General features: G+C 65.5%; 51 protein-coding genes and 1 pseudogene (1 of these 52 cut by a window edge). 28 read left to right on the forward strand and 24 right to left on the reverse strand.

Translation table 11 applies throughout. The annotated features are described in order from the left end of the window. From ACZY0Q_RS18385 to ACZY0Q_RS18440, 12 genes and pseudogenes are all read left to right on the forward strand, one after another. The coding region (locus ACZY0Q_RS18385; RefSeq protein WP_463918962.1) for a polysaccharide deacetylase family protein at positions 1-1594 on the forward strand (1594 nt) is incomplete at its 5' end. 181 nt (positions 1595-1775) lie between these two features. Beyond that, positions 1776-2501, forward strand: coding sequence for a FadR/GntR family transcriptional regulator (locus ACZY0Q_RS18390; protein WP_463918964.1), 726 nt, complete (start codon positions 1776-1778; stop codon positions 2499-2501). 168 nt (positions 2502-2669) lie between these two features. After that, complete coding sequence (locus ACZY0Q_RS18395) at positions 2670-4097, forward strand: aspartate ammonia-lyase (protein ID WP_463918965.1); 1428 nt, start codon at positions 2670-2672, stop codon at positions 4095-4097. A 223-nt stretch (positions 4098-4320) separates the two neighbouring features. Beyond that, on the forward strand, positions 4321-5610 hold the full coding sequence (locus tag ACZY0Q_RS18400; protein WP_463918966.1) for a dicarboxylate/amino acid:cation symporter: 1290 nt from the start codon (positions 4321-4323) through the stop codon (positions 5608-5610). A gap of 28 nt (positions 5611-5638) precedes the next feature. Continuing rightward, positions 5639-5905: a winged helix-turn-helix domain-containing protein gene (locus ACZY0Q_RS18405; RefSeq protein ID WP_463918968.1), complete on the forward strand. Its 267-nt coding sequence runs from the start codon at positions 5639-5641 to the stop codon at positions 5903-5905. 129 nt (positions 5906-6034) lie between these two features. After that, positions 6035-6769: a FadR/GntR family transcriptional regulator gene (locus ACZY0Q_RS18410; protein ID WP_463918970.1), complete on the forward strand. Its 735-nt coding sequence runs from the start codon at positions 6035-6037 to the stop codon at positions 6767-6769. A gap of 13 nt (positions 6770-6782) precedes the next feature. After that, on the forward strand, positions 6783-7904 hold the full coding sequence (locus tag ACZY0Q_RS18415) for an asparaginase (protein WP_463918971.1): 1122 nt from the start codon (positions 6783-6785) through the stop codon (positions 7902-7904). A gap of 10 nt (positions 7905-7914) precedes the next feature. After that, the gene (locus ACZY0Q_RS18420; protein ID WP_463918972.1) at positions 7915-9429 is read left to right on the forward strand and encodes an amino acid permease; all 1515 of its coding nucleotides are present in this window, start codon (positions 7915-7917) and stop codon (positions 9427-9429) included. A gap of 323 nt (positions 9430-9752) precedes the next feature. After that, positions 9753-11129 carry an FAD-binding oxidoreductase gene (locus ACZY0Q_RS18425; RefSeq protein WP_463918973.1) on the forward strand — a complete coding sequence of 459 codons (1377 nt, stop codon included), beginning with the start codon at positions 9753-9755 and terminating at the stop codon, positions 11127-11129. Between the two features lie 151 nt (positions 11130-11280). Beyond that, positions 11281-12597: an ATP-binding protein gene (locus ACZY0Q_RS18430; RefSeq protein ID WP_463918975.1), complete on the forward strand. Its 1317-nt coding sequence runs from the start codon at positions 11281-11283 to the stop codon at positions 12595-12597. Between the two features lie 247 nt (positions 12598-12844). Continuing rightward, positions 12845-14480, forward strand: a pseudogene (locus tag ACZY0Q_RS18435) (HNH endonuclease signature motif containing protein). 136 nt (positions 14481-14616) lie between these two features. Further along, entirely contained in the window at positions 14617-15858 is a 1242-nt protein-coding gene (locus tag ACZY0Q_RS18440; protein WP_463918976.1) for a low temperature requirement protein A, read from the forward strand. Here the strand turns inward: ACZY0Q_RS18440 and ACZY0Q_RS18445 are convergent. Further along, positions 15855-16541: an HD domain-containing protein gene (locus tag ACZY0Q_RS18445; protein WP_463918978.1), complete on the reverse strand. Its 687-nt coding sequence runs from the start codon at positions 16539-16541 to the stop codon at positions 15855-15857. The two genes, ACZY0Q_RS18440 and ACZY0Q_RS18445, sit on opposite strands and share 4 nt — an antisense overlap. A gap of 45 nt (positions 16542-16586) precedes the next feature. After that, positions 16587-17468, reverse strand: coding sequence for a tRNA glutamyl-Q(34) synthetase GluQRS (gene gluQRS / locus ACZY0Q_RS18450; protein ID WP_463918980.1), 882 nt, complete (start codon positions 17466-17468; stop codon positions 16587-16589). A gap of 326 nt (positions 17469-17794) precedes the next feature. Here gluQRS and ACZY0Q_RS18455 point away from each other — a divergent pair, with 326 nt between their 5' ends. The 3 genes from ACZY0Q_RS18455 (at position 17795) to ACZY0Q_RS18465 (ending at position 20498) form a co-directional block, all read left to right on the forward strand. Continuing rightward, positions 17795-18253, forward strand: coding sequence for an Lrp/AsnC family transcriptional regulator (locus tag ACZY0Q_RS18455; protein ID WP_463918981.1), 459 nt, complete (start codon positions 17795-17797; stop codon positions 18251-18253). A 107-nt stretch (positions 18254-18360) separates the two neighbouring features. Next, a complete protein-coding gene (locus ACZY0Q_RS18460; protein ID WP_463918983.1) occupies positions 18361-19848 on the forward strand; it encodes a WXG100 family type VII secretion target in 1488 nt (495 codons plus the stop codon). Further along, the gene (locus ACZY0Q_RS18465; RefSeq protein WP_463918984.1) at positions 19845-20498 is read left to right on the forward strand and encodes a hypothetical protein; all 654 of its coding nucleotides are present in this window, start codon (positions 19845-19847) and stop codon (positions 20496-20498) included. Before ACZY0Q_RS18460 ends, ACZY0Q_RS18465 begins: the two co-directional genes overlap by 4 nt. Before the next feature lie 41 nt (positions 20499-20539). Here ACZY0Q_RS18465 and ACZY0Q_RS18470 read toward each other — a convergent pair whose 3' ends face one another. Continuing rightward, entirely contained in the window at positions 20540-20995 is a 456-nt protein-coding gene (locus tag ACZY0Q_RS18470) for an Lrp/AsnC family transcriptional regulator (RefSeq protein ID WP_463918986.1), read from the reverse strand. 105 nt (positions 20996-21100) lie between these two features. On the opposite strand from ACZY0Q_RS18470, the gene ACZY0Q_RS18475 reads away from it, so the two are divergent. Next, positions 21101-21754, forward strand: coding sequence for a LysE family translocator (locus tag ACZY0Q_RS18475; protein WP_463918988.1), 654 nt, complete (start codon positions 21101-21103; stop codon positions 21752-21754). On the opposite strand, the gene ACZY0Q_RS18480 is transcribed toward ACZY0Q_RS18475, so the two are convergent. The 6 genes from ACZY0Q_RS18480 to ACZY0Q_RS18505 form a co-directional block, all read right to left on the reverse strand. After that, entirely contained in the window at positions 21751-22128 is a 378-nt protein-coding gene (locus tag ACZY0Q_RS18480; RefSeq protein ID WP_463918990.1) for a YybH family protein, read from the reverse strand. The two genes, ACZY0Q_RS18475 and ACZY0Q_RS18480, sit on opposite strands and share 4 nt — an antisense overlap. A gap of 37 nt (positions 22129-22165) precedes the next feature. Further along, positions 22166-23131, reverse strand: a complete 966-nt coding sequence (locus ACZY0Q_RS18485) for a hypothetical protein (RefSeq protein ID WP_463918992.1) — start codon at positions 23129-23131, stop codon at positions 22166-22168. A 33-nt stretch (positions 23132-23164) separates the two neighbouring features. Then, entirely contained in the window at positions 23165-23665 is a 501-nt protein-coding gene (locus ACZY0Q_RS18490) for a DUF456 domain-containing protein (RefSeq protein WP_463918993.1), read from the reverse strand. Positions 23666-23783: 118 nt separating this feature from the next. Continuing rightward, entirely contained in the window at positions 23784-24983 is a 1200-nt protein-coding gene (locus tag ACZY0Q_RS18495) for an NAD(P)-dependent malic enzyme (RefSeq protein WP_463918995.1), read from the reverse strand. Between the two features lie 290 nt (positions 24984-25273). After that, positions 25274-25882, reverse strand: coding sequence for a TetR/AcrR family transcriptional regulator (locus ACZY0Q_RS18500; RefSeq protein ID WP_463918997.1), 609 nt, complete (start codon positions 25880-25882; stop codon positions 25274-25276). A 102-nt stretch (positions 25883-25984) separates the two neighbouring features. Then, on the reverse strand, positions 25985-27289 hold the full coding sequence (locus ACZY0Q_RS18505; RefSeq protein WP_463918999.1) for an MFS transporter: 1305 nt from the start codon (positions 27287-27289) through the stop codon (positions 25985-25987). A 140-nt stretch (positions 27290-27429) separates the two neighbouring features. Here ACZY0Q_RS18505 and rraA point away from each other — a divergent pair, with 140 nt between their 5' ends. The 3 genes from rraA to ACZY0Q_RS18520 all read left to right on the forward strand — a co-directional run bounded on the left by rraA (position 27430) and on the right by ACZY0Q_RS18520 (position 31371). After that, positions 27430-27927, forward strand: a complete 498-nt coding sequence (rraA, locus tag ACZY0Q_RS18510; protein ID WP_463919001.1) for a ribonuclease E activity regulator RraA — start codon at positions 27430-27432, stop codon at positions 27925-27927. Positions 27928-28064: 137 nt separating this feature from the next. Next, positions 28065-29726 carry an MDR family MFS transporter gene (locus ACZY0Q_RS18515; protein WP_463919002.1) on the forward strand — a complete coding sequence of 554 codons (1662 nt, stop codon included), beginning with the start codon at positions 28065-28067 and terminating at the stop codon, positions 29724-29726. 205 nt (positions 29727-29931) lie between these two features. Continuing rightward, positions 29932-31371: a sugar porter family MFS transporter gene (locus ACZY0Q_RS18520; protein ID WP_463919004.1), complete on the forward strand. Its 1440-nt coding sequence runs from the start codon at positions 29932-29934 to the stop codon at positions 31369-31371. 10 nt (positions 31372-31381) lie between these two features. Here the strand turns inward: ACZY0Q_RS18520 and ACZY0Q_RS18525 are convergent, their stop codons facing one another. The 4 genes from ACZY0Q_RS18525 to ACZY0Q_RS18540 form a co-directional block, all read right to left on the reverse strand. Further along, positions 31382-31903 carry an N-acetyltransferase family protein gene (locus ACZY0Q_RS18525; protein WP_463919006.1) on the reverse strand — a complete coding sequence of 174 codons (522 nt, stop codon included), beginning with the start codon at positions 31901-31903 and terminating at the stop codon, positions 31382-31384. A gap of 189 nt (positions 31904-32092) precedes the next feature. Continuing rightward, entirely contained in the window at positions 32093-33256 is a 1164-nt protein-coding gene (locus tag ACZY0Q_RS18530; protein ID WP_463919008.1) for a mannitol-1-phosphate 5-dehydrogenase, read from the reverse strand. Continuing rightward, on the reverse strand, positions 33256-35283 hold the full coding sequence (locus tag ACZY0Q_RS18535; protein ID WP_463919010.1) for a PTS mannitol transporter subunit IICBA: 2028 nt from the start codon (positions 35281-35283) through the stop codon (positions 33256-33258). Before ACZY0Q_RS18535 ends, ACZY0Q_RS18530 begins: the two co-directional genes overlap by 1 nt. A 49-nt stretch (positions 35284-35332) precedes the next feature. After that, on the reverse strand, positions 35333-36061 hold the full coding sequence (locus ACZY0Q_RS18540) for a TetR/AcrR family transcriptional regulator (RefSeq protein WP_463919012.1): 729 nt from the start codon (positions 36059-36061) through the stop codon (positions 35333-35335). 161 nt (positions 36062-36222) lie between these two features. On the opposite strand from ACZY0Q_RS18540, the gene ptsP reads away from it, so the two are divergent. Both ptsP and ACZY0Q_RS18550 read left to right on the forward strand, forming a co-directional pair. Next, complete coding sequence (gene ptsP, locus ACZY0Q_RS18545; protein WP_463919014.1) at positions 36223-37908, forward strand: phosphoenolpyruvate--protein phosphotransferase; 1686 nt, start codon at positions 36223-36225, stop codon at positions 37906-37908. 60 nt (positions 37909-37968) lie between these two features. Then, positions 37969-38247: an HPr family phosphocarrier protein gene (locus ACZY0Q_RS18550; protein ID WP_131135386.1), complete on the forward strand. Its 279-nt coding sequence runs from the start codon at positions 37969-37971 to the stop codon at positions 38245-38247. Here ACZY0Q_RS18550 and ACZY0Q_RS18555 read toward each other — a convergent pair. Then, complete coding sequence (locus ACZY0Q_RS18555; protein ID WP_463919016.1) at positions 38213-38998, reverse strand: alpha/beta fold hydrolase; 786 nt, start codon at positions 38996-38998, stop codon at positions 38213-38215. The two genes, ACZY0Q_RS18550 and ACZY0Q_RS18555, sit on opposite strands and share 35 nt — an antisense overlap. A 49-nt stretch (positions 38999-39047) precedes the next feature. On the opposite strand from ACZY0Q_RS18555, the gene ACZY0Q_RS18560 reads away from it, so the two are divergent. After that, entirely contained in the window at positions 39048-39443 is a 396-nt protein-coding gene (locus tag ACZY0Q_RS18560) for a helix-turn-helix domain-containing protein (RefSeq protein ID WP_463919018.1), read from the forward strand. A gap of 60 nt (positions 39444-39503) precedes the next feature. Here the strand turns inward: ACZY0Q_RS18560 and ACZY0Q_RS18565 are convergent, their stop codons facing one another. After that, positions 39504-40721, reverse strand: a complete 1218-nt coding sequence (locus ACZY0Q_RS18565; RefSeq protein ID WP_463919019.1) for a PucR family transcriptional regulator — start codon at positions 40719-40721, stop codon at positions 39504-39506. A 233-nt stretch (positions 40722-40954) separates the two neighbouring features. On the opposite strand from ACZY0Q_RS18565, the gene ald reads away from it, so the two are divergent. Further along, a complete protein-coding gene (ald, locus tag ACZY0Q_RS18570) occupies positions 40955-42073 on the forward strand; it encodes an alanine dehydrogenase (protein WP_463919021.1) in 1119 nt (372 codons plus the stop codon). A 94-nt stretch (positions 42074-42167) separates the two neighbouring features. Here the strand turns inward: ald and ACZY0Q_RS18575 are convergent, their stop codons facing one another. The 6 genes from ACZY0Q_RS18575 to ACZY0Q_RS18600 all read right to left on the reverse strand — a co-directional run bounded on the left by ACZY0Q_RS18575 (position 42168) and on the right by ACZY0Q_RS18600 (position 50308). Beyond that, positions 42168-43241, reverse strand: a complete 1074-nt coding sequence (locus tag ACZY0Q_RS18575; RefSeq protein WP_463919022.1) for a Gfo/Idh/MocA family protein — start codon at positions 43239-43241, stop codon at positions 42168-42170. Positions 43242-43384: 143 nt separating this feature from the next. Beyond that, complete coding sequence (locus ACZY0Q_RS18580) at positions 43385-45103, reverse strand: ABC transporter family substrate-binding protein (protein ID WP_463919024.1); 1719 nt, start codon at positions 45101-45103, stop codon at positions 43385-43387. 49 nt (positions 45104-45152) lie between these two features. Beyond that, positions 45153-47384 (reverse strand): ABC transporter ATP-binding protein, encoded by a 2232-nt coding sequence (locus ACZY0Q_RS18585; RefSeq protein ID WP_463919026.1) that lies wholly within the window; start codon positions 47382-47384, stop codon positions 45153-45155. Then, positions 47381-48355 (reverse strand): ABC transporter permease, encoded by a 975-nt coding sequence (locus tag ACZY0Q_RS18590; protein ID WP_463919028.1) that lies wholly within the window; start codon positions 48353-48355, stop codon positions 47381-47383. The genes ACZY0Q_RS18585 and ACZY0Q_RS18590 overlap by 4 nt, the downstream gene beginning before the upstream one ends. 2 nt (positions 48356-48357) lie before the next feature. After that, on the reverse strand, positions 48358-49341 hold the full coding sequence (locus tag ACZY0Q_RS18595; protein ID WP_354155677.1) for an ABC transporter permease: 984 nt from the start codon (positions 49339-49341) through the stop codon (positions 48358-48360). A gap of 358 nt (positions 49342-49699) precedes the next feature. Beyond that, positions 49700-50308 (reverse strand): TetR/AcrR family transcriptional regulator, encoded by a 609-nt coding sequence (locus tag ACZY0Q_RS18600; RefSeq protein ID WP_463919030.1) that lies wholly within the window; start codon positions 50306-50308, stop codon positions 49700-49702. 122 nt (positions 50309-50430) lie between these two features. Between ACZY0Q_RS18600 and ACZY0Q_RS18605 the strand changes: the two genes are divergently transcribed. The 5 genes from ACZY0Q_RS18605 (at position 50431) to ACZY0Q_RS18625 (ending at position 54404) form a co-directional block, all read left to right on the forward strand. After that, entirely contained in the window at positions 50431-50988 is a 558-nt protein-coding gene (locus tag ACZY0Q_RS18605) for an NAD(P)H-dependent oxidoreductase (RefSeq protein ID WP_463919031.1), read from the forward strand. A 214-nt stretch (positions 50989-51202) separates the two neighbouring features. Further along, positions 51203-52057, forward strand: coding sequence for a GerMN domain-containing protein (locus ACZY0Q_RS18610; RefSeq protein WP_463919033.1), 855 nt, complete (start codon positions 51203-51205; stop codon positions 52055-52057). A 56-nt stretch (positions 52058-52113) separates the two neighbouring features. After that, on the forward strand, positions 52114-53418 hold the full coding sequence (locus ACZY0Q_RS18615) for an aminotransferase-like domain-containing protein (protein ID WP_463919035.1): 1305 nt from the start codon (positions 52114-52116) through the stop codon (positions 53416-53418). Positions 53419-53471: 53 nt separating this feature from the next. Then, positions 53472-53900, forward strand: a complete 429-nt coding sequence (locus ACZY0Q_RS18620) for a universal stress protein (RefSeq protein ID WP_463919036.1) — start codon at positions 53472-53474, stop codon at positions 53898-53900. A 156-nt stretch (positions 53901-54056) separates the two neighbouring features. After that, entirely contained in the window at positions 54057-54404 is a 348-nt protein-coding gene (locus ACZY0Q_RS18625) for a hypothetical protein (RefSeq protein ID WP_463919037.1), read from the forward strand. 15 nt (positions 54405-54419) lie between these two features. Here ACZY0Q_RS18625 and ACZY0Q_RS18630 read toward each other — a convergent pair whose 3' ends face one another. The 3 genes in view from ACZY0Q_RS18630 to ACZY0Q_RS18640 are tightly spaced (at most 60 nt apart) and all read right to left on the reverse strand, a layout consistent with a single transcriptional unit that may run on beyond the window. Next, positions 54420-55028, reverse strand: coding sequence for a phosphatase PAP2 family protein (locus tag ACZY0Q_RS18630; protein ID WP_463919039.1), 609 nt, complete (start codon positions 55026-55028; stop codon positions 54420-54422). A gap of 28 nt (positions 55029-55056) precedes the next feature. Next, positions 55057-56553: a dihydrolipoamide acetyltransferase family protein gene (locus ACZY0Q_RS18635; RefSeq protein ID WP_463919041.1), complete on the reverse strand. Its 1497-nt coding sequence runs from the start codon at positions 56551-56553 to the stop codon at positions 55057-55059. Between the two features lie 60 nt (positions 56554-56613). Next, positions 56614-56740 carry the final stretch of an alpha-ketoacid dehydrogenase subunit beta gene (locus ACZY0Q_RS18640; protein WP_463919043.1) on the reverse strand. 854 nt of this gene lie beyond the right edge of the window, so the window shows 127 of its 981 coding nt (coding positions 855-981); its start codon lies off the right edge, out of view — the gene reads right to left on this strand; it ends in the stop codon at positions 56614-56616.

The raw sequence follows: 56740 nt of genomic DNA on the forward strand, positions 1-56740 counted from the left end.
CGGCAACCCACCCGCAACCAGCACCACCATCACCGGACTCACCAACGGCACCGCCTACACCTTCACCGTTACCGCCACCAACACCGTCGGCACCTCCCCCGCCTCAGCAGCATCCGGCCCCGTCACCCCCGCCGCAACGCCACCGACCGGCGGCATGGTGAGTGTGGCGCTTGACGACGGGTGGGCCAGCCAGTTCAACAATGCGCTGCCCGTTCTGAACAAGTACGGAGTTCCGGCCACGATGTACATCTACACGGAGGCGATCAATGACGTTCCGCTCTACATGACGCAGGCCCAGATCCAGGCCTTCGCCAACCGCGGCGACGAGATCGCGTCCCACACCATCACCCACACGGACTTGACCACACTCACCGCCACGCAGCGCAACAACGAGCTTTCGCAGAGCAAGGCCACGCTGCAGCAGATGTTCGGCCCCACAGCCGCGATCGATTTCGCCTCCCCCTACGGGGCGTACAACGCGACCACCACAGCAGCGGTGAAGAACTACTACGCCACCCAGCGCAACACAGATGGCGGGTTCAACACCCGGACCGGCTTCGATCCGTATAACATCCGTGTGCAGAACGTCGTTTCCACCACGTCCAACGCAACGATCCAGGGTTGGATCAACTCCGCGAAGGCCAACAACACCTGGCTGGTACTGGTCTACCACGAGGTAGGAGCGAACATCGGCGGAGATATCTACAACACGCCCACTGCTTCACTCGACGCCCACATGGCGGCAGTGAAAAACAGCGGGCTGGCCATGGTCACCGTCCGCCAAGGCGCCCAGGCGTTTACCTCGGCGAGCACCACGGCACCCGCGGCACCGACCGGGGTCACTGCCACCGCAGGAAACACCACCGCAACCGTGACCTGGACCGCACCCACCAACGGCGGCTCTCCCATCACCTCCTACACCGTGACCCCACGCACCGGCACCACCAACCTCACCCCCGCCACCATCACCGGCAACCCACCCGCAACCAGCACCACCATCACCGGACTCACCAACGGCACCGCCTACACCTTCACCGTTACCGCCACCAACACTGTCGGCACCTCACCCGCCTCCGCCGCATCCAGCCCCGTCACCCCCTCCGCAACCACCACAGGCACAACGATCACCAATGGCGGATTCGAATCAGGCCTTAACGGCTGGGCCACCGGCGGCGTTCGAGCCCCAGTGGCCTCCACCACCGCCCACACCGGAACCGGATCCGCCCTCCTGGGCCTGACCTCGGGCGCAGAGCCCCTCGGGGACAGCAGTTTGTCCCAGACCATAACCGTCCCGGCCACCGGGACATCCACACTGTCCTTCTGGTACAAGCCCCACACCACCGATGAACCCTGTAGCGGCACCGCGTGCCGATACGACTGGACGGAAGCACAAATACGCTCTGCCACCGGCGCCGTCCTGCGCAGCCTCTTCAAGCGCGCCAGCAACTCCGGCACCTGGACCCGCGTCACCGCGGACCTCAGCGTCTACCGAGGCCAAACCGTCACCCTCTGGTTCAACGTCCACCTCGACGGAGCCGTCCCCGCAGACAACACCTGGATGTACGTCGACGACGCCACTTTCACCAATAATTAGCCTGCAGATGCACCGGTCCCGCCGACGGCAGGAGCCGGGTAAAACGGAGCCGGATAAACGGAGCTCCTGATTGTGCCGGGAAACCCACGTCACGCGTCATCTCCGAAGTGCCTTGGCCCCGTGCCAGGCGCCGCAATCCGCGTCCTTGACACTGCCTAGTGACAGATGCCATAGTTTCCATATGGACCTGTTGGACAGCTGGACAGCTAGACAAGATCGCGTCGTCCGCTTGGGCGCCGCTGAAGCCGTCTTCGCCTCACTCCGGGGGGCCATCGAAGGCGGCAAGATTCCCGTCGGTACGCGCCTGGACTCGGAGACATCGCTGGCTAAGCAGTACGGCGTGAGCCGCACCATGGTCCGCGAAGCCCTGCGTTCATGCACCGCACTCGGGCTCACCGCCACGCATTCCGGAAAGGGCACATTCGTCATCGCTGACCGGGTTGCCGCTGACCTTAAGCTCGGCAAATATTCCGCGCGTGCCCTGGTAGAGGCGCGGCCGCACATCGAAGTTCCGGCAGCGGGCCTTGCCGCCGAGCGCCGCAGCAACGAAGACGTGGAGGCACTTCGGGAAATTCTCCAGGAGATGTCCCGCGCGGATGACCTGCAGCAGTGGGTGCTCCTGAACACCGAGTTCCACGCCACGATCGCGCGGTGCAGCGGAAACGGCGTCTTTGAGCAGTTTCTTTCCGACATTGTCGATGCAATGGCGAACCAGTCGAACACGCTCAACCTCGTTGCGGACCGGCGTGCCGAGTCCGGCGAAGAACACGCCCGCATCTTCGAAGCCATCGAGAGGGGCTCGGTAGACGGCGCACGCGAGGCGATGACCCAACACCTCCATGGCGTGGAATGCGCCTTGAGCACCGTTGTCCCCGGAGGAACGACGCCAGCCGGCCTCATCCCGTAGCCCACCGGCCCTCTAAGTCCCCCGTCCCGCCCTACTCGGGAACACCTAGCCATCCCGCCCAGCTGTTCCCCGCCCGCATACTCTGCGGTGCAGCTACAAACATGCCTCCCACACACCCTGAACGTATTCCGTCCTAGCCCGTCAACGAAGCCCTGTGAGGACAAAAAAATGACCACCAGCATGACTGACATTGATGCCGTTCCGGAGACCCGGTCCGAGCATGACCTTTTGGGTGACCGCGTCGTCCCCGTGAACGCATACTGGGGTGTCCACACGCTCCGCGCCGTGGAAAACTTCCCCATCACCGGGCAACCCCTGTCCTCCAACATGCACCTGGTCCGGGGACTGGCCGCCGTGAAGCTAGCCGCCGCCCGCACTAACCGCGAACTGGGACTACTGGATGCCGAACGCGGCCAGGCAATCGAGCAGGCATGCACCGACATCATGAACGGCCAACTGGCCGACCAGTTCGTGGTGGACGTGATCCAGGGCGGCGCCGGCACGTCGTCGAACATGAACGCGAACGAGGTCATCGCCAACCGGGCGCTGGAAATCCTGGGCCACCCCAAAGGCGACTACGCCCGCCTGCACCCCAACGACCACGTGAACCTCAGCCAATCCACCAACGACGTCTACCCCACAGCCGTGAAACTGGGAACAATCTTCGCCGGCCGGGAACTGCTGGACGCACTGGCCGAACTCGAAGAAGCCTTCGCCGCCAAAGCACTGGAATTCCGCACCGTGGTGAAGATGGGCCGCACTCAGCTGCAGGACGCCGTCCCCATGACACTGGGCCAGGAGTTCGGCACCTACGCCATCACCATCGGCGAAGACCGGCTGCGCCTGGCCGAGGCGGAACTGCTCATCCACGAAATCAACCTCGGGGCCACAGCCATCGGCACCGGCCTGAACGCCCCCACCGGCTACACGGAGGCAGCCTGCCGGCATCTGGCCGAGGTCACCGGGCTCCCCCTGGTCACCGCCGTCGACCTCATCGAGGCAACCCAGGATGTGGGCGCCTTTGTGCACCTGTCCGGTGTGCTCAAGCGCGTGGCCGTGAAGCTCTCCAAGATCTGCAACGACCTCCGCCTGCTCTCCTCAGGCCCGCGCGCCGGCTTCGGCGAGATCAACCTGCCGGCCGTCCAGTCCGGCTCCTCCATCATGCCCGGCAAGATCAACCCGGTGATCCCGGAAGTGGTCAGCCAGGTGGCCTACGAGGTCATCGGCAACGACGTCACCATCACCATGGCCGCCGAAGCCGGCCAGCTCCAGCTCAACGCCTTCGAACCCATCATTGTCCACAGCCTCCACAAGAGCATCTCCCACCTCGAAGCTGCCTGCCGCACCCTGACGGCACGCTGCGTCCGGGGCATCACCGCCAACACCGAGCACCTCCGGCTCACCGTGGAACAGTCAATCGGCCTGGTGACCGCCCTGAATCCCCACCTTGGCTACGCCACGGCCACCGCCATCGCCCAGGAAGCTCTCGCCACGGGCAAGGGAGTGGCCGAACTCGTGCTCGAACACGGCCTTCTCACCGCCGCCCAGCTCCAGGAACTCCTCAGTCCCGAGCGCCTGGCGAACCTCAGCAAGTAGTCCCCAACCGCCCCCTAACCTCGCAAGCTCGGTCAGGGAACCCGGCGGTCGTGGGCCCACCAACCGCCCCCTAAAAGCAGACGCCGCTCCCCGTTCGTGTCACCCGAACCGGGGTACCCCGTCGTGCCCAAAATCCCCCGCCGGATTCCGAGAATCGGCCCTCAAAGACGAGGACCGCGCCCCAGACCAGGGCTGAATCGCGGCACTAACCGAAGGATTGACCTTGAAAAACAAATCAACAAAGTGGATTCTGGCGTCACTGCTGATGGGCATCATCAGCGGCCTGGTATTTCACTGGCTTCTTCCCGTTGATATGCGGGATTCCCTTGTAGCCGTCTTCGACACAGTGACGCACATGTTCCTGAACCTGATCAAGATGATCATTGCCCCGTTGATCTTCGCTACCTTGGTCTCGGGCATCGCCGGAGCCGCGAAATCAGCCGGGGTGGGAAAGCTATTCGGGCGCGCAATGATCTGGTTCCTCAGCGCCTCGGCACTGGTGGGTGCGTTCGGTTTCATCATGGCCCACCTGCTCAACGTGGGCTCTGGCCTTCACCTCGTACCAACCGGTGATGCGGTCCTGGAGTCGAAGCCCCTCGATTTCCAGGCGTTCATCACCAACATCATTCCCACCAGCGTTTTCTCAGCCCTGACCACGAACAACCCACTCCAGATCCTTGTATTCGGCGCTCTCTTCGGCATCGCCCTGCTGAATCTCCGCAAGAGTGGCCACTCCTCCATCGCTGATGCGATCGACGAGCTGATGAAGGTCATGTTGAAGGTCACCGGCTATGTGATGCTGGTAGCCCCGGTAGGCGTTTTCGCCGGAATCGCCTCGGCATTCACGGCGAAGGGCCTGGACGCGTTTGCCACTTATGCCTCATTCATCGGCGGATTCTATGTTTCCCTCTCGGCCCTGTGGGTCATCATGATCGCCGTCGCCACGGCGTTCCTCGGCCGGGCCGCCTTCCGCCTGGTGCGAATGGTCCGCGAACCCATGGTCATAGCGTTCGCCACGTCCAGCAGCGAAGCGGCCCTGCCCAAACTCATCGAAGGGCTGACCAAGTTCGGCATCGAAAAACGGACCACCGGGTTCGTGCTGCCGCTGGGATACTCGTTCAACGTTGACGGTTCCATGATGTACATGACCTTCTCTTCCGTCTTCCTCATCAACGCCTACGGCATCGACATGGACCTGGGCCAGCAGATCGCTATGACAGCCATGCTCCTGCTCAGCAGCAAAGGCATGGCCGGCGTTCCACGGGGTTCGCTGGTGGTTCTCGCCGCCGTCGTGCCCGCCTTCGGAGTCCCGGCTGCCGGCATCGCCGTCCTGTTGGTAGTCGACCAGTTGCTGGACATGGGCCGCACGGCCACTAATATCCTCGGAAATGCCATCGCCACCGCCGTCATCGGCAGGAAACACGACCAAGCCACACCCGAAGCGGACGGGATCCCGGCAGCAGCGGACGCGCACCAGAGCCTGGCTCTCGCTTCCGCTCCCGCAATGCGCTGATCGCCTCAGGCCCTGAAAGGAATTAGAAATGGTTTACTCATTCCCCCAGGATGCGGCCGGGCTCACCAACGTGAGGTCAAGGATCATCGGATATCTCGCCAGCAACGGGGCGAGCAAGGTGTCCGACATCAGCACCGCCGTCGGGTCCTCCAGGAACAATGTCCGGTACCACCTGGCCGTGCTCGAGGCTGATTCGCTGATCCGCTCCAACATTTCCCCCGGGACAAGGACCGGCTGCACGCCCTTTTACGCCCTTGCCCGTGTGACGGCCGAGTCCAGGGAACGGATCCACTGATCCGCGGCTGTACGGCGGCGGGTCTCGCCTGAGGAAAACGACGCGTTTTCCTCAGGCGAGAGCCCCCCGAATCACCCGCCAGTCGCCACCCGGGTTGACACGGCGTGTGACCAGTGCCATATTTTAGGTGTGAACCTGTCAGACAGCCGGACAGCAGGACAGCCTGCAGAGTCCACCCGCGAGCAGCCCGCCGGAGCGCAGCCCTTGGCCCGCCTCAGCGCTGCCGAGGCGGTGTTCAACGCCATCCGTTCAGACATCGAGTCCGGTCAGGTGCCGGTAGGTGGAAAGCTCAGCTCCGAGGCCACGCTCTCCCAGCAGTACGGGGTCAGCCGCTCGGTTATCCGCGAGGCACTCCGGTCCTGCACAGCATTGGGCCTGACCGTCACCAAAACCGGCAAAGGCACGTTTGTGGTTGCCGACAAGGTGGCGAATGACCTGACCCTGGGGCAGTACTCCGCGCGGGACCTCACCGAGGCCCGCCCGCACATCGAGGTTCCGGCAGCGGGACTGGCGGCCCGCCGCAGGACGGAGGAGGAACTCGAGACGCTGCGGCACATTGTGGCCGCCATGTCCACTGAGGCGGACCCCGAATCCTGGGTTGCCCTGGACTCCAGTTTCCACGCCGCCATCGCCCGCGCCAGCGGCAACAAAGTTTTCGCCAGCGTGGTGGCCGATATCCGGGGAGCCCTGGCCTTCCAGTCGGAAACCCTGAACATGGTGGCCGACCGCCAGCACGCGTCGGACATCGAGCACCAGCAGATCCTGGCCGCCATCGAGGCAGGCTCTGACGAGGCCGCAAGCCTGGCCATGGCCGACCACCTGCGCGCCGTGGGCATGGCCCTCGATTCCATCCTTAACAAGTAGCCCCAAGGAACCCATGCCAGCCCCTGCCCTTTCAGCTGCCCGGACTGATCCCGCCGGCACTCCAGCACCCGGCATCACCACCAACATCGCCGCCACCGAAGCCGGGACGCTCCCGCAGCACGCCCCCCTCGTCGTCGCCACCCGCGACGGCCTGGTGGAGAGCATCCACTACGGCTCGGCCATCGCCACAGCAGCGGACGGCACAATTCTGGCGACGGCTGGCGACCCCTTGGCCCCGTTCTACCCGCGCTCCTCCCTCAAGCCCTTGCAGGCTGTGGCCATGGTCCGCGCCGGCCTGAACCTCCCCGCGGATCTGCTGGCCCTGACCGCAGCCAGCCACTCCGGCGGAGCCAAGCACCGCGGCGGCACCCAACGCATCCTCGCCATGCACGGGCTTGCCGTGGGCGACCTCGAGAACAGCACCGACCTGCCCTACGGCACCAACGAGCGCGAGGACTGGCTCCGCACCGGATTCCTCGCTACGCACGTGACCCAGAACTGCTCGGGCAAGCACGCCGCCATGGCCTCCACGTGTGTTATCAACGGCTGGCCGGTCAAGGGCTATCTCGACCCGTCCCACCCCCTGCAGCAGCTGGTCGCGGCCACCGTCACCGAGCTGACAGGCGAGGATCCCTTCGCCCGCAGCACGGATGGCTGCGGCACCCCGCTCTTCGCCCTCACCCTCCGCGGCATGGCCCGCGCCTTCGGCATCATCGCGGCGGCCGCAGCGACAGCCAGCACCTCCGACGACGGCGGGACCGCCCCGCTGCCTGCGGAAGCCGCCGTCGGACTCGCCATGAGGCAACACGCGGACATGGTGGCCGGCGAGCTCCGGGACGTCACCGCCCTGATGCGGCTCCTCCCCGGGGCCGTGGCAAAGGACGGTTTCGAAGGCGTGCAGCTGGTGGGCCTGCCGGATGGCCGCGCAGTGGCCGTAAAGATTTCCGACGGCGGCGACCGCGCCCGGATGCCTGCCACCGTCCACGTGCTTGAGTCACTCGGCGTGGACACCGGTCCGCTCGCCGGCATCGCCACCGCCCCTGTCCTGGGCGGCGGCCACAAAGTGGGTCTTCTCCACGCCACCGATTTCCTGCCTGCACCAACCCTGTCCAAACCCGTCAACGAAGCCCTGTGAGGACCCCATCATGACGAATCCCCCCATCCCTGACCATCTCATCGACGGCGGCCACGCGCACGCCTCCGAGACCGCCCTGCATGCCGAGGACAAGGGGTATCACAAGAACCTCAAACCGCGGCAGATCCAGATGATCGCCATCGGCGGCGCGATCGGTACCGGCCTGTTCCTCGGCGCGGGCGGCCGCCTCAACGCCGCCGGCCCGTCGCTGGTCATCGCCTACGCCGTCTGCGGTTTCTTCGCGTTCCTCATCCTGCGGGCACTGGGCGAACTGGTCCTGCACCGCCCGTCGTCGGGCTCGTTTGTTTCCTACGCCCGTGAATTCTTCGGCGAGAAGGCCGCGTTCGTGTCCGGCTGGTTCTACTGGATCAACTGGGCCACCACCACCATCGTGGACATCACCGCCGCCGCGCTCTACATGAACTTCTTCGGCAACTACATCCCCTGGATGGCGGCCGTCCCGCAGTGGGCCTGGGCCCTGATCGCCCTCGTGGTTGTACTGTGCCTGAACCTCGTTTCCGTGAAGGTCTTCGGCGAGATGGAATTCTGGTTCGCCATCATCAAGGTCGCCGCCCTAGTTGTCTTCCTCGTGGTGGGCACCTACTTCGTCATCTTCGGCACCCCCGTGGACGGCCAGCAAGTAGGCCTGAGCCTGCTCTCGGACAACGGCGGCGTCTTCCCCAACGGCCTGCTCCCCATGATCATCCTCATGCAGGGCGTCCTGTTCGCCTACGCCTCCATTGAACTCGTAGGCACCGCCGCCGGCGAGACCGAAAACCCGGAAAAGATCATGCCCAAGGCCATCAACTCCGTGGTCTTCCGCATCGCCGTTTTCTACGTCGGCTCCGTCATCCTGCTCGCCCTCCTGCTCCCATACACCTCCTACGAAAAGGGTGTCAGCCCGTTCGTGACATTCTTCGGCTCCATCGGCATCCAGGGCGTCGACGTCATCATGAACCTGGTGGTCCTCACCGCCGCGCTCTCCTCGCTCAACGCCGGCTTATATTCCACCGGACGCATCCTTCGCTCCATGTCCGTAAACGGTTCCGCGCCGAAGTTCGCGGGCCGGATGAACAAGGCCGGCGTCCCCTACGGCGGCATCGCCATCACCGCCGGCGTCTCGCTCCTCGGCGTCCCGCTGAACTACCTCGTGCCCGCACAGGCCTTCGAAATCGTGCTGAACGTCGCCTCCGTGGGCATCATCATGACCTGGGCCACCATCGTGCTCTGCCAGATCCAGCTCAAGCGCTGGGCTGACAAGGGCTGGCTCCAACGCCCGTCCTTCCGGATGTTCGGCGCCCCCTACACCGGCTACCTTTCGCTGCTCTTCCTCGTAGGCGTGCTGGTGATGGTGTTCATCGAATCCCCGCTCACCATGCTGGTCACGGCCATCGCTTCCGTGCTGATGGTGTTCGGCTGGTACGCGTGCCGCCAGCGGATCCGTGAAATCGCCGAGTCCCGCGACGGCTTTACGGGCACAGCGCCCGTCGTCGCCAACCCTCCCGCGGAGGCCTTCAAAAAGTAGCGCCCTGCCGGCCAACCGGCCGTGACGCCCGACGGCGGCACCTGGGTTCTGTGGACACGGAACCCAGGTGCCGCCGTCGTAAATTAACGGCATTGACCACCCCACGCCGCGGGCGTACTTTACGAATAGCCGGGCCCGCAGAAGCGCCCGGTTTCGGGCTGCATTCCCGCGGCCCCGCAGTCATGAAGCACGCCACGGCAAAGCAGGCGGCCAGGCCGCAGAGCTGCCGCGGTGCATCGGTTTCGCAACATCACATCGGGCATGGCCAGCTGGCGGGGCGTTGTGCCTGAACACCTGAGCGCCAGACAGCTTCGGAGTTCACCATGAACAGCAGTTCCCTCCAGTCATTGCAGGAAAAAGTACGGGGTCACGTCATTACGGCGGACCACCCCGATTACGACACCGCCCGGGCCGTTTACAACGGCATGATCGACAAACGTCCGGCCGCCGTACTCCAGGTGTCGCAAGTGGCCGATGTGATCACCGCCGTGAACTTCGCCCGGGACGAGGGCCTGGATGTGGCCCTTCGCGGCGGCGGCCACAGCGCCCCCGGCTTCGGCACCTGCGACGGCGGCCTGGTGATTGATTTCGTCAACCGCCGCGGGGTGCGGGTGGACCCGGCCACCGCCACCGCGCGTGCCGAAACCGGCGCCACGTGGGCAGACTTCAACCACGCAACCAACGCATTCGGCCTCGCCACCACCGGAGGCATCATCGGGTCCACCGGCGTGGCAGGCCTGACGTTGGGCGGCGGCATCGGCTACCTCTCGCGGAAATACGGCCTGTCCTGCGACAACCTCAAATCCGCTGATGTGGTCACGGCGGACGGAAAATTCCGGATCGCCAGTGCCACGGAAAACGCGGACCTGTTCTGGGCACTCCGCGGCGGGACCGGAAACTTCGGGGTGGTGACCTCGCTGGAATTCAACCTTCATCCGGTGGACATCATCTACGGCGGGGTCATCATCTATCTGCTCGAACATGCGGAAGCCGTGGGGCAGCTGTACCGGGAAACCATCGCCACGGCCCCGGAGGACTTTGGCGTGTTCCTGGGCGTCCACCAGGGACCCGAGGTCCCGTTCCTCCCGGCGGAATACTACGGCCGGCCCGTGGTGGTAATCGTCGGCGGCTGGACGGGTCCTCTGGATGAAGGACAGCGGCAGTGGCAACCGTTCCTGGACGTGGCACCGGTGGCAGGCTCATTTGTGGGACCGCTTCCCTACCCTGTCCTCAATACCCTGTTCGACGAGTCGTTGCCCAAAGGACTCCAGGCCTACTGGAAGGCTGAGTTCCTGCCAACCCTGAGTGACGAGGTCATCCAGGTGGCCAAGCACTTCGGCGAAGGCGTCCCCAGCCAGCAGACGGCAAACCACTTCTACCCCATCAACGGCGCAGTCCAGCGGGTGCCAAAGGACGCCACAGCTTTCCCGTACCGGGACGCCGATTTCGCAGCCGTGATTGCGGGAATGTGGGAAGACCCGGCGGACAATGAGGCCAACGTCGGCTGGGTGCGGGAGTTCGGGGCCGGGCTCCACCCGCACAGCGCCGGCGGCGCGTACATCAATTTCATGGACGCCGATGACCAGTCCAGGATCCGTGACAACTACGCGGGCAACTACGACCGGCTGGCCGGCATCAAAGCGAAATACGATCCGGGCAACCTCTTCCACATCAACCAGAACATCAAACCGGCCGGCTGAGCCTTCCGGTCCTCCCCGTAATGCAACGCTCCCGCAACCCTTCGGCGCGGGCCGATCGCCTATGCTCAGCAGAGCGCCTCGCAGCGCCCTTTGCAGTTCGACGACGAAGCTCAACGACCCGTTCAATGACGAACCACCCGGGAGACACGGCATGACCAACTGGCGCATCAGGGATTTCCATTCAGCAGACCTGGACGGGATCCTGCACCTCTGGGAGTCACTCAAGGCCTCTGATGTTGAGCCCGTCTATGCCCTCTCCGAGGTCCTCGCATCCTGCGAGAAGGACCACGCGGTGGTGGCGGTGCAGGGCGACCAGGTGGTGGGCGCCGCCGTCGGACGTGCCGCCCACGACCAGGGCTGGATCGTCTTCCTGGCCACGCTGCCGGAATACCGCGGGCGCGGGATTGGCACATCACTGCTCGCCGCCGTCGAAAACCGCATGGCACCGCACGGCCTCAACAAACTCTCCGCGCTGATGCCGGAAGCGGAAACCCGCGTGGAGGCGTTCCTCAGCCGCGGCTTCGCGCTGAAGAAGAACCTGCGCTATTTCGAGCGGACCATCCCCGTCCAGCGGCAGGAGCTGGGCGCGCTGGGCCAGCTGGGCGGCCGCATTTTGGCCCGTGACCTGTGGGAAAACGTGGCCGGCATGCGCAAGGAAAAGGAACTCCTGGAGCGCCGGCTGGTGCTGCCCCTCGCAGAGGCAGATCTCGCCGATGAATACGGTGTTGTGCCGCCGCGCGCCGTGGTCCTCTTTGGTCCTCCCGGCACCGGCAAAACCACGTTTGCTAAGGCCATCGCATCCCGGCTCGAGTGGCCGTTCGTGGAGGTCTTCCCGTCCCGGCTAGCCTCCGATCCCAAGGGCCTCGCCGGCGCCCTGCGCGAAACGTTCCTTGAGATCGCGGAGCTGGAACACTGCGTGGTGTTCATCGACGAGGTGGAAGAGATCGCCTCACAGCGTTCGGGTGAACCGCCGTCGCCGCTGCAGGGCGTCACAAACGAGCTCCTGAAGATCATTCCGGCGTTCCGTGAACAGCCCGGCCGCCTGCTGGTGTGCGCCACCAACTTCATTCGCGCGCTGGACACTGCCTTCCTGCGCCACGGCCGGTTCGACTACGTCATCCCCATCGGCCTCCCGGACCGGCAGGCCCGCGAAGCCATGTGGCAGCGCTTCATCCCGGCCACCGTGGTGGACGACGTGGACGTGGAGCTCCTGGTGGAACGGACCGAGGGCTTCTCCCCCGCGGACATTGAGTACGCCGCCCGCAGCGCCTCCCAGCGGGCGCTGGAAAAGGCAGTGTACGACGACGGCGGCGCGGCTTCCGGCGGCAATGCTTCAGTCCGCGAGGCTGTCCGGAAGGGGCCCTCCACGCAGGACTACCTCGACGCGATCGGGGAAACGCGGACCACCGTCAGCCAGGAAGTCCACGAGCTGTTCCTTGAGGACATCGACGCGCTGGGGCGGGTCTAAGCCCCCAGGGCGCGAACGTACACTTGGCGCCCTCGCCGTTGGCCCGAACGTACACTTGGGGCCCTCGCCTGTGGCCCGAACGTACACTTGGCGCCCTCGCCGTTGGCCCGAACGTACACTTGGGGCCCTGGCCTACCGCGACGCCCATGGTGGCAGGCTCATTGCCGCCTTGATCGTGGTCGCAAAGATATGCACATAGCCATTTAGCCTCCCGCTCATTGTCAGACCCTCGCGGGATGATTTAGGTATGGATAGCAGAGCGGCTGTGGTGACGGCGGAGGCCCTTTCGGTGTCTTTCGCTGAGCTGGCTGCACGGCTCCGAGGGGGGTCCGATTCCCCCGGTCGCGGGGATGCTGATCCGCTGCGGCGGGCGGCGGATGGATTCCTGGACGGGCTGGCCGAGATCTCACGACTGGAGGCGAAAAGTGCGGCCCTGAAGGTCTGGCTGGCTGCCGGTTACAGCGCCGCTGCCGAGGCTCTGGCGGGCCCGGCTGAGTCCCCGCAGGACCATACCGGCCAGGAGATGGCCGTGGTCGCCGAGGTCGCCTGCGCCATGACCGTCAGCGAACGCTCCGCGGGTGCCCTGCTCGGCGAAGCCCACGTCCTGACGACAGCCCTGCCGCTGACGTTCTCGGCGTTGCAGGCCGGGACGATTTCGTGGCAGCACGCGAGGATCATGGTCGACGAAACCACTAACCTGGACCCCGCCGGCGCGCAGGCGCTGGAGGCACATTTCCTGGACCCCGACGCGGTGAACGCGGCGAGGGGTTGTTTGGCCGGTGAACTCATCCCCGGGAGGTTCCGGCACAAAGCCAGGACCTGGCGGGAACGGCACCACCCGGTCAGCATCGAAAAACGCCACGCACGCGGTGTCCAGGATCGGCGGGTGGAGTATGCCCCGGACCGGGACTGCATGACCTGGCTCTCCGCCTACCTCCCCGCCGACACCGCCGCCGGGATCTGGAACCGCACCACCGCCGCCGCCAGAGCCCTCCAAGGACCGGACGAGGACCGGACCCTCACCCAGCTCCGCGCCGACACCGTCGCCACCTGGCTGCTTGACCGGATCGGCGATGCGGCCGGGGACGTGGACGGGAATGGCGGTGTCCCCTCGCCGCGGGCGCAAGTTCTCGTGACCGTGCCGGTGTTCGCGCTGATGGGCCTCACCGATGAACCGGCCATGCTCGACGGGTACGGGCCGATTCCGCCGTCCATGGCCCGGCAGCTCATCGCCGACGGCGCCGAATCGTTCCACCGCGTCCTGATCGACCCGCGCGATGGTGAACCGCTGGAGATCGGGCGGAGCAGCTACCGGGTCACCAAAGCCCAACGCCAATGGCTCAGACTGCGCGACGGGAAATGCCCGTTCCCCGGCTGCAGCAACCANACTCGACAACGAAGCGGACCACCGCCTTGCCTGGGCCCACGGCGGCACCACCGGAATCAGCAACCTCGGCCAGCCCTGCCACAAACACCACAGACTCAGGCACACCACAGCCTGGAAACCCACTGCAGCCACCAAGAACCAACCACCCGGCTGGACATCACCCACCGGACGGCAATACTCCAGCGAACACCCCGACTGGGAACCACCCACCTTGCCGCCCGGGATGTTCGAAGTGCCAGGTCAGCAAGAACCTGATTGTCCACCGTCAGAGGACACCCTGCCCAAAAGCATCCCGCCCTCAAACACGCTGCCTTCAAACACCTCGCCCTCAAACACGCTGTCCTCAGGCACTCTGCCCGGTTGTCTGCTCCCTGCAAATCCTTCGCCGGGGTTGGCCGAGCTGTGGTCAGTCCTCGAAGAACCGAAGCCTTCCTTGTCAGTAGCTGACTTTCTCTGGTTGACTTCGCAGCCTATCCCCAACCACGCCGCACGTTGACCCCGTCATGGAGCGTCGTTTAGGCCGCGCTTCTGTGCAACGTAGTTAGTCCCTCTCAGGCGGCACCGGCAACACCGTGTCACACAGCCGTCACTGCTCTGGAGCTGGCCACAGCCCTGGCGGTAATCTTTGTGCCATGTCCACAAACCCCCTCAGGCATGCCATGGCCCGCATGGGTGGCCGGGATCCGCATGAGAAGCACCGTGCCGCTACGCCGCTGGAGCTGTTCTTCGACCTGACGTTTGTCATCGCCTTCGGTGTGGCCGGGAGCCAGTTCGCACATGAAATCGCCGAAGCCCACTTCGGCGCCGGGCTGCTGGGGTTCTCCTTCGCGATGTTCGCCGTGATCTGGGCGTGGATCAATTTCACGTGGTTCGCCAGCGCCTACGACACCGACGACTGGGTGTTCCGCGTGGTCACCATGGTCCAGCTTCTCGGGGTCCTGATCCTGGCCATGGGCATTGAGCCGATGTTCCACTCGCTCGTGGAGGGCGACCACGTGGACAACGCCGTGATGGTGGGCGGCTATGTGATCATGCGCCTGGCCCTGGTCTTCCAGTGGCTGCGCGCGGCACGGCAGGATCCAGCACGGCGGCAGACCTGCCTGCGGTACGCCACGTACCTTGGCGTGGTTCAGCTCGGCTGGATCGCGGTGCTCGTCGTCGAGGCGGATATCCTAACGACGTTCCTCGTGGCTGCGCCCCTGTTCATCCTGGAAATGGCCACACCCTACGCCGCGGAGCGCCGCATGCGCACCCCCTGGCACGCCCACCACATCGCCGAGCGCTACGGGCTACTCGCCATCATTGCGCTTGGCGAATGCCTGATCGGGGCGATCGAAACCCTCCGCGCCATTGTGGCCCACCATGGCTGGAGCGTCGACGCGGCGCTGGTGGGATTCGGCGGAACGGCCCTCGCGTTCAGCATGTGGTGGATCTACTTCATCCTGCCCGCCGGCCCGGCCCTACATCTCCAGCGCCACCGCTCATTCTTCTTCGGCTACGGGCACATGCTCATCTTTGCTGCCATCGCCGCAACGGGCGCCGGGTTGCACGTGGCGGCCTACTATGTCGACCATGAGGCCCACATCAGCGCCGCCGTGGCCGTGGCCAGCATTGCGGTACCGGTAGCGCTGTTCAAAGTCTCGCTGACCTGGCTCTTCAGCGTCATGATCTGCGTGGACCGGATCGTCCTAGCCGTGGCGGCCGGCGTCGTTGTCGCGCTGGCGGGCAGCGTAGGACTTGCCGCCGCCGGGGTCTCGGTGCCGGTCTGCCTGCTGGTGGTTGTGCTGGCGCTGGGCGTCTCGATTGTCATTGATGAGAAGCGCGGCACCGAACGGATGAACGCAGCCCTGGAGCAGATGAAAGCAGGAGCCTAGGAAGCTCCGGCCGGCCGGCTGTCCGCCGATTCAGGAGTCTGGACCGGCTCGCCCGCCGGGGCCGGCTCCCCGGCTGGAGCATCGTCATACGTCAGGTTCTCGTAGTCCGTGTCGTCTTCGTCGTCGAGCCTGTCGTCCAGCTCCTTCAGGAGCCACGGATTAACCCGGGCAAGGATCTTGCGGACTTCCTCGACGTCGACGGCGGCATACAGCACCGGACGGGCATCCCGGTACTTGGTGACGGGCGGCTTGTCCGGCCACTTCGCGGCGAGAGCCCTCACGCGCTCGGGCAGCGAATTGTGGGCGTTGTCCGCGATCTTCACCAGGGCCGCGTCGTGGTCCTCGGCGATGAAGTGCATCCCGGCCTGATAGTCATCGGGGTTGTCGTGCAGCCGGTTGGTGACCCGCTCGATGATGTCCGCTGCCCGCTCGGAAACGCCCATGTCCAGCAGCGCCTGCCGCGTGATGGGAGTGTCCTCGGCGATGTCATGAAGGTAACCGGCAATCCGGATGTCGTCGTCGAAATCCGCCAGGGCATCACCTACGGCAATCACGTGGTCACGGTAAGGGCGTTTGAGCTTGTCCTTCTGCCGGTTGTGGGCCACCTCGGCCAGGACCTTCGCGGTCTCTACAGTGAATCCCGGTTGAGGGACGTGGGCTTCAGTGAATTCGGGTTCCGACATGGCTTAAGCCTACGCGCAGGGCCGCAAGTGGCCGTTCGCGGGACGCTAGGGGCCGCGCCAAACCCACGGTTCCCGCAGGAGGTTGGCAGGCCGGAACGCTGCGAGTGCATGTTCCAGCGTCCCGGCCGGCAACCCCAGGGACTGCAGTATGTGGTTCCGCACGCCAGCTGCGGAAACGCCCGCGCGGGAGAGGTCAGCCAGGGTCACGGCGCCGTCGCGCTTGGCCAGCCGGACGCCGTCGGAATTCACCACCAGCGGCACATGCGCATATTCCGGAATGGGAATATTCAACAGTGACGCAAGATACGCCTGCCTGGGCGTGGACGGCAGCAGGTCGTCGCCCCGCACTACCTGGTCGATACCCTGTGCGGCGTCATCCACCACGACGGCCAGGTTGTAGGCGGTGACTCCGTCGTTGCGGCGGAGGACAAAATCGTCCACTACTCCGGTGAAATCGCCGTGCAGCAGATCCCGCACGGTGTACTCCGTTGCCTGGGCGCGAAGCCGGATAGCGGCAGGCCGGGTGGAGCGTTTGAACTCCAGCTCAGCAGGATCGAGGTCCCGGCAGGTGCCCGGGTAGGCGCCCTGCGGCGCGTGCGGCGCTGACGGCGCCTCCTGGATTTCACGGCGCGTGCAGAAGCATTCGTAGGTGAGGCCTCCGGCCGCCAGCCGCCCGATCGCCTCGGTGTAGACGGCAGCCCGGTCCGTCTGACGCACGACGGCGCCGTCCCACGTCACGCCCATGGCCTCCAGATCGCGGAGCTGCTCCGCCTCTGCTCCCGCCCGCGCCCGGTCGAGGTCCTCGACGCGCAACAGGAAGTCGCGTCCCGTGGACCGGGCAAACAGCCAGGCGAGCATCGCGGTGCGGAGGTTTCCCACATGGAGTTCGCCGGAAGGGCTGGGGGCAAAGCGTCCGGCTGGGTTCATGGATCAACCCTAGTCCGGACAGCACAAGAGCCCCTCAGCTACCGATGACTTCGGGGATCCGACGTCGGTGGCTCAGGGGCTCTTGCCGTGTGTGCAGAATGACCGTGGTGTGAACAAGTGTCAATCAGCGGCGTCCTCCTTGCGGGAGGCGGTGTCCAGTTGCCGGGTGGTGTGCCGGTGTTCCTGTAGCCTGCGGGGATTCGGCGGTAGCCTTTGCCCTTGTTGCCACAATTTGAGCAGACACCATACAGTTGGCACAACTGGCATGTACTTCCTTGGTCAGTCTGACCAATAGCAGCCACACACTCCGACAGGAACTGATCAGATTGCAGCAATTGGACCCCACGGATAGACGCATCCTCAACGCCCTGGACGAGGACCCCCGCGTCCCCATAATGGTGTTGGCCCAGCGGCTGGGCCTGGCGCGCGGGACCGTCCAGTCGCGGCTGGAGCGGATGTCGGCGTCGGGCGCCCTTCGTCCCAACAGCAGCAGGGTGCTCCCCTCCGCCTTGGGCCGGGGTGTGGCGGCGGCCGTCAGCGCCGAACTGGACCAGAGCCACCTCAACGAAGCGATCGCGGCGCTCCGCATGATCCCCGAGGTCCTGGAATGCCACGCCCCTGCCGGCGACACCGACCTGCTGATCCGGGTGGTGGCCACCAGCCCGGACGACCTCTACCGCGTGTCCGAGGAGATCCGGCTCTGCCCTGGAATCGTCCGCACCTCCACCAGCATGTTCCTGCGCGAAGTCATCCCGTACCGCACCACCGGGCTGCTGCAGGACTGAGTTCGTCTCTCGGGGCCGCGCACTCAAACCCGGACGGGGAGCTCTCCCCATCGCCTGCCCGGGCGCATCGCAGCTAGGCTGGCACGGGAATCCATTCAGGGGGAAACATGGCGGGGAACTTTTACGGCGGCGACGTCGCCCAGTTGCGGCAGCTCGCCAAGGACCTGGCAGGCGGCGCCACCAGGCTGAACCTGCTCGGCCAGCAGCTCACCAGCGTCATCGGCACAGGCACCTGGAAGGGGCACGACGCCCAGCGCTTCCGCAGTGACTGGACGTCATCGCATCTGAAGCTGCTGAAGTCGGCAACAGCCGGGCTTGAGTCGGCCTCCAAGTCGCTGCTAGCCAATGCGGACGAGCAGGAAAAGACCAGCAATAGCGGCGGTGGCGGTTCTGGCGGCAGCGGCCCCGGGGGCAGCGGTTCGGATGAAGGCGCCGCCCAGGATCTGACTGACCGCTTGAACGGCATGACTCCTGAAGAACGCCAGGAATATCTCAGCAGCGACGAATTCAGGCAATGGGCCCTGGACAACCCTGAGGGTGCCAAAGCCGCCATGGACGCCGCCGCAGACTCCGGCCTGATCGAGAAGAACTCCGAAGAATACGCGGATTTCCTCAATTCCTATTGGAACAACCAGGCCATGCTGGACATGGGCATCGACCCTTCCAGCTGGGACACGTCCAAGGGCACGGAACACAACTGGGAGACCATAAAAAAGGTTTACGACTTTTACGGCCAGGCCTACTTGTCCAATCCGGACCTGCAGTGGGCCGGGATGGCCAACATGATCGGCCCATCCTTCGCGGGCGGGTTCAAGGACATGGCCATGCTGCGGGACCTTGCGCAGCAGATCGCGGACAATCCGGCCTCGGACGTCCCGCTTCCCATCCTTGACGAGATCGAACAGCTCGCCGGGATGACCGACGCGGAGATCCGTTACTACGAAACCAGCATGCTGGACATGAACAAGGAGATCTTCCTCGACCAGGCCCGCCAGCACGAGGCCTACATGAACGGCGGAATCGACGAGATCAACCGGCTGCAGGACTCCGGCGCCATTGATTCCAAAACTGCCGAGGCCTGGGCCAACATCGATTCCGGCGACCCCGAACGGGTCCAGGAGGGAAACACCTCCCTGCTCTACCGCGAACAGAACGAGATCATCGCGGACGACTACGACAACATGCGCAACCACCCTGGCGGGGAAGCCGTGACGTACCTGGTCACGCTGGCCGGCGAGCCGTCCATTCCCGGGGCGAAGAGCTACCCGGAGGTCTTCCCGTACAGCTTCAGCGTGGAGAGCCCCGGGCCGGAAAACGTGCCGTTCACCAACTGGGACAACCCCACCCAGTTCCGTACGGACTTCACCACCGGCTTCCCGGACGGGAACATCTCCAACGCCGACCAGCGCTGGGAACTCATCAGGCAGGACACCCTTCCGGCCTACCAGGACCTCCTTGCGACGGATCCCGCACGGGCTGAGCAGATCATCGCCTCCGACTTCAACGACCGCGTGGACCAGTACAGACCAATTAACAATATCCCCGGCATCATGGACCGCTTTGTGGATGGCTTCGGCGCGGAGGTGCACCAGTGACCCCCACCAGCGCAACCCCAGTTTCGCGCCTGAGGCGGCAGGCCGCCGTCGTACTTCTTGCACTGTCCGCTTGCCTCGCCCTGGCCGGCTGCCAGATCAGCGGCACCGCCACCGAACCGACCTCTCAAGGGAGCACCATGAGCACCTCGGAATTCTCCACCCTCGACGCCGCCGGAGTGGCCGCCATCCGGGAGTCCAAGACCGCACGACTGGACATGAGCTCGGGACGGCTGGAAAAGGCTGCTGTACGGGTCACCGAAGACAGCTACGGGCCCGAAATCAACACCCGGGACTCGGGAAAGATCAAATTCACCATCGTTGCCCCGAGCGGCGAGATCAGTGGGGAAACGGACCGGATCCGATTCAACACCACTGACAAACGGCCGGACTTCAGCGAGGTCACTTACTTCCTCACCGCCAACTCCCCAGACGAGTATTTTGAGCTCATCCGGGACGGCGTGGAGCGGTACGGGGTCGACGCCGACTCCGCCGAGCGCTGGATCGCCGGCGCCCAGCGGGACCCGGAACGAAAGAGCGACTTCTCCATCACCTCGGGGACGGACACGGGGCTGGAAGTGAACTACGACCTCCGCTACGACGGGACCAAGGAAACCCAGGTGATCATCGTCCATGTCAGCCCTGCGGCCTAGGCAGAAGGGCATGGGGACCGCCGGCGCGACGAGGACGCGCGCTACACCGGCGGCCCTGCATTGGACTTCAGGTTCTTCATCACCAGCGTGGACGTCAGCCGCTCAACCCCGGGCAGTGACGTGAGCTCGGCATCGTAGAAGCGCTGGTAGGCCGGCAGGTCCTCGGCGATGACTTTCAGCAGGTAGTCCGGAGAGCCGAAGAGCCGCTGCGCCTCCACGATGTTGGGGTTGTCCGCCACCCGGTTCTCGAAGATCTCCATGGTGGAGCGGTCCACCTGGCGCAAAGTGACAAACACAATGGCCTCGAAACCCAGCCCGACGGCGGCCGGATCGATGTCCGCCTTATAGCCGCGGATCACGCCCGATGTCTCCAGGTCCCGGAGCCTCCGGTGGCATGGCGCCACCGTGAGCCCGACCTTCGCGGCCAGCGCCGTGGCAGTCATCCGGCCATCCTCTTTGAGATGGCGCAAGATATTCCTATCAATATGGTCAATCACGCAAAAATCTTACCAAAACCAGGCCGCAGGCGGCGAAAATGGTAAGCACTTATGGCCGGATACTTCATAAGGTTTGTCCTGTACCTAATCGGACAGGAGCCCGCCATGAATCCCCAGTTGTTTGTCGCCTTTGTGCTGGTGGCCGTCGCCCTCGCCTGCACCCCCGGCGTGGACTGGGCGTATTCCATCACGGCCGGTCTGCGGCAGCGCAGCTTTGTCCCGGCCGTCGCCGGACTTTGCGGCGGCTATGTCCTGCATACGCTGCTGATGGTGGCAGGCCTGGCGGCCCTGCTGTCCGGCCTGCCGGGCGTCCTGGGCTGGCTTACGGTGGCCGGCGCGGGCTACCTGCTGTGGCTGGGCGTCAGCACCCTCCGCTCCTGGCGCGGCGCCTCCTTCAGCGCGGCAGGCGCCGTCGGGAAGCCCGCAAACCAGCTCCGCACCTTTCTGCAGGGCATAGGCACCAGCGGCATCAACCCCAAGGGGCTGCTGTTCTTTGTGGCGCTGGTGCCGCAGTTCGTCAGCCCGGAGGCCTCACTCCCTGTCCCCGTGCAGTCCGGCCTGCTGGGCCTGACATTTGTCCTGCTGGCCGGGACCGTCTATACGTGTGTGGCGCTGCTGGCGCGCAAGCTCCTGCAGTCCCGGCCCGGCGCTGCGCGGACGGTCACACTGGCCAGCGGCATCATCATGGTCGCCTTGGGCGTTGCCCTCCTCGCAGAGCAGCTGGTTCCGCTGGTTGCCGGGCTCACGCAGCAAGCCTAGGTTTTGCGCTCCATAAACCATTCCGTGAACTCCGCGGCCCGCCCGTCCGGCTCAAGGCGGATGACCCAGAGGTTGTCGTAGCTGGGGCCGTCACCGAGGTAGTCCGTGAAACCCTGCACGAAGGCCAGCTCGCCGTCGGTCCCCAGCCCGCTGTCCGCCCCCAGCAGCGTCCAGTCGAAGGTCCACTTCCCGGGGTCGTCCGCCGCCTCCAGCCAGCCTTCCACGATCTGCTCGCGCCCCCGCCACGCATCGGCATCGTGCGGCCGGGTGGCGTACACGGCTTCCTCGGTGAACAGGGCCCGGATGTCCTCCGGGTTGTTGGTGGTCCACGCCGCGATGTACTTTTCCATCCAGGACCGGAGTGCGTCGCTCATGCCTCCGTTGTACTCCGGGGCCGGGGGCACCACAAGCCTATTTCCCGTCCAGGTTTTCCCACTCCTGCTCCCAGAGCCGGCGCTCGTCAACGTCCTTGCGAATGACTTCGAATGTCTCCAGCTCCGCCGGCCGGCCGCGGAGCCAGTCCCGCGGGTTAAGGGACTTGCGGCCGTTGTCCAGCACCAGCAGGGCACGGTCGGTGAGGGCATCGTTGCGGAGCACCACGTCTGTCTTCCGACGGCGGAGGACCTCCTTCAGCGCGTCGTGCGCTTGTCCGTGGGCGCCGAGCCGCCGCAGCGCCCGCCCCCGGAACAGCAGCAACGCCGCCGAGAGGTCATCGGAGTTCAGCAGCCCCTCCGTCCAGATCACCACTTCCTTGTCGCGTCCCAGCGCGAACGCCAGCGCGCAGCGTGCCAGCGCTGAAGGCAACGACGGCGGCAGCCCGGCCGCCGTCTGCAGCGCGGCTTCCAGCTGGCCCGTCTCCCGCAATGAGTGCGACAGGGCCAGGAAGACCGACTCCTGGCTGAACAGCACAGGGACTTCGATGCGCTCGGCAACCTCCACCCGGGTGACCACCCGCGTGAGGTACGTGGCCGCATACTGGTTGGCGTCGTCGTCGTTCCTGATGAACAGGCCCCGCTGGAGGAGTTCGGACGCGCGTAGGTACCCGCCGTGCTGGTACGCCAGGAGGCCCGCCATAACGGAGCAGAGCCCGGCCCAACCCGGATAGGCCCGGCCCGCGGCGATGAGCCGCTCGGGTTCCCTGCTGGTGAAGATGGCCTCGTGCACGGCCTTTGCCGCTTTGCCGGGCATCCGCCTGAGCCTGGGGACCTCGCCGTCCACGGCGATCAGCGCCGCGTCCCGGCCGCCCAGCACACCATGAATCAGCCCGCCCACGCTGCCCGCGAGTTCCCGGACGGGCGTTTGGAACTGCACGTTCCCGAACGGCGTCAGGTCCCGGGCGTCCCGGTAAATCGGTCCTCTGGCATCCCCCGCGGTCATCCCTCCATGCTACGTGGCGGGCCTGCGCGAGCCCTACGTGGCGGCGGCGACCCAGAGCCCGATCACCCAGGTGCTGGCCGCCAGGCACGCCAGCCCGAACTCCACCAGCATGCCCAGACCGGTAGCCTTCAGGGCAGCCCAGCTGGTGGACGTTGCCGTGCCAAAGTTCCGGGTACGGAGGAATTCGCTGAGCAGCAGGCCCACGGCGAACCCCACAAAGAGGCCCACCACCGGGATGATGAACATGCCGGCCACACCCGCCGCCAGGCCGATCACCACGCTGCGGTTGGGGATGCTGTGCTGCCTGAGCTTCCGTCCGGTCAGGACCGCACTGGCAGCCATTCCGGCAAGCACAAACACCATTCCCACCGCGAAGACCACCCAGCCGGCGGTTCCGGCACCGCCCCAGATGGCCCACGCCAGCAGGCTGAGCCCGATCAGGAAGCTGCCGGGCAGGATGGGGATGATGGTGCCCGCCACCCCCACCAGGATGGCCAGGCCGCACAGGATGCTCACCACGGTTTCGGAGTTCATGAGCCCCAGTTTAGGGCGGCACGCCGGTCACCTTCGCCGTTTAACGCCCGACGGCGGCGCGTCCCCTGCGCGGGGAGGCACCGCCGTCGGGCGTTGGGTCAGGGTGTGGCTGCGGAGGCTACTCGGCTTCCACGGCGGCGGCGACCGCGGCCGTCACGGCCGGGGCGACACGCGGATCAAGCGGGCTGGGCACGATGTAGTCAACGGAAAGGTCAGCTTCCGCGAGTTCGGCGATGGCCCGTGCTGCAGCAAGCTTCATGGCAGGCGTGATCCGGCGGGCACCGGCGTCCAGCGCACCGCGGAAGATTCCGGGGAAGGCCAGGACGTTGTTGATCTGGTTGGGGAAATCGCTGCGGCCGGTGGCCACCACGGCGGCGTACTTGGCGGCCACCTCGGGCAGGACTTCGGGGTCCGGGTTGGAGAGAGCGAACACGATCGAGTCAGCGTTCATCAGCTTCAGGTGCGCCTCGTCCAGCTTCGAGGAGGAAACCCCGATGAACACGTCAGCGCCAAGCAGCGCTTCTCCCGGCCCGCCCGTGACGCCGCGCGGGTTGCTGCGCTGTGCCATCTGGGACTTTTTGCTCTGCGGGTCTGCGGCGATGTCGGCCCGCTCCCGGTTGATGACGCCCTTGGAGTCGAGCAGGACAACATCCGTGATGCCGGCGGCGAGCAGGATTTCGGCGACGGCGATGCCTGCGGCTCCGGCGCCGGAAACCACCACGCGGAGGTCTGCCAGTTCGCGGCCGGTGACCTTGGCGGCGTTCGTCAGGGCGGCGAGGGCCACCACGGCGGTGCCGTGCTGGTCATCGTGCATGACCGGGCAGTCCAGGGCTTCGATGAGCTTCTCTTCGAGTTCGAAGCAACGCGGGGCCGAGATGTCCTCGAGGTTGACCGCGCCGAAGCTGGGGCGGAGACGGACCAGGGTTTCCACGATCTCGTCAACGTCCGTGGTGTTCAGGACCAGGGGAATTGAATCCAGCTCGCCGAAGGTCTTGAACAGGGCGGACTTGCCCTCCATCACGGGCAGTGAGGCGGCGGCCCCGATGTTGCCCAGGCCCAGCACCGCGGTGCCGTCGCTGACCACTACCACCAGGCGCTGCGCCCAGGTGAGGGTCTTGGCGAGTTCCGGGTTGTTGTGGATGGCGCGGCTGACCTCGGCGACCCCGGGGGTGTAGGCGATGGACAGGTCGCGCTTATTGGACAGCGGGACCGTGCTGGTCACCGAAAGCTTCCCGCCCTGGTGGGCGTCGAAGATCTCGGCCTCGGTCAGGGCAGCAGCTGCTGAATTGTCTGTCGGTGCGATTACGTCAATGGACACGTCGTTGTCTCCTGGGGCTAGCCGTGGGCGCACGGCGCAGAAAGGCTCAAGCACAGGGAGGCTCAAGGTGGTCTAATTCGGCGCTTCGTGGGCCCAGAGGTGGCGGGCCCGGTGTGAAGCCCTGCAGATGCGGGTTGTCAGCCACTCCGGTCCTGCAATACTAAGCACCGCCGGCGGGCAAAAAAGTGCAGCCGCGGCGTAAACGTGCATGCTAAATCGTTTAATCGGGCATATTTGTGACCCACGTCACGGCATAAAGACGTCTTTATTGGCCTGCTGGTCTAGACCGGTTACGCCGATCGGTGGGCGGCCCGGGCACCGGCAGCCACCGGAGCGAGCAGCGTGCAGGCCTTTTTGAGGTCCTCTTCGGCCTCAAACAACGAAAGCCGGCGGTTGCGGACGGACTGGACCAGACCAGTGACGGTCAGCAGGAGCACCCGGGCCGCTACGGCGTCGTCGGAGGCGGTGGCCACCGCCGTTTCGCTCAGCGCGTCGATTTCATGCAGGAGTGCGGTGGTGTCCCTGTCCTTGAGGTAGACGCAGCGGCTCAGGCACTGCTCGACCGCCGGCTGCATCACCCGCATATGGAAGATCTCCATGACCACGCCGGTGAGGGCCTTGCCGCCGAAGCTGGCCGCTGACGTGCGGGCCCGGCCCTGAAGTTCGTCCAGCTGCTGGCGGTAGAGGGAGAGCATCAGGTGGTTGGCCGTGGGGAAATAGCGGTAGACGGTTCCCAGCGGCACGCCGGACTTTTCTGAAATTTCCGCGAGGTCCACGGACTCCAGCCCCTTGCGGGCAAACCCTGCGGCAGATTCAAGGACGCGCGTGTACCGCAGCCGCTGGCGCGGGGTGGAGGGCCGGGCGGCCATGGACGGATGGGCTGAAAGTGTCTCGGGCATCAGGATTCCGGGGTTGTGTTCTTATGGTGCAGCGGCAGGGAGAGTCCTCATCCCGTGGGCCTGCAGTCCGCCTCAACTATACGGCACGGTCAAATGCCGGAGTCAGTCGACCCCCTTGATTTTGACCACGAACACGGCACCCAGCAGGCCGATGACGGCCGCCGTGGTGAACAACGTGACGTACCCGCCGAGGTACGTCACGGCGAGGAATGCGAGGACGGGCGCGAACACCTGCGGCAAGGAGTTCGCCACGTTGATGATGCCCATGTCCTTGCCCCTGTCTGCGGCCAGTGGCAGGACCTGGGTCAGCAGCGCGAAGTCAACGGCAAGGTAAGCGCCGAACCCTACGCCCAGGATGCCGGCTCCAATGAGGGCGCCGGTCCACACCGGGAAGAAGGCCATTGTCAGTCCCGCCGCGGCAATGATGGCCGAGGACCCGATCACAAACGGCTTCCGCCGGCCCAGCCGGTCGCTCCACGGCCCCGCTATCACCGCAGTAATCATCACCATCACCGCGTAAATGCCGGTCAAGGTCAGAACCCCCAGGGCCGGGTCCTCGTGCTTGAGGACGTCCCGGAGGAAAAAGAGCAGGTAGACAATGGTCATCTGGTTGCAGACGTTGACCAGGAAGCGGGTGAGCCAGGCCCATGCAAAGTCCGGGTGGCGGGCCGGGCTGATCCAGAAGCCGCGCAGGAAGCTGCCCCACGAGAACGGCGGCCGGAGCTCCCTGGGCAGCGGCGGATCATTCCGGTGCAAGAGATACGGCACCACGGAGAACAGCAGGGCGGCCGCACACATGGTGTACCCCACCATGAAGTTTCCCGAGACCACCGCCCCGAAGACCGCGCCGAGGAAGACGCCCCCCGTCTGGCCCAGCGCGGCCAGGCCGCCCACGCCACCGCGCTGCAGCACCGGCACCCGGTCCGGGACGGCGGCGGTGATGGCGGCGTAGGCGGCGTTGGCGCCCAGCTGGACCAGGCACCAGAACAGGACCATCAGGGCAACAGCAGTAGCACCGGACATCGCCAGCAAGGCGGCGGTTGCCAGGACGGCGCCGGCCAGGACCCAGGGCGCACGCCGGCCGAAGCCTGAGACCGTCCGGTCTGACAGTGCACCGAACAGCGGATTGGCCACCAGGGACACGGCGGCGCCACACATTGTTACGAGGGTCAGGATGGCTTCCTTGTTGGCCTCGTCAATGCCGATGGCCTGCTGGCCGATAAAAATGTTGAGGGGACCGAAGAAGGCGGCGTTAATGCCGACGTTGACCAGCACCAGCCCGGTGACCCAGCGCGCGGTGACCTTTTGCGTCGGCTCCGCGAGCGCCGCCGTCGAGCTTTCCCGGCCCGCTCCGGGAACCGCCGCAGCGCTGGGATCCGGTGCTGCGGGTGTATCGGACAGGCTCATGCTGGTTCCCCCTGGAACGGTTGGTGATTCTGAAAATCAGACTATCGTGGGCTTCATCGCCCCGCTTGTCATACGGAGCATGGCTTGTGCGGCTATGGACAGCGCGCAGCCCACCCCAACACTGAATACCTGGAGATCCAATGACCGCATCTGCTGCAGGCAACACCACCAACCCCGTCAACACCGCCGATCTGTACGACGAGCGCGGCGAGGAACTGGCGTCCGTATCACTTCAGTTCCAGTCACTCGGCGGCCGTTCACACTTCAGCGGCCCGGTGCGGACCATCCGTTGCTTCCAGGACAACGCCCTGGTCAAGTCCACGCTGGCCACCCCCGGCAACGGCGCCGTGCTGGTGGTGGACGGCGGCGGTTCGCTGGGCACCGCCCTGATGGGGGACATGATCGCCGAGAGCGCCGTGGCGAACGGCTGGGCCGGCGTCGTAATCAACGGCGCCATCCGCGACCGTGAGGCGATTGCCCAACTTGATCTTGGCGTCAAGGCGCTCGGCAGCAACCCGCGCAAGAGCGCCAAAGCCGGCGCCGGTGAGGTTGATGTGGATGTAGTGCTCGACGGCGTGACCTTCCGTCCCGGCGTCACGGTCTGGTGCGATCCGGACGGCATCCTCGTGGAGCGCTGATCGAGGTCCCCGGCTGTGGGGGGTGGGGCGGCTGCGGCTGCGGAAGAAATATCTGGCAGCGGGAATGAAACGGGAACTAACATAGTTACTGAAAGCAACTATCGAGCGTGATCCCTAAAATCTTTCCTGGAGAAGCCATGTCCAAAACAACCGCTGTGCGTGCCGCCGGCGAAACCCTGACACAGCGTCAGATCGTCACCGTGATGGTGGGGCTGATGCTGGGCATGTTCCTGGCATCCCTGGACCAGACCATCGTGTCCACCTCCATCTACACCATCGCCAACGACCTCGACGGGCTGTCCCTCCAGGCGTGGGCCACCACCGCCTACCTCATCACCTCAACCGTCAGCACTCCGCTGTACGGCAAGCTGAGCGACATTTTCGGCCGCCGTCCGCTGTACCTGATCGCCATCGTCATTTTCCTGGTCGGCTCGCTCTACGCCGGCTCAGTGCACTCCATGACGGAACTGGCCATCGCCCGCGGCGTCCAGGGCCTGGGCGCCGGCGGCCTGCTGGCCCTCGCGCTGACCATCATCGGGGACATCGTGTCCCTCAAGGACCGGGCCAAGTACCAGGGCTACTTTATGTCGGTATTCGGCATCTCCTCCGTGCTCGGCCCGGTGGTGGGCGGCGCGTTCGCAGGGTCGGCCAACATCCTGGGTTTTGACGGCTGGCGCTGGGTCTTCTTCATCAACCTGCCCATCGGCCTGGCGGCCCTGGCCGTGGTGTTTATGTTCCTGCACCTGCCTGCCAAGCACGTAAAGCAGAAGATCGACTACTTCGGCGCGGCCGCCATCACGCTCGCCATCGTCCCGCTGCTGCTTGTGGCGGAACAGGGCCGCAGCTGGGGCTTCACATCGCTGAACTCGTTCCTTTGCTACGGCTTGGGCGCGGTGGGCATCATCTGGTTCCTGCTGGCTGAAAAGCGCGCCGGGGACTACGCCCTGATCCCGCTGCGGCTCTTCCGGAACGCTACTTTTGGCCTGTCCTCGCTGCTGAACTTCATCATCGGCATCGGCATGTTCGGCGCCATCGCCATGCTGCCCATGTACCTGCAGCTGGTCAAGGGACTCACACCCACCGAGGCCGGCCTGATGATGATCACCTTCACGCTGGGCATCCTGACCGGCTCCATCACCGCGGGCCGCACCATTTCGGCGTCGGGCACGTACCGGATCTTCCCCATCGTTGGTACGGGCATCCTCACCGCCGCCGCCGTGACCATGGGCCTGACCCTGGGAGTGGACACGGGGCTGTGGGTTCCCGGCGTAATCGCCGTGTTCTTTGGCATGGGCCTGGGTTTCTGCATGCAGCCGCTCACGCTGGCCATGCAGGTCTCCGTGCCTCCGAAGGACATGGGTGTGGGCACGTCCTCCGCCGCGTTCTTCCGCTCAATGGGCGGCGCCGTGGGCACGGCCGTGTTCATCTCCATGCTGTTCAGCCTGGCCGCGAGCAGGATCGCCGACACGATGAAGTCCGCCATGTCCAGTGCCGACTACCAGGCCGTGCTGCGCGACCCGGCCGTGGCCGCGGACCCCGCGAACGCCAAGCTCTACGAGTTCTTCCAGAACGGGGCGTCGAACGAATCGCTCAACGACACCAGCTGGCTCCACTCCGCCAACAGTGTGCTCACCCGGCCCATCACCGAGGGGTTCGCGTACGCGATCGACACTGTGATGATCACCGCGGCCGTCCTCACCGGGATCGCGTTCCTGATCAGCTTCGCACTGCCGAACAAGAAGCTGACGGACCCGAAAGTAGCCCCGCGGGGAGATGCAGCTGCGGTGCCGGCCCACTAAGCCGCCTCCCCTGAAACAGGTAGACGACGACGGCGGCGCACCCCGCCGTCGTCGTCTGCCTGTTTCGCAGGGCAAGAGTTCCTGAGTGGAACCGCGGGCGGTGACGTGCCACACTGTTTAGCGCGTGTGCACCGGCCTCTGAGCCGGTACCGCAGCCGACGACGTCCGCACCCGCATTTACCCACCCCCAAACCCAGGGAGCATCATGCCCACCGCCAAGGAGCAGACAACCGCCAAGATCCCGCAGCGGGTGATCTGGCTGGCGCTCGCAGGCGCGGTGGGCGGGTTCCTGTTCGGCTTCGACTCGTCCGTGGTGAACGGTGCAGTGGATGCCATCAAGGATGAGTTCGCGCTGTCCGAGGCCGTGACCGGCTTCGCCGTGGCCGTCGCCCTGTTGGGCTGCGCCGCCGGTGCGTTCCTCGCCGGAAAAGTCGCCGACCGCTACGGCCGCATCCCCGCCATGAAGCTGGGCGCGGTGCTGTTCCTGGTCAGCGCCGTCGGAACCGGGTTCGCCTTCGGCGTCTGGGACCTGATCTTCTGGCGCCTGGTGGGAGGCCTGGGCATCGGCCTGGCCTCAGTGATCGCCCCGGCCTACATTTCCGAAATTTCGCCGCGGCAGGTCCGTGGCCGGCTGGCCTCGCTGCAGCAACTTGCCATCACCACCGGTATTTTCGCCGCACTCCTGTCCGACGCGCTCTTCGCCACCACCGCCGGCGGCGCGGACCAGGCGTTCTGGCTGGGCCTGGAAGCCTGGCGCTGGATGTTCCTCGCCGCAGCGGTTCCCGCCGTGGTGTACGGCTGGATCGCCTACACGCTCCCGGAATCCCCGCGGTTCCTGGTGTTCCAGGGCAAGGAAGACGAAGCCCGGAAGGTCTTCGACTCCATCGCCCCGGCCGAGGACACGGACCGGCACATCCGCGAGATCCAGGACGCCATCGAAGAGGACAAGCTGTCCGGCCAGAAGGGCTCGCTCCGCGGCAAGACCTTCGGCCTGCAGGCAGTGGTCTGGGTGGGCATCGTCCTCTCCGTCCTGCAGCAGTTCGTTGGCATCAACGTGATCTTCTACTACTCCACCACGCTGTGGAAGGCCGTTGGTTTCCAGGAGAAGGACTCGCTCACCATCTCGGTGGCAACCTCCATCACCAACATCCTGGTCACGCTGGTGGCCATCGCGCTGGTGGACCGGATCGGCCGCCGGCCCATTCTCCTGGCCGGTTCCATCGGCATGGCGGTTTCACTGGGCACCATGGCGCTGGCGTTCTCCGCGGCCGTCGGATCCGGCGAAGAGATCTCCCTGCCGGGCGCCTGGGGTCCGGTGGCCCTCGTGGCGGCCAACGTGTTTGTGGTCAGCTTCGGCGCGTCCTGGGGCCCGCTGGTCTGGGTCCTCCTTGGCGAGATCTTCCCTTCCCGGATCCGTGCCCGCGCCCTGGGCCTGGCCGCGGCCGCGCAGTGGGTGGCCAACTTTGCCATCACGCTGAGCTTCCCCGTGATGGCCGCCGCTTCCCTGCCCCTGACCTATGCCATGTACGCGCTGTTCGCGGCGGCCTCGTTCTTCTTTGTGATGTTCAAGGTGCCCGAGACCAACGGCATGTCCCTGGAACAGGCCGAGACGCTGTTTGTGCCCAAGGGCTCCAAGAAGGCATAACGCCCCGGGGTCAGAGTGTGAGCTTCATGCCCTCATGGCTGGCGTCGAAGCCGAGCCGTTCGTAGAAGCGGTGGGCGGCCGTCCGGGTCTTGTGGGTGGTCAGCTGCATCAGCGTGCAGCCGCGGCGCCTGGATTCGTCGATGGCCCACCCCACCATCAGGTGTCCCAAGCCATTGCCGCGAAGGCTGTCCGCCACGCGGACCGCCTCAATCTGCGAGCGCCAGGCGCCCTGCCGCGAGATGCCGGGCAGGAAACTCAGCTGGAAAGTGGCCACGACGGGGCCGGAGTCTGCGCCGGGCGGCACCTGCTCCCCCACCACGAGCACATGGGACGGGTCGGCGTCGATCGCTTCGAAAGCCCTCTCGTACGGCGCCATGTCCTGGCCCAGTTCGCGGGCGGCGCCCAAGGCATCGTCGGCCAGCAGTGCCACGACGGCGGGCAGGTCCGCGGCCACGGCGTGCCTGAGGCGGAAGGTCCCGCCGTCTACGTCGGCAGTCAGCAAGGGGGTCAAGGCGCCCGGGTTCGTGGTCATCTCCCCAGCATTCCACAGCCGCCAGGCCCCACCGCGCGACGCCGAGACTTCCCGCCCCGGGTCAGGAGGCTACAACGCACGACGCCGGCACTCGGGTGAGTGCCGGCGTCGTGATTGCGAGAGGGTTCCGGAAATACCCGCAGGATCTGCGAGAGGGTTTCCGAAAAACCCGCTTTAAGTGAGAGAGCGTCAGGCCGGGGCCTTGGCCCCTTCCGCCTGGCGTTCTTCCACCAGCGTGGAGACGGCGTCGAACAACGGGTGCTCCGGAGCCAACCCCGTGATCCTGGCCGTGGCGTCGGCAGGCGACGACGAAGCCAGAATCTGCGCGAGCTCGGCGGCCTCGGCGTCGGCGGGGTCGGCGAAGCGCAGGGCCGCGGCGATGGCACCCAGGAGCGCCTCGGGCACGATCCCGCGTTCGGCCAGTTCAGCCGCGGGGCCGATGAACCGTTCGTGCCGGCTGAGCTTGCGCATCGGGGCGCGGCCCACCCGGTTCACGGTGTCCGGCAGGTGCGGGTTGGAGAACCGGACCAGGATCTTCTGGACGTAGGCTTCCTGCTCGTCGTTGTTGAAGCCGTGCTTGGCAACGAGGAGCTGCTTGGTCTCCTCCAGGACCGCGCGGACGTCTTCCGCGACGTCCTGGTCGGCCATGGCGTCAGAAAGTTTCTCCAGGCCTGCCACGAACCCGAAGTACGCTGCGGAGGCGTGCCCGGTGTTCACGGTGAAGAGCTTCCGCTCAATGTAGGGCGAGAGCTCGTCCACAAATGTTGCGCCCGGGATGACCGGCGCCGCATCGCCAAACGCCGACCGGTCAATGACCCATTCGTAGAACGTCTCCACAGTGACGTCCAGGCCCTGCCCGGGCGCCTGGTTGGGCACAATCCGGTCCACCGCGGTGTTCGCAAACAGCGCCAAGGCGTCCAGGGAGCCGGCGGCGTCGTCCCAGAGTCCGGCCACTTCGGCCCGCAGGATGTCCGTGGCGTTGATGGCGTTCTCGCAGGCCATGACCTGCAGCGGTGCCAGACCAGCAGCCCGCGCCGCGATGCCCTTGGTGATGGCGGGCGCCACGAACTTCAGGATGTGCGGGCCCACGGCGGTGGTGACGATATCCGCCGTCGCGATTTCCCGCACGAGTTCCGCTTCCTGCGTGCCGGAGTTGAACGCGCGGAAGTTGTCCACCGTCCGGACGGTGGGGTTCTCCCCCACCTCGTGGACGTCGTAGCTGTCTGCTGCCGCCAGCTGGTCGATGAGCGCGTCCGCGACATCCGCGAACACCACCTCATAACCGGCCTGGTGCAGCAGCAGCCCCACAAAGCCGCGGCCGATGTTCCCGGCTCCGAAATGTACCGCCTTCACTATGCGTTCACCTTTCCGAACAGCTCCAGGACTTCCTCAACGGACGTGGCCGCTTCCAGCTGCGCCACCTGGGCCTTGTTGGTGAAGACCTTCGCGATGGAGGACAGGATGTGGAGGTGCTCGTTGTTGATGCCGGCCACGCCCACCACGAACTTGACCTGCTTGCCGTTCCAGTCGATGCCGTCCGGGTAGCGGATCACGGACACCGCGGACTTCAGGATGTGGCCCTTGGCAGCGTTGGTGCCGTGCGGGATGGCCAGGAAACTGCCCATGTAGGTGGACACGGATTCCTCGCGCTCGTGCATGGCCGCGAGGTAGCCCTCGTCCACGGCGCCGCGGGCCAGGAGGAGCCGGCCGGCTTCGTCGATGGCGGCATCGCGGGTGGTGGCGGTGCCGTTGAGGATGACGCTGTCGGCCACGAGGATGTCCGACGGCGCGACTGCGGCGGGTGCCGCATCCACCGGATCACTGGCAACGTGCGCGCCGTGGCCGGCTACCGCAGCGCCGGCGGCGGCAGCACCGGCGTCGGGCGTTGCGCCTTCGGTGTTGTGCTCCCTGACCAGCTCCACGATCTCGTCGTACCGCGGGCTGTTCATGAAGTTATCCACGGAGTAATGCGCGGCGCTGGAGGTGACGGGCTTGGCTCGTTCGGTCAGGTCCTGGTGGGTGATCACCACGTCGTAGGTGTCACTGAGGTTGGCGATCGCGGCATTGGTGACCTTGACGTCCGGGAACCCAGCCGCCTTGATCTTGTTGCGCAGCACCGAGGCGCCCATGGCACTGGAGCCCATGCCGGCGTCGCACGCGAACACGATGTTCTTGATGGGGCCGGCGAGGACAGCGGTGCCCACGCCTGCACCGCCGCCGGTCAGCATGGAGGACACGGAGCTCTTTTTGCCCTTCATGGCTTCCATCTTGGACGTGGCATCACTCAGGTCCACCTCGTCGCTGTGCTTGGTGGTCTTCAGGATCACCGAGGCCACCAGGAACGAAACCGTGGTGGCGAGCACTACCGCGAGGATCACGCCGACGTAGCTGTCACGGGAGGTCTGGGCGAGCACGGCGATGATCGAACCAGGCGCCGCGGGAGCAACGAGTCCGGAGCCGGTGATGGCCATAGTTGCGATACCCGTCATGCCGCCGGCGATCGCGGCCAGGATCAGCAGCGGGCGCATCAGGACGTAAGGGAAGTAGATTTCGTGGATACCGCCGAGGAAGTGGATGATCGCTGCACCGGAGGCCGAACCCTTGGCGAGGCCTTTCCCGAAGAACATGTAGGCCAGCAGGATGCCCATGCCGGGACCGGGGTTGGCTTCAAGCAGGAACAGGATGGACTTGCCCTGCTCCAGCGACTGCTGGATGCCCAGCGGGGTGAGGACGCCGTGATTGATGGCGTTATTCAGGAAGAGAACCTTGGCGGGCTCGATGAAAATGCTGGTCAGCGGCAGCAGGCCGTTGTTGACCAGGAACTGGACCACGTTGCCGGCGCCGGTGCTGAAGGCCTGAACCAGCGGGGAGATACCGTAGAAGCCCAGCATTGCCAGCAGCGCGCCCCAGATACCGGCCGAGAAGTTGTTGACCAGCATCTCGAAGCCCGGGCGGATCTTGCCCTCCCACAGGAGGTCGATCTTCTTCATGGTCCAGCCGCCGAGGGGGCCCATGATCATGGCGCCGATGAACATCGGGATGCCGGCGCCCACAATGACGCCCATGGTGCCGATGGCTCCCACCACGCCGCCGCGGACGTCGTAGACCATCCGGCCGCCGGTGTAGGCGATCAGGAGCGGCAGCAGGTAGGTGATCATGGGGCCAACCAGGCCCACATTGGGGGCTCCTTCGGCGTTGGTGCCGAAGCCGCCCAAGGCCGGGACCGGGATCCAGCCCTTCTCAATGAAGAGTGCGGTGATGAGCCCCCACGCGATGAACGCGCCGATGTTGGGCATGATCATGCCGGACAGGAACGTCCCGAACTTCTGGACGCCGACCCGCACGCTGGTGCGGGGTTTCGCAACTGTCTCTGTTGCCATGTGCTTTCCTAACCGTCATTCCTGCTGCAGCGCAGGATGGGTCCGATACTTACGACGACGTGCTGGTGGAGATTCGGTGAAGCCATTCGAGGAACAGTTTGAGTTCCGAGCTTGAAAGCTGGTCTGAGTGCGAAGCCTGAAGTGCGGCGTTCAGGGCAATCGCTGCCACCACCACCGAGGACTTGCCGGAATCTTCCGGCGAGGCCCCTTCGGCTTGTGCCGCAGACACCGCAAAGATCATGGCGTCCCGGGTCATGATGGACAGTTCGAGGTTCCGTTCGGCGGCGGGTTCCGCAATCAGCATCAGGGTCACACCCACGTTCGCGGCCAGGATGGACCTGGCTGCTTCGCGCGGCTGGACGTTCAGCTGGCCCGCTGCCGCAGCCTTGTTCAGCATCTCCTCCATCAGCGCCTCGGCATCGGCGACGATGGCGGGGCGGCTTTCCGGGCGGATATTGCCGAACATCACCAGGTACAGTTCCGGCTGCTTGAGCCCGAACTGGACGTGGTTATCCCACATCCGCCGGACGTCTTCCAGCGGATTTCCGGACGGGGCGAAGTCCCTCTCGCCCGCAACATACTCTTCAAAACCTGCGGCGACGACGGCGTCGAAAAGACCTTCCTTGTCACCGAAGTGGTGGTACAACGTGGGCGCTGTAACCCCTGCCAGCTGCGTGATCTGGCGGGTGGAGACGGACGCTCCGGCGGATTTTGCCAGCAATTCGGCCGCTGCACGCAACAGGCGCATTTTGGGAGGAAGCTGGCCATCCAAACTCATAGCCGCTACCCTATCACCTATAGCATTGCTATATGAACTGAATCACATACAATTTTTTCAGGCACGTTTCCGCCCTCGCACATAGTGGTCGCGGCGGCCCCGGCATGGCGCCGGGATCAACCTAGGCGGGCCTGGCTACCGGCAGAGAATGAGGACCTTCAGTGCAGACCTTCCCAGGAGTTGGCGTCAGCCCCGGCCGCATCATCGGAACCATCCGGCAGATGCCCAAACCGATCAGCGAACCCCCCGCAGGCGAGCAGCTGGCGGCCGGTACGTCCGCCGAAGACGCCACGGCCGGGCTCAAGGCGGCTTCACAGTCCGTCCACGACGAACTGAAGGCCCGGGCCGCGCACGCCACCGGAGACGGCAAGGCGGTCCTGGAGGCCACCGCGCTGATGGCCAAGGACACCATGCTGATCAAGGGTGCGGCCAAGCTCATTGCCCGCGGCCTCTCGAGCGAGCGCGCCATCTGGGAATCCGGTTCCTCCGTCGCGGAGATGCTCCATAACCTGGGCGGCTACATGGCCGAACGCGCCACTGATGTCCTGGACGTCCGCGCCCGGATTGTGGCTGCGCTCCGCGGCGTGCCCGCGCCCGGCATCCCCTCCTCCGGCACGCCGTTCGTGCTGGTGGCGGAGGACCTGGCACCGGCCGACACCGCAACCTTGGACCCGAACAAAGTCCTGGCACTCGTTACCGCTGGCGGTGGCCCGCAGTCCCACACGGCCATCATTGCGCGTTCGCTTGGCCTCCCGGCCGTTGTGGCTGCCGTCGGGGTGGACGAACTTGCCGACGGCACGGAAGTCTACGTTGACGGCGCGGCAGGCAGCATCAGCGCCGATCCCGACGACTCGCTGCGTGCCGCAGCCGAAGCGTGGGCGGCCACGGCTTCCCTGCTGGCCGAGTTCAGTGGAACGGGCACGACGGCGGACGGGCACCTGGTGCCGCTGCTCGCCAATGTTGGCGGCGGCAAGGACGCCGAGGCGGCCGCCAAGCTGGGCGCCCAGGGCGTGGGCCTTTTCCGCACCGAATTCTGCTTCCTGGAACGGGACTCCGAGCCCAGCGTGGAGGAGCAGGCCGCGGCCTACAAGAGTGTTTTTGATGCGTTCCCGGGAAAGAAAGTGGTTCTCCGTACGCTGGACGCCGGCGCCGACAAGCCGCTGCCGTTCCTGACCGACTCCACGGAGCCCAACCCGGCCCTGGGCGTCCGCGGCTACCGTACGGACTTCACCACACCGGGCGTGCTGGACCGCCAGCTGGAAGCCATCGCCCTGGCCGAGAAGCAGTCCGAAGCGGATGTGTGGGTCATGGCCCCAATGATCTCGACGGCGGAAGAGGCGGCCCGCTTCGCCTCCATGTGCGCCGACGCCGGCATCAAGACACCTGGCGTGATGGTGGAAGTCCCCTCCGCCGCACTTACCGCCGAGGCCATCCTGCGCGAGGTGGGCTTCGCGAGCCTGGGCACCAACGACCTCACCCAGTACGCCATGGCCGCGGACCGCCAGCTCGGCCCGCTCGCCGGGCTGAACACCCCGTGGCAGCCTGCAGTGCTGCGCCTGGTGGGTCTGACCGTGGAAGGCTCCCGCGCGGAAGGCAACAACAAACCCGTGGGCGTCTGCGGTGAGGCGGCCGCTGACCCGGCCCTCGCCGTCGTACTTACCGGGCTGGGCGTCAACACACTGTCCATGACCGCGCGGTCCCTGGCCGCTGTGGCAGCGGTACTGAAGACCGTCACCCTGGCCGAAGCGCAGCAGCTGGCCAAGCTGGCACTGTCAGCGCCCAGCGCCACCGAAGCCAAGGCCTGGGTGCGGGAAAAACTGCCCGTCCTTGAAGAACTCGGCCTCTGACCGGCTTCCGCTGCCCGCCCGCCTTACCAAACCACCACGACGCATCCACCAGGAGGAACAATGCCCGAACGCATCGCCACCATCGCCAGCCGCTCCGGCCTGCACGCCCGCCCCGCCGCGCTGTTTGCCGAAGCCGCGGGGGACGTGGGAGTGGAGGTCACCATTGCCATGCAGGGCGAACCTGCCGATGAGGCACTGGACGCGTCAAGCATCCTGTCGCTGATGACCCTGGGTGCCGCCAAGGGCGATGTTGTGGTGCTCCGGGCGGAAGGTGACGGCGCCGACGCAGCGCTGGATTCGCTGGTCAAGCTCCTGGAAACGGACCTCGACGCCGAATAGGGGCCCAGCTGGTGATCGCGGCGGCCGCCGGTCCCGGGGCGGTGTGCTGGAAAACGTGGCCATGGCCCGGAATTTCCGACACGCTGCCCTTCGGGACCTGGGAAGCCAGCCGCCGGCACCAGTCGCGGCCGGCCACCGGGTCCTGGCCGCCCCGCAGCACCAACAGCGGCTGGCTGATTCCACGGATCCTGGCCTCAAGGGGATACTGCATCATCACCGGCAGCTCGGTGAGGTACCAGCGCGGGCCCGCCCGGAAATAGTCCGCGAAGACGATGGCATTCGCCGACGGGCTCTCGCTGAACATGGCGTCGCGGGTCAACGCCAGCGCCTGCCGCGCCACCGACCTGCGGCGGGGGTCCACCACCGGACCCATCAGCACAACGGCGTCCACAAGCTCCGGCTCCTGCAGGGCGAGTTCAACGGCATGCTGGGTACCCATGGAATGCCCGATCACCACGCAGGATGTCACACCGGCCGCATTCAGCGCTGCCCGGACGAACGCCGCATACTCCCCCACCGGAACCTGGCGCCGGGGCCTGGGCGCGTCGCCAAACCCCGGGAGGTCAAAGGAGTAGACGTCGGCTGTGAGGGCCAGCTCCCGGTGCAGCCGCACGAAGTAGCGGTGGGAAACGCCGATCCCGTGGAGCAGGACATAGGTGGGCCGCTGCACATCGCTAGCCGGCGCCACGGAGCGGTACAGCCTGCCGGCCAGCCCGCCGGACTCAATGTCCTCGCCGTCACTGAGTTTCATCCCGCGAGCTTACCGCCGCCGCCCGGAGGTACAGGGTTAGGCTGATGGCATGGCACTGATAGCTCCCCGGATGACTGGCGGCCTGCCGCCCGACGACGCAGGAAAACTGCAGCGGGCTCTTGAGGGCGGCAACGACATTACCGTTTTTGTGGACGGCACGGTCCACCGGCTGACGCCTGAGGCAAGGGACGCCGTCGTAGATCTCCTGAGCCGGTTCAGCCGCGGCGAAGCAGTGACCGTCAGCAGCGTGGAGGAGATGCTCACCACCTCCCAGGCGGCCGAACTCGCCGGGATTTCCCACACGTATCTGCGCAACATGACCGATCGCGGTGAGATCCCCGTGGAATATCGCGGCACGCACCGCCGGATCAGGCTGGCGGCCGTCATGGCGTGGCTGGACCGGCAGAAGAAGCTGGATCAGCAGGAGAAGCCAGCGCAGCCCTAGCTCGGGGGTGCGCTGGCTCCGGGGGTGGAGTGCTGCCGGGGTGGGGCGCCTCCGGGCGCGTTAGATCCGTGGGCGCGACGCCCAGCGCCGCATCTTCAGTGCCGCGTGGAGTTCCAGCCGGGGCATCCCCTTCAGTGGGTCCACGCCCAGGAGCTGCCGGATGCGGCCCAGCCGGTTGTAGATGCTGCTGCGGTGCAGATGGAGTTTGGTGGCCACGTCCTGGACCGAACCGTCGTTGTCATAGATGAGCTCCAGAACCGGGAGAAGCTCATCATTGCGGTCGTGGTCCTCCAGCATCCGCACATAAACCGACCCGGAGTCAGCCCAGGCGCCGGCTCCCCCACCTGCCGAAGCCAGCAGCTGGTACACCCCGGCGGCACGGCAGTCCACCAGCTCGCCCAGCTGGGGGTCCACAGCCGCCGCCTGCGCCGCCATCCGGGACTGCCGGTATGCCTCGGCAAGCTCGCGTGGCTTGGCGAAACCCTCGCTGATGCCCAGGATGATGCGGTGCACCGGGCGGCCCGAACGTTTGGCCAGCTCCAGCTGGTAGTGGACAAGCACCTGGGCATGGTTGGCCCGGCCCACCGACTCACGGAACAGCACCACAGAATGGGTTTCCGTGCCTGCGCTGAAGAGCGCCACGTCCACTCCCACCGTGGCCTGCAGGGCGGCTGACCGGTGGATCAGCATGGATGCAATGGGGTCCGGCCCGCCGGCCCAGCCATCGGCGTCGAGCACTGTGACCATCTGCCACGGCCCCTTGCCCTGGATTTCCTTCCAGCCTGCCACGGCGGCTACCGCGTTGGCCTCGCCGGTGCAGGCGGCCAGGAACTCGCGTTCGCGGCCCCGCCGGAACTCCGATTCGGCGGTGTTGGAGTCCAGCAGCAGGGCGGAAAGGAGCTCGATCTCCGGGGCCACGTCCGGCAACTGGGAGAGGATCGCGGCCGGATTTTCCTCTGCCGAGTCCTGCTGCACCCAGAGATAGCCGACCCGGAAACCTCGCACCATCAACGGAACACAAACCCGGCCCAGCATGCCCAGGTCCTGGTTCGCGGGAATCGCCACCGGCCGGACCGCCGTGGCGATGCCGTGCGAAAGCTGCCAGGCGCTGACATCGGCCGGGACCCGCTTGCTCAACAGGAAGTTCACCCGGACCCGGTCCGCATGGGACTGGTTGGAGCTGTAGGCGAGCAGCAGGCCGTCCAGGTCCTCCAGCGACAGTCCCCGCCCAAGCTTTTGCGCCACCTGTTCCACGAGTTGCTCCACGTCCTGCTGCATGGGGCAACACTACTGCCCCGGCGGTTATCCGGGCGAACGAACAGCAGGCGACACCTGACGCCCTCACGCTGAACATTTGTCGACCTGTGAAACCAAAAATTCCCGCAATGACGCGGATTGTGTATGCCCCGGACGCCACTTTCCTGTCAGTTGGGTCACAACCGGATTTATTCTGGAATCACAACTTCCCCCGCAATTTCGGGCCCACCCGGCCTGAGAATATGGAGCCACAAATGATCATCGGTGTCCCCAAAGAGATCAAGAACAACGAATTCCGCGTCGCCATCACCGCTGCTGGCGTCCACGAGTTCCGCACCCACGGCCACACGGTCCTGGTGGAGCGCGGCGCAGGCCTGGGTTCAGGGATCACGGACGAGGAATACGCGATCGCCGGCGCCGAAATCGTTGCCGAGGCCGATGACGTCTGGGGCCGGGCCGACATGGTCATGAAGGTCAAGGAACCCATCAAGGCCGAGTACCACCGCTTCCGCAAGGGCATGATCCTCTTCACCTACCTTCACCTCGCCGCCGAGCCCGAGCTCACGCAGGAACTCATCAACTCCGGCGTCACCGCGATCGCCTACGAGACCGTGCAGGAAGGCCGCACCCTGCCGCTGCTGGCCCCCATGTCCGAGGTCGCAGGCCGACTGTCCGTGCAGGTAGGCGCCACCTCCCTGATGGCACCCGCCGGCGGCAAAGGTGTCCTCCTGGGCGGCGTACCGGGTGTCCGCCCGGCAAAGGTGGTTGTCCTCGGCGCCGGCGTCGCCGGCACCAACGCCGCCGCGATGGCCCTGGGCCTGGGCGCCGACGTCACCATCCTCGACATCAACATCAACCGTCTCCGCGAACTCGACGCCCAGTACCAGGGCCGGCTCAAGACTGTCGCCTCCAACAAGTACGAGATCGAAAAGTCAGTGGTGGACGCCGACCTGGTCATCGGCTCCGTCCTGATCCCCGGCGCCAAGGCCCCCAAGCTGGTCACCAACGAACTCGTAGCCCGCATGAAGCCCGGCTCCGTGCTCGTGGACATCGCCGTGGACCAGGGCGGCTGCTTCGAGGACACGCACCCCACCACGCACCAGGAACCCACGTACAAGGTCCACAACACGATCTTCTACTGCGTGGCCAACATGCCCGGCGCCGTCCCCAACACGTCCACCTACGCGCTGACCAACGTCACCCTGCGCTACGCCGTGGCCCTGGCCAACCTGGGCGTCCGGGCCGCCTTTGACCGGGACCCGGCCCTCGCCGCCGGCCTCAACATCGCCGGCGGCCACGTGGCACACCACTCCGTCTCCGAGGCACACGACCTGCCCCTCGTAGCGGACTGGCACGAGCTGGTCTCTGCATAGTCCTCTTGGTTCCGTCCAAAAACGGAGACCATCCCCGCGTGCTGCTCCTTCGTCGCTCTGACGCACGCTTCCGGATGGCCTCCGTTTTTGGCCGTTAACGAACCTGTGCAGCGGCCAGTTCGCGTGCCTTTTCTATTATTTTTAGGACCTCGACGGCGTCTGCTGGGTCTACTGGGAGCGGTCTCGGGGAGGCGGTGCCGCCGTCGTCGATCTTGGCTGACAGGAGCCGGTAGAACTCGGGGTAGGCGCCTCGTTCCGTGGGCAGCGGATCGAGGTGGCCGTCGCGGCCCAGGGATCCTGCCCATTCCGGCGCCTCAACCCCGTATTCCGCGTCCAGCGGACCGCCGCCGGCAACAATGTACGGTTCCTGCGGGTCGATCCCGTGCTTGGTGAAGGCGCCTGTGGATCCGAGGATGCGGAACCGCGGGCCCTGCTGGGCGCAAAGCATGTTCATGCTCAGGTGGCTGGTCACCCCGGACTCGTGGTTGAGCACCAGGAAAACGTCATCGTCCACCTTCTCGTGCGGACGCCGCGCCTGCAGTTCCGCGTGGGCCACGGCGGCCGGTCCGAACAGCAAAAGCGCCTGGTCGATGAGGTGCGTTCCGAGGTCGAACAGCACGCCACCGCCATCCGCTGCCGTGGCGCTGGCTTTCCATGCCTTGGAGATGTCCGGGGACCAGCGTTCGAAACTGGATTCAAAGCGGGTCACGCTGCCCAGGGATTGGCCGGCCAGCAGCTTCCGGACCGTGAGGAAATCGCCGTCCCAGCGCCGGTTCTGAAAAACGGTGAGTACCCGGCCCAGCCGCTCCGCGAAGGCGATCAGCTCCTGCCCCTCGGCACTGCTGACGGCGAAAGGCTTGTCCACCACAACATCGAGCCCAGCCTCAAGGGCAGCCTTCGCCAGCGGAAAGTGGGTGGCCGGCGGGGTCCCCAGCACCACAAGGTCAAGGTCACCGGCCAGCGCAAGGACAGCGTCGCCGTCGGGCACTGTTTTGACCCCCGGGTACCGCTGCGTCGCGGCAGCCTGCCTGCCGGCGTCGGACGTGGCGATGACGCTCAGCGAGTAGCGGGGATCCGCTGCGATGAGCGGCGCGTGGAAAACACTCCCTGAGAGTCCATAGCCGACGACGGCGGTGCGGATAGTGCGTTCAGCTTCAGTCCCGGTCATAAGCAAAACCGTACCCCAACGCTCTCGCAGTTAATCTGAGTTAAAGCCAAACGCTCTCTCACTTCCCCGCGGATGACCTGCCGGAAGTGAGAGAGCGTTGGCGAAAACCCTGCGTTAAGTGAGAGAGCGTTGCAGGGAGGGTGTTACTTTTTGATCCAGCCCAGGGTGGACCAGTCCGGAACCTGGGAGAGGCTCTGGAAGAGGGACGGGCCGTAGTTGGCCAGGCCGGTGCGGACGAAGGAGATCTGCGGGCCGTTCATCACAACACCCATGGAGAAGTACTTGGCCATGTGCTCCTTTTCAACGTCCATGGCTGCCTTGTTGCGCTCGGCGTTGTCCTCGATGGACGCAAGATCGGCGATCTTCTTGTCCAGCTCGGCGTCGCCCAGGCCGTTTTCGTTCGTCTTGGAGTCGTAGTACTGCTTGACGGCGTCGGTGGCATCCGGGCCAACGGTGTAGCCGGAGACGCTCATGTCGAAGTCGCGGCCGCCAATGACCTTGCCGAAGTCGGCAGAGGCTCGCTGGTCAATGCCAACATCCATGCCGCCGGCCTGGAGCTGCTTTTGCAGCGTCTGGGTGAAGGCAAGGGTGGTGGGGTCGTCACCGAAGTTGCTGATCTTGAAGGCGGCGGGCTTGCCGTCCTTCTCCATGATTCCGGCTGCGTTGGGCGCGTAGCCGGCGTCCGTCAGGACCTTCTTGGCAACGTCCGCGCCGGTTTCCTTGACCGGGTAGTTGTCCTGGTAGTAGTCCGAGAACGGCAGGACCATCATGGAGCCGGAGCTGGGCTCTTCCCAGTTCAGGCCATTGAAGCGGACCTTGCGGAGGGCTTCGCGGTCAACGGCGGCGAAGATGGCCTCGCGGACGGCGACGTCGGTGATCTTCTGGGCGTTGATGTTCATGCCACCGGCGAAGAGGCGCTGGCCCCGGCGGACCTCGGAGTCCTTGGTGCCTTCAAGCTGCTTGTACAGCGCGATGGTGTTGGCGGACATGGCGTCGATCTCGCCGTTCTTGAAGGCAGCGATCTGTGCGCTGGTTTCAAGCTGGCGGAAGACGACGTTTGCCAGGACCGGCTTGGTGCCCCACCACTTGTCGTTGGGAACCAGCGTCACAGTCTTGGCTGCGGTGTCGTACTGGTCCAGCTTGAACGGTCCGGCCATCCACTCGGGGTGCATTTCGCCGTTGAAGCCTTCGTTGAAGATTTCCGGCGTGTTTACGGCGGGGTGGATCAGGCCGAAGAAGAGCGCATCCAGCGGGTAGACCGGCTGGGTGGTCTTGACTATGACTTCCTTGTCGCTGCTGCCGGCCTCAACCGACTCAACGAACTCGTAGGCTCCGGAGCTGACGATGTCGTAGCCGGCATCCGGGCTCTTGAGGATGTTCCAGGTGTTCTGGAAGGCCTTGACGTCGATCGGCGTGCCGTCGTTGTAGGTGGCTTTGGGGTTGATCTTGATGGTGACGGTCTGCTTGCCGTCCACCACCTTGCTCTCCACGGACTCGCAGAAGTCCTTGTTCGGTGTTGCCTTGCCGACGAAGTCGACCTTCCAGCAGCCGCCGATGCCACCGCTGTTCACGGCCACCGGGTTCATGGGGATCTGCAGGGCGGAGTTGTCCGCGCTGTTGCCGTTGTTGGAGAACCCGTTGAAGTCCGGCCCGATGTTGCCGAGCGGCAAGGTGACCTTGCCGCCGGGCTCAAGGTCAGCGGCCGGCTTCTCGTTGATGCTGATGAGCTTGGCGAGGTCGCTGCCTGTCCCCTGCCCCTGAGCGGTTTCCGGTCCGGTGGGTGTTCCTCCACCGCCGCAGGCCGTCAGCGTCAAGGCTGCGGCAATGGCCGCTGCGCCGCCGATCTTGGTCAGATTCCTCATGGTTTTCCCTTCATAGGTGCGGGTGATGCTTGTGATGGGTCGAAAAAATCTAGGGTGCATGGGGTTCCACCGTCTCGTGGACCACCAGCATGTGCTCGTCCAGTTCGCCGTCCGGGAAGAAGCAGGCAAACTGCTGGTCCGGTATAGGCACCGGGCCGGCTTCCAAAATCTCCACGGCAGCAGAAGACTGCACCGCTTCCAGCGGCGGCTCCAAGGTCAGGCACTTCTCCTGCTTCGCAGCCGGAAGCGCCGCGAAGACGGGGCAGCGCGTGGCGAAGTTGCAGCCCTTCGGGGCATCCAACGGGGACGGCAGGTCCCCTTGGAGGATGATCCGCTCCCGGGTCCGCTCGAACTGCGGGTCCGGGACGGGGATCGCGGACAGCAGTGCCCGCGTATACGGGTGTCGGGGGTTGTCGAACACCCGGTCAACCTCACCGATCTCCACGATCTTGCCCAGGTACATCACCGCCACCCGATTGGAGATGTGGCGGACCACGGAGAGATCATGGGCCACCATAAGGTAGCTGAGGCCCAACTCGGCGCGGAGCTTGTCCAGGAGGTTGATGACGCCGGCCTGCACCGAGACGTCCAGCGCGGACACCGGCTCGTCCAGGACCACCAGCTTGGGGTTCACGGCCAGGGCCCGGGCGATGCCGACGCGCTGCCGCTGGCCGCCGGAGAACTGGTTGGGGAACCGGTTGACGTGGTCCGGCTGCAGGCCCACCAGTTTCATCAGTTCCATGATGCGTTTTTTGATGTCCGGCTTGCTGAGTCCGGCGTTCTGCAGCGGCTCGGCGAGGACCTCGTAGACGGTGAAGCGTGGATCAAGGGCGCCGGTGGGATCCTGGAAAACCATCTGCATTTCCCTGCGCATGGCGCTTTTGGTCTTGGCGTCGGCAGCTTGCTTGTTGCTGATGCCGCCGATGATCACCTCGCCGTCCTGGTCCTTATGGAACTCCATGATTTCCAGCAGGGTGGTGGTTTTGCCCGACCCCGACTCGCCCACGATGGAGAAGCATTCTCCTTCGCGGATGTCGAAGCTCAGGCCGTCAACGGCCTTTACGGTGCCGATGCGCCGCTTAAGCAGGGCGCCCTTGGTCAGCGGAAAGTGCTTACGGACATCCTTGAGTTCCAGCACGGTTGAGCGCTCCCCACGGGGGATGAGGTCAAAGCTGGAGACCGGGACCGGCGGGGCGGAAAAGATCTCGTGGACATCCACGTCCGCGCCGAGGGAGCCGGATTTGATGCACGCCGCCTGGTGGTAGCCGCTGCCTGGAACAGGGTTCAAGGCAGGCTCGCCGTCCAGGCAGGCGTCGGTCACCAGCGGGCAGCGCGGTGCGAAGGAGCAGCCGGTGGGGGTGTGGAGGAGGTTCGGCGGGATGCCGTCGATGGGCACCAGCGAGGATTTCTCCGCGACGTCCACGCGGGGCACGGCCCCGAGCAGGCCCATCGTGTAGGGCATCCGGGGATCGTAGTAGATGTCATCCACGCTGCCGGTTTCCACCGGCTTCCCGGCGTACATCACCATGATGTCATCGGCGATGCCCGCCACCACGCCCAGATCGTGCGTGATCATCACGACGGCGGCACCCGTTTCCTCCTGCGCCGTATGCAGCACCTCGAGCACCTGGGCCTGGATGGTGACGTCCAGTGCCGTCGTCGGCTCATCCGCGATCAGTACGCGCGGGTTGTTGGCGATGGCGATGGCGATCATCACGCGTTGACGCATGCCGCCGGAGAACTCGTGCGGAAAGGCCCTGAGCCTGTTCCGGGGGCTGGGAATGCCCACCATCGCCAGGAGCTCGACGGCGCGGGTTTCCTTTGCCGCTTTGCTCATGCCCGGGTTGTGGATGGTGAGGGCCTCGGTGATCTGGGTTCCCACCGTGTACACCGGCGTGAGGGAGGACAGCGGGTCCTGGAACACCATGGCGATGTCGTTGCCGCGGTAGGCACACATGGCTTTGTCGCTCAGGCCCAGCAGTTCCTTGCCCTTGAGCCTGACCGAGCCGGAGATCTCCGCAGTGGCGGGCAGCAGGCCCATGATGGCCAGTGATGTCACCGACTTGCCGGACCCGGACTCCCCCACGATTCCCAGGGTTTTGCCGGGCATCAGGTCAAAGTTGACGCCCCGAACAGCATGCACAGCCCCGTTTTCGGAGTTGAAGCTGACGTTTAGGTCCCTGACAGACAGGACAGCGTCCGACGGCGAGTGGAGACCGGCGATGTGGAGCCGCTCGGCCGCTGCGGGGGCCGGGTCAGCCGGCTCAAGGAAAGTGCTCATTTGCCCTTCTTCTCTGCGCTGTTCTTTTTGGCCCGGCCAACAGAGCTGGAGCTCGGGTCAAAGGCGTCCCGGAGGCCATCGTTCATCATGGCCAGGGACCCCGTGAGCAGGAACATCACGGTGAGCGGGACCCAGAACATCCACGGGAACGTCTGGACCTGGGACGTGGCGCCGCCAATCAGCACGCCGAGGCTGACATCCGGCACCTTGATGCCGATGCCGATGAACGAGAAAGCCACTTCGGCCAGGATGGCCCCGGTGACGCCGCGGGTGATGTCCAGGACCAGCAGCGAGCCGATGTTGGGGACCAGGTGCCGCCACACAATACGCCGCGGCGGGACGCCCATGTACTGGGCCGCCTTGACGAAGTCCCGCTGCATCAGCGACATGGACATCGAGCGGATCAGCCGTGCGGTCCCCATCCAGCTGAAGACCAGGAGCACGATGATCAGCAGGAGCCAGCTGGGGAGGTTCTTCTTCAGGCCGTCCCCTCCGCCGCTCGTGGCAACCGCCACCACCAGCAGGGCGGGCATCATGATGAGCGCCTCCAGGACGAAGAGCATCACCTTGTCCACTTTTCCGCCGAAATAGGCCATGGTGCAGCCGTAGACCGCGGCGACCAGGACGGACACGAGGCCCACAATGAGGCCGATCAGGATGGAGATCCTGGTACCTTCGACAGTCATGGCGTAGAGGTCGATGCCGGCCTGCGACGTGCCCAGGAAGTGGTCAGCGGACGGCGGCATGCCGATGTTGAAGGGGTCGAGGGTCTCCTTGTCCCAAGGGGTAAAGAACCCGCCGACGAAGGAGAAGAGGGTCAGGCCCAGGAAGATCGCCAGCCCTGCGACGGCCGTCTTGTTCCGCATAAACCGGCGGAAAATGATGGTGGACTTGGCGATCACCACATCGGCGCTTTCGAGGTGCGCGTCCTGCGCGACCGCTGCCGGATCAATGGCGTTGAGGTTGGTCATGGCTACTGCACCCTCACTCTCGGGTCCACAAGCGTGGTGGCGAAGTCGGCGAGGATGGCGCCCAGGGCGAAGATGACCGAGCCGTAGGCGAGGGTGGCTGTGGCCGCATTGACGTCCTGCAGGGAGATGGCGTCAATGCTCCAGGAGCCCACTCCGGGCCAGGCGAAGATCTTCTCGGCGAAGAAGCCGCCGGCGAAGATGGCCGGGATGGTGAACGCAATGCTTTGGGCCACAGGGATGAACGAAACCCGGAGAGCGTGCCGGGTAATGGCCTGGTTCCGCGTTAGCCCCTTGGCGCGTGCCGTCCGGACGAAGTCCGCATTGACGTTGTCCAGCAGGTACTGGCGCTGCGCGATCTGGTACGAACCCCAGCCGACGAGGGTGATGGCGATCGTGGGAACTGCATAGTGGCCCACCATGTCCACAAACTGCGCCCACCCGGGCTGCATGCCCGGCGTGGAGATGCCCGTCACGAAGAAGATGCGCTCCCCGACGGTTTCGTTGATGTTAATGGCACCAAGCTGGACCAGGAAGTAGGCAATGGGGGCGGGCACGATGTACGCGAGGTAGCTATAGGACGTGATCACCCGGTCCTGGAACTTGTACTGCCGGGCCGCCGAGTACACCCCAAGGGCGACACCGATGACAAGGGTCAGGACGATGGATGCCAGGAAGAGCCGGGTGGAGATCCAGACGCGGTCCCCGAATTCGGCGTTGATGAACGCGCCGTTGGGGCTGCGTCCCCAGTCCCAGCGGGTCACGATCCCGGTGAGCCACTCAACGTAGCGCTCCCACGGGCTGAGGTCCGGGTCCAGGCCTTTCAGGCGCATGGAATTGGCCACCTGCTCGGGCGTGGGACGGGGAATCCGTTCCTGTTCGAGGAGCGCCGGCTTGAGCGAACTGACCGCCAGGAAATAGCCGGCAGACGTGGTCAGGAAAATCATGAAGACGTACGTGATGCCGCGCTTGGCGAGGTACCTGATCATATGGCAGCTACTTCAGGATCTTTGCCACCTGGACTATGGGCGAACACTCCAAGGGGTCGCCTTGGGCCGGCGGATTTCCTGCCTTCACTGCATCCACGTTCCAGATCCTTCCGATTTCCCCGGCCAGCAACGGGTCTCGCTGCCACCGGGTTTCCACCAGCGTGTAGCCGGTCTCCCGCGACCAGCTCAGATGAAGTCCGGGTGGACTATGTTGCGGGTCACATTCCAGAGGAAACTACCACAGAGTAGCGCCGGAAATACGGGCACCTGAGCGGAATCCGCGCCCGCCGTATCAGATTGTTATGAATAATTCTGTGGAATTGATTTGACTGGACGATTCGCCGGATTTAGGCGTACTCTACCGCCCGCGGACCACTCGGGTGACAAGGTCCCGCCAGGAATCGGTCAACCGCTCGGGCGCCAGGCCCTGGACGCGGACGGCGTGCAGGAGTCGGTCCGGATCCAGCGTTGCGGCCAGGGACATAGCCATCAGCAACGGGTCCGCGTCCATGCCCTCCTCCCGGAGGAGAAACTCGATGTGGCGTTGCCACAGCATGACTGCTGGGACCTCATAGCGGCTGTGGGCCGAAGACTCAGCAGCCCTCGCCAAGTCTCCATGCTCCATCACATACGCGATCCGCGCTGCGCCGAAAGCGATCAGCCGCTCCAGGCCCGGAGCGCCCGGCCCCAAGGGTGGCGGTCCGAACATAAAACAAGCCTGGAAGGCGGCCTCGGAATCGCTCAGCAATGTCATCATCAGTCCGGCGCGGCTGCCGAACCGGCGGAAGACGGTGCCCTTGCCCACGTCTGCCCGCTCAGCCAGCCTGTCCATGGTCAGGGCGTCCGGGCCACACTCGGCAATCAGCTCCCGCGCCGCGCCCAACAGCCGCTCACGGTTCCGCGCAGCGTCACTGCGCTCAGCGGGCGGGCCGGAGAGCGCACCGGGCAGCAACGGGATAAAGCTCACAGTCCATATCCTAGCCCCGGGAATAATAATCGGACTACGGTCCGTTTAGACAGTGAAGGCACCAAGCCTCCAACCTTCCACCGGCCGGCGGCCCCATCCGCAGCCCGACCCCAGGAGTCCATATGTCGAACAGCACCGTCCTTACCCTTGTTGGCAGCCTCCGCGCCGAATCCACCAACCAGAAGCTGGCCGAAGCTATCCAGCTGAACGCTCCCGACCAGGTTGACGTGGTCATCCACGAAAGCCTGGGCAACATCCCGTTCTACAACGAGGACATCGACGTCGAAGGCCAGGTTCCCGCCGCTGCCGCCGCCCTCCGCGCCGCCGCCAACGAAGCGGACACCATCCTTCTGGTGACCCCGGAACACAACGGCACCGTGCCCGCATCGCTGAAGAACGCCATCGACTGGCTGTCCCGCCCCTTTGGTGCCGGCGCCCTCTCCGGCAAGCCGACCGCCGTCGTCGGTACCGCATTTGGCCAGTTCGGTGGCGTGTGGGCCCAAGACGAAGCCCGCAAGGCAGTGGGCATTGCCGGCGCCCAGGTGCTTGAGGACGTCAAGCTCGCCGTCCCGGGCTCCATGGTCCGCTTTGCCGAGCTGCACCCGAAGGACGACGCCGAGGTAGTGGAACAGATCAAGGGCGTCTTCGACGCAATCGCCTCCGTCCAGCCCGCAGCGTAAGGCGGCCGCACGCAGCAGCGCCAGCAACACAATGCCCTGGGCACCGAAAGGTGTCCGGGGCATTTGTTACCGCACCGTGAGCATGTAGGTGGCTGAGCGCGCTCGCGTGACCAAGTCTTGTTCCAACCGGTACCGCGCGGGCATTTTCTGGGCCGAGGGACCGCCGTAACGTTAAGTGCACGGAAAGCATTCGGCACGGGAACGCGGTGCATAGATGGCAGGCAGGCGGAGCGCCGGAAAGCTGATGGCGACGGCGGCAGCACTCACTCTTCCACTGTGGCTGGGGTGTTGCGCCCCCAGCACGAACCCAGGTGCCGGCAGCAGCGTCCCGGCAGGTGCCACCACCCTCGAACGCCCCGACCTCGCCCAGCCGCCCCTTATTCCGGCTCCGCAACCGCAGCCGCCCCCACCGGCCACCGCTGCGCCCGCGGAGGCCACCAGCCCGTTCTTCGGCTCGCCGCCTGGGCCTTCAAACTACGCGTCCGGCGGGGTGCCCGTAACGGCAGGGCGGAGCCCGGGCACCGCTCCAGGGGCCGTACCGGCTTCGCCCGGGACCGCCATGCCCATCGGCGGTGCGGCACCCGGCACAAGTGCCGCCGCAAGCCCATCGCCGACTCCGGAGCCCTCGGCGCCACCCCCGGCCGTGCCGGCCCCTGGCCAGTCCGCCGGATTCCAGACGGTGACCGCCTACTACGTACTGCTTGACGACGGCGGGGCCGGGGGTGTGCGCTTTGGCTGTAACGACAGCCTGGCCGGCGTCCGCCGCACCGTGGCCGGATCCGCGGAACCTTTGGCCAACGCCATTCGCACCCTTCTGGACGGAGCCGCAGAACCGACGCCCGGACTGTACAACTCCCTGTCCGGCTCAACCCTGACGTTCCTCTCCGGCAGCTTCGACGGCACGTCGGTGACGGTGTACCTGTCCGGCTCGATCCGTCCAGCGGGGGTGTGCGACATCCCCCGTATCGAGGCCCAGCTCACGCAGACTGCCGTCGCTTCGGTGGGCGCCATCCGTGCCGAGGTCTACGTCAACGGTGTTGGGCTCGCCGAAGCATTGAGCCTCAAATAGCACGGCAGATCAACAACTGTTGCCTGATCGGCAACTGTTGGCTGTATCCTGAGGATGTGAGCCACGAAACACTTGATGCCGGCGCAGTGCAGCTGCCGGCCGAAGCCATTGATGCCATCGAGCGCGCGGCCACGTCCGCCCACCGCGCCGCTCATCCCCACGAGGCGCTGTTTTCGGAGCGCGCAGCCAACATTAAGCAATCAGCGGTCCGGGACGTTTTTGACATCTCGATGCGCCCCGGGCTGGTGTCCCTTGCCGGGGGCAGCCCTTACCTGCAATCCCTTCCGCTGGAGCGGCTGGCAGCAACGGCTGCCAGCATCATCGCCGATGAGGGGCTCACCGCCCTGCAGTACGGCGGCGGTCAGGGCACTGAGGAACTGCGCACCCAGATCTGCGATGTGATGGCGGCCGAAGGAATTCTGGACGCGCTCCCGCAGAACGTGGTGATCACTGCAGGCTCGCAGTCGGCCCAGGATGTGGCCACCAAGGTCTTCTGCAACCCGGGGGACGTGGTGCTGGTGGAGGATCCCACGTACGTGGGCGCCCTCAACACGTTTGAGGCCTACCAGGTGGAGGTGGCCACCGTAGAGATGGACGACGACGGTCTGGTGCCTGAACTGCTGGAGGCCAGGATCGCCGCGCTCCAGACGGCCGGGAAAAGCATTAAGTTCCTCTACACGATCCCCAACTTCAACAATCCATCGGGCATTACCCTGGCGGAGGAACGCCGTCAGCGGGTTGTTGATATATGCCGGAACGCGAATATTCTGGTACTGGAAGACAACCCCTATGGGCTTCTCCGGTACGCCGGAAAACCGCTGGAACCGCTCCGCGCGGCCAACCCCGCCGATGTCATCTACATGGGATCGTTCTCCAAGATCTTTGCTCCCGGCCTGCGCATCGGCTGGGCATTAGTCCCGGAGCACCTTCAGCGGCGCTACTACCTGGCATCCGAATCTGTGACGCTGTGCCCGCCCACCCTGAACCAGATGCTGGTGTCCGCCTACCTCAGGGACTATGACTGGAAGGGGCAGATCGAGACCTACCGGGAACTGTACGCCGAACGATGCACTGCCATGCTCGCGGCCCTGGACGAACACATGCCCGCCGGCACCAGCTGGACCAGCCCGGAAGGCGGCTTCTTCGTCTGGGTCACGCTGCCGGAGGGCGTGGACACCTATCCCCTGCTGCAGAAGGCCATCGACGCCGGCGTCGTTTTTATCCCCGGGGCTGCTTTCACCCCGTCTGATGCGCCGTCCAACAAGCTGCGGCTGGCGTTCAGCGCGGTTCCGCCCGACGCCATCAGGGAAGGTGTCCGCCGTTTGGCTCCGGTACTGCGCGAAGCCCTTGCAGCGCTGTAACGTTGGCCGGACTGAGTGTGGCCAAGAGTGAAACTGAAAGAGGAGTACAAAGCATGAGCGGAATTATTGTTGTTGGCGTTGACGGCAGCGGCACCGCCAAAAAGGCCGCCGAATCGGCCCGGGATCTCGCCGCCGCCGTAGGCGCCTCGCTGCACGTCGTCTCAGCCTTCGACAGCGACCGTACCGAGGTCTTCGGCTCTGGCAGCGACCAGTGGATCGTTTCCGACGCTGACGGTGCCGAGCATGTTGCCAAGACAGTGGCCGAGGCCCTGGCAGGTTCCATCAAGGTGACCTACTCGGCCGCCCGCGGTAAGCCGGCCGAAGCGCTCATCAAGGAAGCCGAGCGCCTGGACGCCACGATGATCGTGGTGGGCAACCGGCGGATGCGCGGCATCGGCCGGGTCCTGGGAAGCGTGGCCAACAGCGTGGCGCACAATGCCACGTGCGACGTCTACATCGCCAACACCTACGACGCCGACTAACTGACGGCGGGACACCATGCGCCGGCCGCACCGCGGCGGTGCATGGTGTCCGTTCTCACCCCTTAAAAGACCGGTTCGGCACCGGCCAGGCGATAAAATTGGGAGTGCCCTCAATGGAGCGGACAACCACACTCCACTCCAGCCTTAGGGGCCCCCTTGATTACTCTTCAGCGCCGCCAACTCGTAGGCCATGACATCCTTCTGGCCCGCCACGGCAACCACATCTGCTCCATGCGGGTGGACCGCGGCAACGGCCGCGTCATCGCCCTGCTGGATGACGGCTCTATGGACAGCGCACCCAACCTCATCGCGCCGGGACTGCGCTTGCCTGAGACCGTGGCGAGCGTCCTGCGCGGTGACTGGAAATTCTTCGCGGCCCTCTCAGGCGTTGCCCTGGTTCTGGGCGGCCTGACGTTTGCCACATCCGCTGCCTTGGCTGGCGCCATGGCGGGGAATCCCGAAATGGTCGAGATGATGACGACCTACTCGGCCTACGGTTACTGACCCTGTGGGCTTCCGCTAGAGGAGCCAGCCGCGCAGGAACCACCACAGGCCCGCCATCACCAAGCCGCCGAAAAGCGAACCGGCAACAACCTGAGCCAAGCTATGTGCGCGGAGCACCACCCGGGACCAGCCGACGGCGGGAACCAGCAGGAGCAACGGCAGCCAGGCCGGACCCAGCATCAGGACAGAAATAACCGCCGCCGACGACACCGCCGCTGCGTGTCCGCTGATCTTCCAAAAGGGGCTCACAGCGGCCAGGACAATGATGCCGGCGATGATGGCCAGCACCATGACCATCACGCTTCGCGGCGCATTGCCGGCCTGCAGCACCAGCAGACCGGCAACAACGGACCCTAGCGCCATCAGCAGCACGGGCGCGCGCTGTTTGCGGTTGCTGACGTGATGGTCCGTGACCTTGCCCCGCTTTACGAGCCCGAGGAGCACGAGCAGCGGCAGCACGCACACAAACAACGCAGCCAAGGCTCCATAGCCGATGGTGCCGGGGAATCCGGCCTCGACCACGGGGCTGATAAGCAGCTGAAGCGTCACCACCACGGGTGGTTGGAACACCTCGGTCAGCCACCTGGCTGCCCGGTTCCTGGACCGAAGGCCAGCCTGGTTCACGGAATCGATGCTCGCGGTCCCGGCAGCCCTAGTCCAGCAGGAGCGCCGGTTCCTCAAGGATCGCCGCGACGTCGGCCATAAACCGGGCGGACAAATCGCCGTCCACCACACGGTGGTCAAACGAGCCGCCGAGTGTGGTGATCCAGCGCGGAATGACTTCGCCGTCCAGGACCCAGGGCTTCTGCTTGATGGTCCCGAAAGCCACAATTGCCACTTCACCGGGGTTGATGATCGGGGTTCCCGTATCAATCCCCAGCGCGCCGATGTTGGTGATGGTGAGCGTTCCGCCCTGCATTTCGGCGGGCTGGGTCTTGCCGGCCCGGGCTGTAGTGGCCAGGTTGTTCAGGGCCAGTGCCAGTTCCTTGAGCGACAGGTCCTGGGCGTCCTTGATGTTGGGAACCATCAGGCCGCGCGGGGTGGCTGCGGCGATGCCAAGGTTCAGGTAGTGCTTGACCTGGATCTCGGCGGCGTCGGTCCCGTCCACGTTGTCCACCCAGGTGGCGTTGACGCTGGGGTTCCGCGCGGCGGCCCAGATGACGGCCTTGGCCAGGATCAGCAGCGGTGAGACTTTGATCCCTTCAAAGTCCCGTGAAGCCTTCAGCCGCTTGACGAATTCCATGGTACGGCTAGCATCCACATCAACAAAGATGCTCACGTGCGGGGCCGAGAACGCCGACTCCACCATCGCCTTGGCCGTCGCCTTGCGCACGCCCTTGACGGGAATTCTTTCAATCCGCTGGTCCTGCGGCTTGCCGGCCTTGCCCCAGAAGCCCTCGGCCTGGTCCAGCTCTGCATCGCGCTGGGACTGGTAGCTGACCAGGTCCTCGCGCGTGACTTCGCCGCGGGAGCCGGTGGCCACCACATCGGCCAGATCGATCCCCAGATCCCGGGCAATCTTGCGGACGGGCGGCTTGGCCAGGACGCGGTTCACGAGGCCGGTGATGGTTCCGCCGAGAGTGGGACGGTTATCGACGACGCCGGTCTGGCCCGGAGCCGGGTTGGCAGTTCCTGCCACAGTCTGTTGCCGCTGCGCGGAGACTTCAGCCAGTGTGTGGGGCTGTACAGGCTCGACCTCCGCGGCGTTGCGCGACACGGCAGCGGCAGGTTGTGCTGCCTTCCGGGGACGGCGCTTGACGGCGTCGGCCTTGGGGCCCGATCCCACCAGCGGACCGCCGGCCAGGGCACTGTCTGAAGTGCCGCCGTCGTCCGCGGGAAGCTTGCCGTACAACGGCTGGACCGGAGTGGCGGGGGCCGGGGCATCTGCCGGCGTCGGGTCACCGGAGACGGCGTCCGAGACGCTGATGATGGCTGTTCCGACGTCGATGGTGACGCCTTCGGGAACCAGCAGCTCGGTGACGGTGCCGGCGAAGGGGGACGGCAGCTCAACGAGCGACTTGGCAGTCTCGATCTCGCACAGGACGTCGTTGATCGCAACGGTGTCCCCCGGCTTGACCTTCCAGGAGACGATTTCCGCCTCGGTGAGGCCTTCGCCCACGTCGGGCAGGTTGAACTTGTTCAGAGTCATGGTGTCCTCTTTCGCGGCAAGCGTGAGCGGGGAAGCGTGAGCGGGGGAAGGTGCCTGCGCCTAGTAGGCCAGGACGCGGTCCAGCGCCTCGAGGATGCGGTCGATGTCGGGGAGGTAGTCTTCCTCGACCTTGGCCACCGGGTACGGCATGTGGAAGCCGCCCACACGGATCACGGGCGCCTCCAGG

Source organism: Pseudarthrobacter lactosi, assembly GCF_055412785.1.

What these genes read in the sequence shown, in the direction of transcription:
- ACZY0Q_RS18390 (WP_463918964.1), top strand. Translation starts at nt 1,776, where the DNA reads ATGGACCTGTTGGACAGCTGGACAGCTAGACAAGATCGCGTCGTCCGC.
- ACZY0Q_RS18395 (WP_463918965.1), top strand. Translation starts at nt 2,670, where the DNA reads ATGACCACCAGCATGACTGACATTGATGCCGTTCCGGAGACCCGGTCC.
- ACZY0Q_RS18405 (WP_463918968.1), top strand. Translation starts at nt 5,639, where the DNA reads ATGGTTTACTCATTCCCCCAGGATGCGGCCGGGCTCACCAACGTGAGG.
- ACZY0Q_RS18415 (WP_463918971.1), top strand. Translation starts at nt 6,783, where the DNA reads ATGCCAGCCCCTGCCCTTTCAGCTGCCCGGACTGATCCCGCCGGCACT.
- ACZY0Q_RS18420 (WP_463918972.1), top strand. Translation starts at nt 7,915, where the DNA reads ATGACGAATCCCCCCATCCCTGACCATCTCATCGACGGCGGCCACGCG.
- ACZY0Q_RS18425 (WP_463918973.1), top strand. Translation starts at nt 9,753, where the DNA reads ATGAACAGCAGTTCCCTCCAGTCATTGCAGGAAAAAGTACGGGGTCAC.
- ACZY0Q_RS18430 (WP_463918975.1), top strand. Translation starts at nt 11,281, where the DNA reads ATGACCAACTGGCGCATCAGGGATTTCCATTCAGCAGACCTGGACGGG.
- ACZY0Q_RS18440 (WP_463918976.1), top strand. Translation starts at nt 14,617, where the DNA reads ATGTCCACAAACCCCCTCAGGCATGCCATGGCCCGCATGGGTGGCCGG.
- ACZY0Q_RS18445 (WP_463918978.1), bottom strand. Translation starts at nt 16,541, where the DNA reads ATGTCGGAACCCGAATTCACTGAAGCCCACGTCCCTCAACCGGGATTC.
- gluQRS (WP_463918980.1), bottom strand. Translation starts at nt 17,468, where the DNA reads ATGAACCCAGCCGGACGCTTTGCCCCCAGCCCTTCCGGCGAACTCCAT.
- ACZY0Q_RS18460 (WP_463918983.1), top strand. Translation starts at nt 18,361, where the DNA reads ATGGCGGGGAACTTTTACGGCGGCGACGTCGCCCAGTTGCGGCAGCTC.
- ACZY0Q_RS18475 (WP_463918988.1), top strand. Translation starts at nt 21,101, where the DNA reads ATGAATCCCCAGTTGTTTGTCGCCTTTGTGCTGGTGGCCGTCGCCCTC.
- ACZY0Q_RS18480 (WP_463918990.1), bottom strand. Translation starts at nt 22,128, where the DNA reads ATGAGCGACGCACTCCGGTCCTGGATGGAAAAGTACATCGCGGCGTGG.
- ACZY0Q_RS18485 (WP_463918992.1), bottom strand. Translation starts at nt 23,131, where the DNA reads ATGACCGCGGGGGATGCCAGAGGACCGATTTACCGGGACGCCCGGGAC.
- ACZY0Q_RS18490 (WP_463918993.1), bottom strand. Translation starts at nt 23,665, where the DNA reads ATGAACTCCGAAACCGTGGTGAGCATCCTGTGCGGCCTGGCCATCCTG.
- ACZY0Q_RS18500 (WP_463918997.1), bottom strand. Translation starts at nt 25,882, where the DNA reads ATGCCCGAGACACTTTCAGCCCATCCGTCCATGGCCGCCCGGCCCTCC.
- ACZY0Q_RS18505 (WP_463918999.1), bottom strand. Translation starts at nt 27,289, where the DNA reads ATGAGCCTGTCCGATACACCCGCAGCACCGGATCCCAGCGCTGCGGCG.
- rraA (WP_463919001.1), top strand. Translation starts at nt 27,430, where the DNA reads ATGACCGCATCTGCTGCAGGCAACACCACCAACCCCGTCAACACCGCC.
- ACZY0Q_RS18515 (WP_463919002.1), top strand. Translation starts at nt 28,065, where the DNA reads ATGTCCAAAACAACCGCTGTGCGTGCCGCCGGCGAAACCCTGACACAG.
- ACZY0Q_RS18520 (WP_463919004.1), top strand. Translation starts at nt 29,932, where the DNA reads ATGCCCACCGCCAAGGAGCAGACAACCGCCAAGATCCCGCAGCGGGTG.
- ACZY0Q_RS18525 (WP_463919006.1), bottom strand. Translation starts at nt 31,903, where the DNA reads ATGACCACGAACCCGGGCGCCTTGACCCCCTTGCTGACTGCCGACGTA.
- ACZY0Q_RS18535 (WP_463919010.1), bottom strand. Translation starts at nt 35,283, where the DNA reads ATGGCAACAGAGACAGTTGCGAAACCCCGCACCAGCGTGCGGGTCGGC.
- ACZY0Q_RS18540 (WP_463919012.1), bottom strand. Translation starts at nt 36,061, where the DNA reads ATGAGTTTGGATGGCCAGCTTCCTCCCAAAATGCGCCTGTTGCGTGCA.
- ACZY0Q_RS18550 (WP_131135386.1), top strand. Translation starts at nt 37,969, where the DNA reads ATGCCCGAACGCATCGCCACCATCGCCAGCCGCTCCGGCCTGCACGCC.
- ACZY0Q_RS18555 (WP_463919016.1), bottom strand. Translation starts at nt 38,998, where the DNA reads ATGAAACTCAGTGACGGCGAGGACATTGAGTCCGGCGGGCTGGCCGGC.
- ACZY0Q_RS18560 (WP_463919018.1), top strand. Translation starts at nt 39,048, where the DNA reads ATGGCACTGATAGCTCCCCGGATGACTGGCGGCCTGCCGCCCGACGAC.
- ACZY0Q_RS18565 (WP_463919019.1), bottom strand. Translation starts at nt 40,721, where the DNA reads ATGCAGCAGGACGTGGAGCAACTCGTGGAACAGGTGGCGCAAAAGCTT.
- ald (WP_463919021.1), top strand. Translation starts at nt 40,955, where the DNA reads ATGATCATCGGTGTCCCCAAAGAGATCAAGAACAACGAATTCCGCGTC.
- ACZY0Q_RS18575 (WP_463919022.1), bottom strand. Translation starts at nt 43,241, where the DNA reads ATGACCGGGACTGAAGCTGAACGCACTATCCGCACCGCCGTCGTCGGC.
- ACZY0Q_RS18580 (WP_463919024.1), bottom strand. Translation starts at nt 45,103, where the DNA reads ATGAGGAATCTGACCAAGATCGGCGGCGCAGCGGCCATTGCCGCAGCC.
- ACZY0Q_RS18585 (WP_463919026.1), bottom strand. Translation starts at nt 47,384, where the DNA reads ATGAGCACTTTCCTTGAGCCGGCTGACCCGGCCCCCGCAGCGGCCGAG.
- ACZY0Q_RS18590 (WP_463919028.1), bottom strand. Translation starts at nt 48,355, where the DNA reads ATGACCAACCTCAACGCCATTGATCCGGCAGCGGTCGCGCAGGACGCG.
- ACZY0Q_RS18595 (WP_354155677.1), bottom strand. Translation starts at nt 49,341, where the DNA reads ATGATCAGGTACCTCGCCAAGCGCGGCATCACGTACGTCTTCATGATT.
- ACZY0Q_RS18605 (WP_463919031.1), top strand. Translation starts at nt 50,431, where the DNA reads ATGTCGAACAGCACCGTCCTTACCCTTGTTGGCAGCCTCCGCGCCGAA.
- ACZY0Q_RS18610 (WP_463919033.1), top strand. Translation starts at nt 51,203, where the DNA reads ATGGCAGGCAGGCGGAGCGCCGGAAAGCTGATGGCGACGGCGGCAGCA.
- ACZY0Q_RS18620 (WP_463919036.1), top strand. Translation starts at nt 53,472, where the DNA reads ATGAGCGGAATTATTGTTGTTGGCGTTGACGGCAGCGGCACCGCCAAA.
- ACZY0Q_RS18635 (WP_463919041.1), bottom strand. Translation starts at nt 56,553, where the DNA reads ATGACTCTGAACAAGTTCAACCTGCCCGACGTGGGCGAAGGCCTCACC.